Genomic DNA, 56,909 nt, shown 5'->3' with positions numbered 1-56,909 from the left:
CCCGCCGGCCTGCGCGGTCGCCGAACCGCACGCGCGCTACACCGGAGAGACGCGGCTGCCGTTGATCGTGCAGAACGTGCACCGGTACTTCTTCTACGTCGCGTGCATCGTTTCGCTCGTCAACACCTACGACGCCGTCGTCGCCTTCCAGAGCCCCACCGGGTTCGGCTTCGGGCTCGGCAACGTGATTCTCGTGCTGAACGTCGTGCTGCTGTGGGCGTACACGCTCTCCTGCCACTCGTGCCGGCACGTCACCGGCGGGCGGCTCAAGCATTTCTCGAAACATCCCGTCCGGTACTGGATCTGGACGCAGGTCACGAAGCTCAACACCCGGCACATGACTCTCGCGTGGACGACGCTCGGCACGCTCGTGCTGACCGACTTCTACGTGATGCTCGTGTCCAGCGGCGCGATCTCGGACCTGCGATTCGTGGGCTGATCCCCGGAAATCCAGCAGCGCAAGGCAGTTCTCCCCAGCTCGTGAGGTGGCTTATTCCATGACCGAGGTCGAACGGCACAGCTACGACGTGGTGGTGATCGGTGCCGGCGGCGCCGGTCTGCGTGCGGTGATCGAAGCGCGCGAACGCGGTTTCAGCGTCGCGGTGGTGTGCAAATCCCTGTTTGGCAAAGCGCACACGGTGATGGCCGAGGGCGGCTGCGCGGCGTCGATGGGCAACGCGAACTCGAACGACAACTGGCAGGTGCACTTCCGCGACACCATGCGCGGCGGGAAATTCCTCAACAACTGGCGGATGGCCGAGCTGCACGCTCGGGAAGCGCCGGATCGCGTTTGGGAGCTGGAAACCTACGGGGCGCTTTTCGATCGCACTGCGGACGGGCGGATCAGCCAGCGCAACTTCGGCGGGCACACGTATCCGCGGCTCGCGCACGTCGGTGACCGCACCGGGCTCGAACTGATCCGCACTATGCAGCAGAAGATCGTTTCGCTGCAACAGGAAGACTTCAAGAAGTACGGCGACTACGAGGCCCGGATCAAGGTCTTCGCCGAATGCACGGTCACCGAGCTGCTGCTGGACAACGGCGCGGTCGCCGGGGCGTTCGGCTATTGGCGCGAGAGCGGGCGGTTCGTGCTGTTCGAGGCGCCCGCGGTCGTGCTCGCGACGGGCGGCATCGGCAAGTCGTTCAAGGTGACGTCGAATTCGTGGGAATACACCGGCGACGGGCACGCGCTGGCCCTTCGCGCCGGCGCGAAGCTGATCAACATGGAGTTCGTGCAGTTCCACCCGACCGGGATGGTCTGGCCGCCGAGCGTCAAGGGCATCCTTGTCACCGAGGGCGTGCGCGGCGACGGCGGGGTGCTCAAGAACTCCGAGGACAAACGGTTCATGTTCGAGTACGTGCCCGAGGTGTTCAAGGGCCAGTACGCCGACAGCGAGGGCGAGGCCGACCGCTGGTACACCGACCAGGAGAACAACCGCCGCACTCCGGACCTGCTGCCGCGCGACGAGGTGGCGCGGGCGATCAACTCCGAGGTCAAGGAGGGGCGCGGGTCCCCGCACGGCGGCGTGTTCCTCGACATCGCGAGCCGGTTGCCCGCCGAGGAGATCCAGCGGCGGCTGCCGTCGATGTACCACCAGTTCAAGGAACTCGCCGACGTCGACATCACCAAGGAGGCCATGGAGGTCGGCCCCACCTGCCATTACGTGATGGGCGGCGTGGAGGTCGACCCGGACACCGGCGCGGCCAGCGTCCCCGGCCTGTTCGCGGCGGGCGAGTGCTCCGGTGGCATGCACGGGTCGAACCGGCTCGGCGGCAACTCGCTGTCGGACCTGCTCGTGTTCGGCCGCCGGGCCGGTCTTGGCGCGGCGTCCTATGTGGACGGGCTTGCGGACCGGCCCGCGGTTTCGCAGTCCGATGTGGACGCCGCGGCCGCGATGGCGCTCGAACCGTTCAACCCGCCCGCGGACGGCACGCCGGAGAATCCGTACACGCTGCACACTGAGCTGCAGCAGTCGATGAACGATCTCGTCGGCATCATCCGCAAGGCCGGGGAAATCCGGCAGGCACTGGACAAACTCGCGAACATCCGGCAGCGGGTGGGACAGGTGACGGTGGAGGGCCACCGGCAGTTCAACCCCGGCTGGCATCTCGCGCTCGACCTGCGGAACATGCTGCTGGTGAGCGAATGCGTCGCCCGCGCGGCGCTGACCCGCACCGAAAGCCGCGGCGGCCACACCCGCGACGACTATCCGTCGATGGACGCGGAATGGCGGCACCGGCTGCTTGTCTGCTCCGCGCGGCCGGGTGACAACCCGCTCGTGCCGGACGTCGACGTGGCCGTGAAGGAACAGGTGCCGATGCGGCCGGACTTGCTTGAGCTGTTCGAACTCGACGAGCTGGGCAAGTACTTCACCGACGGCGAGCTGGAGACCCACCCCGGGAGGACCGCGTGAGCTACCAGGCGAAGTTCCGCGTGTGGCGAGGCGACGCGACCGGCGGCGACTTGCAGGACTTCACCGTGGAGGTGAACGAGGGCGAGGTCGTGCTCGACATCATCCACCGGCTGCAGGCCACCCAGGCCGCGGATCTCGCGGTGCGCTGGAACTGCAAGGCAGGCAAGTGCGGCTCCTGCTCGGCGGAGATCAACGGCAAACCGCGGCTGTTGTGCATGACGCGCATGTCGACGTTCACCGAGGCCGAGGTCGTGACGGTCACGCCGATGCGCACCTTCCCGGTGATCCGCGACCTCGTCACCGACGTGTCGTTCAACTACACGAAGGCACGCGAGATCCCGTCCTTCACCCCGCCGGAGGGGCTGAAGCCCGGCGAGTACCGGATGCAGCAGGTGGACGTCGAGCGCTCGCAGGAATTCCGCAAGTGCATCGAGTGCTATCTGTGCCAGAACACCTGCCACGTCGTGCGCGACCACGAGGAGAACAAGGAGAGCTTCGCCGGGCCGCGCTACCTCATGCGGATCGCCGAACTGGAGATGCATCCGCTGGACGTCGCCGACCGCCGCGACTCCGCGCAGGACGAGCACGGGCTCGGGTTCTGCAACATCACCAAATGCTGCACCGAGGTGTGCCCGGAAGGCATCCACATCACCGACAACGCACTGATCCCGATGAAGGAACGCGTCGCCGACCGCAAGTACGACCCGATTGTCTGGCTGGGAGACAAGCTGTTCCGGCGCAATCGGTGACCCAGCGGGCTCCGTCCGCACGAGGCCGCGGCGCCCGGGTTCGCGACCGCGGGCGTATTCAGTTGTGGTGGGGCGATAGGCGGTTCCTCCTCAGGCAGCGACAGCGGGCGTAATGGCATGGATCAGATACCGCCCGGCCGGGCGGCTGGGCGAGCGCCGGTACCGATGCCGACATGGGTATCGGCATCGGCACTGGCACTGGCACTGGCACTGGCACCGATGATGAAACGGGACGCGCTGGCGGACCGCATCATCGAGGCGCTGGCCGTCTCGTGCCGCGGTTCCCGTGCGCAGCTGCGCGGTTCGCTGCGCACGGGAACCGCGGACGAGTACAGCGACATCGACGTCGAGTGGCTCGTGCCCGACGGGGGCCTGGCCGGCTGCCTGGCCTCCGTACGGGCGACGCTGGAGCGGGTGCAGCCGGTGGCGGCCGTCCGGACGGCGCCTGACTGCTTCCACTCGACGCGAAAGCGGTTGCTGTTCGTGCGGTTCGCTGAGGTTTCCTTGTTCTGGCGGCTTGATCTAGCCGTGCGCGAGGTTGGGGCCGGTCCGTGCGATCCGGCCGACCATGCGCGGGACGGAGAGTGGTCGAAGCCGGCCAGTGCGCTGGCCAACGCACTGGGAGCGATCAAGGCAGTTGCTCGCGGCCGCTACGACGATGCTCGCGGGCTCTTGTCACGGGGATGTTCTCGCATTGATGAGATCGACGTTAGCACGGGTTCCTGGGTCGAGGGCATCACTCGATTGGCTCGTGCCGCGGCGAGCCGGGAAGCGGAGCTTGCCACGCTGGCCGAAGAGACGATTTCCCTTGCCAGGGAAGAACTCTCCGGAAGGGAGGAGTCGTGATCACCGGCGCTCGCGTGATCCCCGGCGGCAAAAGACGCGGTGCCGGGCCGGGAATTCCGGCGGGGCGCACTGGAACCCGGACACGGAGAAGCGGGCGGCGGCTGGTTCGTTTTCCGTTTGCCCCCAACGGAACTCGCAGCGCGCCCGACCGGCGGAGAACCGCGGCAGGAGTTCTGCGGGGGAGCCAAAGCGGACGGTGCGGCGACGACAGCGTCGTGGGGCAAGCGAGTGTCGCTCCGGCTGCCCAGCGGGGCAGTCCCGCCGCTGGACCACCGCGACACCCGACAGCGCAAGGCCGAAAAACAAGAAACCCCCAGCGCCGCAAGGAAAGCAGCACCGGGGGCTTCGAGTGAAAGACGAACGAACCGTCAGAGAGGGCCGCCGTGCAGGCCGCCGGTCGCGGCGGTGGTGACTTCCGCGGCTTGCTTGGCGTCCGTGTCGATGTGCTTCTTGCTGCGGCGGTTGCGACGCTCCAGGTACGTCGCGAGCGCGGTCAGCAGCAGGCACATCGCGATGTAGATCGCGGCGGCCACGAGGGTCGACGGGACGATCGGGCGGCCGAAGTCGCCCTGGCTGCCGATGTAGCGGGCGTAGTACAGCAGCTCCGGGTACGTCACGAGGAAGCCGAGCGCGGTGTCCTTGAGCAGCACCACCAGCTGGCTGATGATCGTCGGCAGCATCGCGCGCAGCGCCTGCGGCAGCAGGACCGTGAACATCACCTGGGTCTTGCGCATGCCGAGCGCGTACGCGGCTTCGCTCTGGCCCTTCGGCAGGGACTGGATGCCCGCTCGGAAGACCTCCGCCAGCACCGAGCCGTTGTACAGCGTCAGGCCGAGCACCACCGCGAACAGCGGCGACGTGTCCACGCCGAGGGTCGGGAGGCCGTAGTAGAACAGGAACATCAGGATCAGCAGCGGGATCGCGCGGAAGAACTCCACGACGAATGTGCAGATCCCGCGTACCCACGCGTGGTCGGACAGCCGTCCGGCGGCGAACACCGCGCCGAACACGATGGCCAGCACCGCGCCCAGTGCGAAGGCCTTCACGGTCGCCAGCACGGCGTTCGCGAGGTCGCTCTGGACCTGGGAGTACTGCAGCCATTCCCACTTGCGGGCGGAGAACTGGCCGCTGTCGATGAAGCGGTAGACCACGAACGCGACCAGCGCCGCCACGACGACGATGCCGAGCACCGCGTAAAGCCGGTGCCGCACCCGTGCTTTCGGGCCCGGGGTGTCGAAAAGAACCGTGCTCATCGGGCCACGCTCCAGCGCTTCTCCAGGCTGCGCTGCACCAGCGACAGCACCGACACGAGGATGATGAAGCCGAGTGCCACCCACAGCAGCGCGATCATCTGGTTGTCGCCGCGCTCGGACACGTACTGCCGGATCGCGCCCGCCTCGGCGACCGAGAACCCGCTGGCGATCGTCGTGTTCTTCAGCAGCGCGATGAGCATGCTGACGAGCGGCGGGACGACCGACCGCAGCGCCTGCGGGAGGACGATGCCGCCGAGGATCTGCCCGGACGACAGGCCCAGCGCGCGGCCCGCCTCGGCCTGGCCGATCGGCACCGTGTTGATGCCCGAGCGCACGACCTCGCAGATGAACGCCGACGTGTAGATCGTCAGCGCCACCGCGGCGGTCGGGAAGTAGTCGATCTTGACGATGTCGAGCAGCGGGTAGGCGAACACGAGGAACGCGAACACCAGCGTCAGCGGCGTGTTGCGCAGGACGGTGACGTACGTCGTGCCGATCGCGCGCAGCACCGGGACCGGGCTCACCCGCAGCATCGCGAGGATCGTGCCCAGCACCAGGCTGCACGCTCCCGCGATCAGGAACAGTTCGATCGTGGTGAGAAAGAACGGACCGAAGAGGTCCAGATTGTCGAGCAGGACGTCCATGGAGCCTTCCCCGCGTCCGTGTGCCGATAGTGGGTGTACGGCGGCCGGTGGGCGAAAGCTTCGCCCACCGGCCGCCGGATCAGGTCAGTACCGCTCGATGGCCGGCGGCGTCGCGGGCGCGCCGGACTTGCCGAGGGTCGCGTCGTAGATCTTCTTCCAGGTGCCGTTGTCGATCGAGGCCTGCAGCAGGTCGTCGATCTTGTCGCGCAGCACCTTGTCGTCCTTGTTCAGGCCGATGCCGTAGGGCTCCTTCGAGAACGGCTTGCCGACGACCTTGAAGCTGTCCTTGTCCTGGGCGGCGTAGCCCTTCAGGATCGCGTCGTCGGTGGTGAGCGCGTCGACGTCCTTCGTCTGCAGCTTCTCCACGCACTGCGAGTACTTCTGGAACTCGACGATCTGGTCGGTCAGCTTCTGCTCGCGCACGCGCTGGATCGGGGTCGACCCGGTGACCGAGCAGACCTTCTTGCCCTTCAGCGTCTCCGGCCCGGTGATCGAGTTGTCGTCGGCGCGCACCAGCAGGTCCTGTCCGGCCTGGAAGTACGGGCCGGCGAACGACACGAGCTTCTTGCGCTTGTCGCTGATGGTGTAGGTGCCGACGTAGAGGTCGACCTGGCCGTTGGAGATGGCCTGTTCGCGGGCGGCCGAGTCGACCGTCGTGTACTTGATCTTGTCCTCGCCGAAGCCGAGGCCGGCCGCGACCATCCGGGCGATCTCGATGTCGAAGCCCTGGAACTTGCCGGTCTTCGGGTCCTTCTGGCCCAGTTCGGGCTGGTCGTCCTTGACGCCGATGGTGATCGTGCCCGCGGACTTGATCTTCGTGAACACCGGCGAGCCGTCGAGCTTGACGTCCTTGGCCACCTCGTAGGTGGGCAGCGGCGCGGCGCTGGCGTTGGCGTCCCCGCCGGAGCCGGCCGGGGTGCCTTCCTTGCCGCAGGCCGTGAGCAGCAGCCCGCCGGCGAGCAGAGCGGCCGCGAGGGTGCGGATCCTCATGTCAGTCTCTCCCATGTCTGTCCGGGAAACAGGTGCCCGGGAACTGTCGGTACCGATTCGGCGGGGCCGAGGGACACGGCCGAGTACAGCCACCTCGGACCCGGGGCGCCGGGGGATTCCCCCGAACGGGTCAGTGGGTCAGGATCTTGCCGAGGAAGTCCTTGGCGCGGTCGGATTTCGGCTTGGTGAAGAACTCCTCCGGCGTCGTGTCCTCGACGATCTCGCCGTCGGCCATGAAGAGGACGCGGTCGGCGGCGCGCCGGGCGAAGCCCATCTCGTGCGTGACCACGAGCATGGTCATGCCGTCCTTCGCCAGCCCGGTCATCACGTCCAGCACCTCCTGGACCATTTCCGGGTCCAGCGCCGAGGTCGGCTCGTCGAACAGCATCACCTTGGGCTTCATCGCGAGCGCGCGGGCGATCGCGACGCGCTGCTGCTGGCCGCCCGACAGCTGGGCCGGGTACTTGTCGGCCTGGTTCGCGATGCCGACGCGTTCGAGCAGTTCCATCGCGGTCTTGCGAGCCTGCGCCTGGGCGGTCTTGCGCACCTTCACCGGCGCGAGCATGACGTTCTCGACGATCGTCTTGTGCGCGAACAGGTTGAACTGCTGGAAGACCATCCCGACGTCGGCGCGCAGCGCGGCGAGCGCCTTGCCCTCGGCGGGCAGCGGAACGCCGTCCACGGCGATCTCGCCGGAGTTGATCGGCTCGAGCCGGTTGATCGCGCGGCACAGCGTCGACTTGCCCGACCCGGACGGCCCGAGCACGACGACGACCTGGCCGCGCGGCACCTCGAGCGTGATCTCGCGCAGCACGTGCAGCTCGCCGAAGTACTTGTTCACGGCGGCCGCCTTGATCATCGGCGTCGCCACCTCGGTGGTCATCGTGGCCTCCAGAGCTCCGTTGGTCAGCGGCGTCCGCGGAACTGGGGTTCCGCAACGCTTGCGGAAACCTACTACCGGGACATCTCTTGTAAAGACGGCTTGAGCAATACTTAGGGTTTCAACTACGTATCGGATGCGGCCGTCGTGGCGGCGTTCAGCCTAGTCGGGACTGTGGCGGCCGCCACGCACCGTGTCCGCGGGGCGTGGCGCCCTAGAGTCCGGCTACCGTGGTCTGGATCACCGGGGAGGAGCAAGCGTGCGCGTGCTGCTGGTGGAAGACGACGACCGGGTCGCCGGGGCGCTCGTGCCCGCGCTGGTCCGCCGCGGCCTCACCATGCAGCGGCTGCCGTCCGGGGCCGGGGTGCTCGACCGGGTCCACGACGTCGACGTGATCCTCCTCGACCTGGGGCTTCCCGACGTCGACGGCGTGGTGCTGTGCCGGCAGATCCGCGCGGTCAGCGACGTCGCGGTGATCGTCGTGTCCGCGCGCGGCGAGGTGAACGACCGGGTGCACGGCCTGCGCGCCGGCGCCGACGACTACCTGGTCAAGCCGTACGACGTGGAGGAACTGCTCGCGCGTGTCGAGGCCGTGCGGCGGCGGCGCGTGGAGCGGCCCGCGCCGTCCGTGCCGGTGGTGGAGGTCGGCGACGTCCGGATCGACCTCGCCCGGTACGAGGTGCTGGTGGCGGGCGAGCCGATCTCGTTGTCCCGCAAGGAGTTCCAGGTGCTCGCGCTGGTAGCGGCGGCGGGCGGCGCGGTGTGCTCGCGCGAACAGGTGCTCAACGAGGTGTGGGGGCACCGCGGCGCGGCGGAGAGCCGTTCGCTGGACGTGCACGTCGCCACCTTGCGCACCAAGCTCGGCCGCCCGGCGCTGATCGAGACGGTGCGCGGCGTCGGCTACCGCCTGGGCATCCGGCGGGACTGAACTGTGCGCGTCCGGCTGCAGGGCATCGTCGTCACGCTCGTCGCGCTGCTCGTGTTCGGGCTCGGCATCCCGCTCGCCCTCAGCATCGCGAGCAGCCTTCAGCAGAAGCTTTTCCTCGACCGGCTCACCGACACCTCGCGGTTCGCTTCGCTCGCCCAGCGGCCGCTGCTCGACAACCAGCTCGGCCTGCTGGAACCCGAACTGCGCCGGTACACCGAGGTGTACGGCGTGAAAGTGGTCGTGGTGAACCAGGACGGCGAGCCGGTGCTGAGCTCGGTGGGCGGCGCCGTCGACCGGCCCGCGATCCGGGTGCCGGTGAACGAGGCGCTCGCCGCCCGTCCGCCCGAAGCCGGGCCGTTGCTGATGCCGTGGGCGAGCAAGCCGCTGGTGCTGGCCGAGCCGATCCTCATCGACGGCGAGGTGCGCGGCGCGGTGGTGACGGAGTCCGCGACCGATCACGTCCGCACCCAGCTGCTGTGGCAATGGTTGCTGCTGGCCGCGTGCGCGCTGGTCGCGTTCGGGCTCGCGCTGCTCGTCGCGCTGCCGGTGGTGCGCTGGACGCTGCGCCCGGTGCGGAGGCTGGACGAGGCGACCGACGCGCTGGTCGCGTCTGTGGTCAGCGGCCGCGAGGCGGAGCCGGTGGGGGAGAGCGGCGGTCCGCCGGAGCTGCGGAAGCTGGGCCGGTCGTTCGACCGGATGGCGGCGAGTGTGTCGGAAGCGCTCGCCGCGCAGCGGGCGTTCGTCGCCGACGCCTCGCATCAGCTGCGCAATCCGTTGACCGCGTTGAAGATCCGGCTGGGCAATCTCGACGGCCAGGTCACCGACGAAGCCGCGGCGGCCGATCTCGAAGCGGCGCAGGTGGACGCCAAGCGGCTGAACCAGATCCTCGACGAACTGCTGTCCATGGCCCGCGCGGAGTCCGCTGGCGGCGAGCTGGTTTCCGAAGGCCTCGCCGAAGTGATCGCCGATCGCGTCGCCGACTGGTCCGTGGTCGGGGCGGCACGGGAGGTCTCGCTGGAGAGCGCGGTGGACGTCAACGGCGCGCGTGTGCTCGTGCCGCCGCGGGGGCTGGAGGTCGTGCTCGACGCGTTGCTGGACAACGCGCTCAAGTTCAGCCCTTCCGGTGCTTCCGTCGAGGTGGCCGCGAACGTCGTCGAAGACCGCGTGACGGTGTCGGTTCGCGACCACGGTCCCGGACTGCGAGAGGACGAGCTGGAGCGGGCCGTCGACCGGTTCTGGCGGAGCACAGCGCATCAGAACGTGCCCGGATCGGGGCTGGGGCTGGCGATCGTGACCGAGATCGTCCGGCATTCCGGCGGCGAGATTCAGCTGTCCCTGCCCGACGGCGGCGGGTTGCGGATCGCGATGGACTTCCCGGTCGCGGAGCGCTGATGGGCTCCGGCGGTCGCCGCGTGTCGCGAAGCGGCGGACGCGGTGTTCGGACAAGTCCTGCCGTGCGGCATCGGCCGCGACTGGACCGCCGACCGGACGACCTGGCCGCCGGTGCCGGTCTCGAAGGCGGCGGCGAGGTCATCTGCGCGGAGACCGCCGCGGCCGTTGGCTCGCCCCGCCCGGCACGCGCGCGGGCGGGTGGCGGGTCGTCGACGCGGACGGCCGCCGTCCAAACCGGCCGGGCCTCGTCACCGTGGTCTCGATCTAGACCTTCTCCGCGCGGTAATACGCCAGCGCGCCGGGATGCAACGGCAGCGGACCGGTCTCGATCCCCGGATGCACGTCGATCGACAGCGCCGCCCGGTTGACCGCCGCGAGCTGCGGGCGGGCGTCGTACAGGCCCTTCGTGAGCGCTTCGGCGACGTCGGCGGACATCGAGGTGGGCACGACCAGGAAGTTCGGCACCACCAGCGTCGTGACCGGACCGGGCTGGTCGTAGGTGCTGCCGGGGATGGTCGCGGTGCCGTACACCGGGCTGAACCGCTGCATGCCCGGCATCAGATCGGACATGTCGAGCAGCCGCAGCCCGACCTTGCGGTTGTACTCGGTGATGAGCGGCGTCGGCAGCCCGCCGGACCAGAACATCGCGTCGATCTTGCGGTTCTCGAGCGCGGAGAGCGAATCCTCCAGGCTCAGCTGGTTGACCGTGACCGCGCCTTTCAGCCCGGCTACCTGCAGCACCCGGTCGGCGATGTACTCGACGCCCGACTCCGGAGAGCCGACCGCGATGTGGCGGCCGCGCAGCATGGACACCGCGTTGTAGGGCGAGTCCTCGCGGACGACGATGTGCAGGTAGTCGTCGTGGATGCGGGCCAGCGCGGCGAGCTTGCCGGGGTGCGCGGCCGCCGCGTCCGCGGCCAGGTCCGCGGCGACGAACGCGACGTCCGCGCTCCCGGAAAGCACTCGGTTGAGGTTGTCGCGCGACCCCTGGGTGGCGAGCACCCGGGGCGTCTCGATGCCGAGTTCGCCCGCCCACGCCGACGCCAGCGGCCCGGCCAGATCGTGGTAGACGCCGCCCACCGACCCGGCCGCGACGCGCAGGTGCAGGTTCGCGAAGCTCGGCCCGCACCCGCTCAGCAGCACCAAGAGCACTGCCAGCGCCGCGGTCGGCCTCCATCGCATGCAGCGATGGTGCCAGAGGTCAGCCGGTGACGTCGGCCAGGCTGCCGCCCATCCGGATCTCGCCGAGCCACTGCGTCGCCGTCTCGTCGGCCTGGTGGTAGACGCCCCACTTCAGGTAGTTCCGGTCCCCGTCGATCGTGGTGCCGGTGTAGGTGGCGGACCCGTCGGAGAACGTCTGCCGTTCGCCGTCGAACCAGAACTGGATGGTGCCCTTGGTGCGGTCGGTGGAGATCCGGAACGCGATGTCGTGCCACTGGTCGTTGGAGACCGGCGCGTTCCAGAGTTTGACGCTCGTGTGATCGGTGGTCCATTCCTCCAGCTGGAGCTTGCCGCCGGAGATCTTGAGGACGATCGGATGGTTCGCGGTGCCGCTGCTCGGGCTGCATTTCAGCTGGAACACGTAGCGGCTGGTGGAGTCGGTGACGCGGTACTTCGACGACCAGCCGAGGTAGAAGGTCTTGCCCGCGGCGAGGTCGGGGCCGACCGCTTCGCAGCGCTCCTCCTTGGCGAGCTGCTCGGCGACCCACACCTTGCCCTTGGCGGCGTCGGTCGCGGTCTTGAAGTGGCCGTCGGCGCACTGGACCGAGTTGAACGCTCCCACGCCGTCGGCGGGGTCGGCCGACCAGGTGACCGACTGCGGAACCGGTTCCGCGGCGACCGGGGCGGCCGCCAGCGCGGCGACGACGAACGTGCTCGCGACCGCGGCCGCGGAGCAAGCGAAAACCTTGCGCACTTTTCCTCCAGAGCGGCGGCGGTCCGATTCGGAACAATGGCGATGATCTTATCTTCGGGAGTGTGCGGAAAACAATGGCGGAAATTGTTCCGCGGAGACCGTTCCGGTGCATTTCCGTTCCCGGTCAACGGCACATTTCCCGATTAGCGGAATGCTCGGCGAGGCACGTCGCATAACGTCCGCCGGGCGGGTGCCGGGTCCGGCGCGGGCCCCGGGGTTTAGGCTGGAGCACGATGAACGCGAAAACGTACCAGATCCGCACGTTCGGCTGCCAGATGAACGTGCACGACTCCGAACGGCTCGCCGGGCAGCTCGAGGAAGCGGGCTACGTCCCCGCTCCCGGGCAGGCGAAGCCGGATCTGGTCGTGTTCAACACCTGCGCCGTGCGGGAGAACGCGGACAACAAGCTCTACGGCACCCTCGGGCACCTCCGCCCGGACAAGGTCGCCAATCCGGACATGCAGATCGCCGTCGGCGGCTGTCTCGCGCAGAAGGACCGCGGCGACATCGTCAAGCGCGCGCCGTGGGTCGACGTCGTCTTCGGGACGCACAACATCGGCTCGCTGCCGACGCTGCTGGAGCGCGCGCGGCACAACGCCGAGGCCGAGGTCGAAATCCTCGAATCGCTCGAAACGTTCCCGTCCACGCTGCCCGCGCGCCGCGAATCGTCCTACGCGAGCTGGGTGTCGGTTTCGGTCGGCTGCAACAACACCTGCACGTTCTGCATCGTGCCGTCGCTGCGCGGCAAGGAGCGCGACCGCCGTCCCGGCGAGATTCTCGCCGAGGTCGAGGCGCTGGTCGCCGAGGGCGTGCTCGAGGTGACCCTGCTGGGCCAGAACGTGAACTCCTACGGCGTCGAGTTCGGCGACCGGCTCGCGTTCGGCAAGCTGCTGCGCGCGACCGGCGGGATCGACGGGCTGGAGCGCGTGCGGTTCACCTCGCCGCATCCGGCCGCGTTCACCTCGGACGTGATCGACGCGATGGCCGAGACCCCGAACGTCTGCCACCAGCTGCACATGCCGCTGCAGTCCGGTTCGGACCGGGTGCTGCGCGAGATGCGCCGGTCCTACCGGTCGGCGCGGTTCCTGAACATCCTCGACGAGGTGCGCGCCAAGATGCCGGACGCCGCCATCACCACCGACATCATCGTCGGTTTCCCCGGCGAGACCGAGGAAGACTTCCAGGCGACGCTCGAGGTCGTCCGCGCCGCGCGGTTCTCCAGCGCGTTCACCTTCCAGTACTCGAAGCGCCCCGGCACGCCCGCCGCGGACATGGCCGAGCAGCTGCCCAAGGAGGTCGTGCAGGAGCGCTACGACCGGCTGGTCGAGCTGCAGAACGAGATTTCCTGGGAAGAGAACCGCACGCTGGTCGGCCGCCGGGTCGAGCTGCTGGTCGCCGCGGGCGAGGGACGCAAGGACGCGGAGACGCACCGGATGAGCGGGCGCGCCCGCGACGGACGGCTGGTGCACTTCACGCCGGCCGGTCCGGCCGTCGACCGCTCGGTCCGGCCGGGCGACGTCGTGGAGACGGTGATCAGCTACGGCGCGCCGCACCACCTCGTCGCCGACGGCGACCTCCTGACGCATCGCCGCACGCGAGCGGGCGACAACGCCGAAGCCGGTCTTCGGCCCAAGACGAGCGGGGTCACCCTGGGACTGCCGGGCTTCGGAGCCCCGGCGGCGCAGCCGGCCCCGGTGAGTGGGTGTGCAGGATGAGCGAACCGGGAACGCCGACCGAGGTCGACCGCAGGCTGAGCGACGAGATCGACGACGCGGGGCGCCGCGCCGCGCGCACGGTGGAGCTGGGCAGGCGCGGGTTCACCATCTCGGTGCTGATGTTCGTGCTGCTCGTGGCGCAGATCCTGCCGTGGGCCCAGGGCCGCGCGGGCTGGGAGACGCTGGCCGGCGAGGCGGGCGGGGTCCCGCAGCTGTTCGCCGTGACGTCCACCGGCGTCGGCGTGTTCATCGGCGCGGTCGCGCTCGTGTCGCGCCGCTGGTGGGTCGCGTGGTGCTGCGCCGCGGGCGGCTGGTTCGCCTCGGTCGACGGCCTGCTGGCGATCTGGTCGCAGCAGTCCGCGCACGCCAGCGGAGCGGCCGGAGACGGTCCGGGAATCGGCATGATCGTGGCGTGGATCGCGACGATCGTCCTGGCGACGCTCTGGATGCGGACGGCGTTCTCGCGCACCTGACCGCCTCCGGCGACCGTCCTTCACGGACCGTCGGGAACCGGGCAGCGAAAACGGCCGGCACCGAGCGGTACCGGCCGTTCCGGGAATCAGCTCAGCGATCGGCGACCGCGGCTTCCGCGGCCTCCATCCATTCCCGCCACTGGGCGGCCTGCTCCTCGGCCTTCTTCGCCCGCCGCTCGTCCCCGGCGGCACGGGCCTTGGCGGCCTGCGATTCGAACTGCTCGACGCGCTCCCGGAACTGCGCGGCACGCGCCTGCGCCTCCGGGTCGGTGCGGCGCCAGCGGCTGTCCTCGGCCGACTTCACCGCGTCCTGCACCGCCTTGAGCCGTCCGTCCAGTTCGCGGATGCGTTCGCGCGGGACCTTGCCGATCTCGTCCCACTGCTCCTGGATCCGGCGCAGCGCCGACTTGGCTGCCTCGAGGTTGGCCGCCACGTCGATCTTCTCGGCCTCGACCAGCAGTTCTTCCTTGCGCTGGGCGTTGCCGGCGAACTCCGCGTCGCGTTCGGAGAACACCGCCGAGCGGCGGGCGAAGAACGCGTCCTGCGCGGCGCGGAACCGCTGCCACAGCGCCTCGTCGCTGTCCTTCGGCGCGCGCCCGGCAGCCTTCCACTCGGCCATCAAGTCCTTGTACCGGCCCGCGGTGGCGCCCCAGTCGTCCGAGTCGGACAGCGCCTCGGCCTCGGCGATCAGCTCTTCCTTGCGCTGCTTCGCGCTCGCCCGCTGCTTGTCCAGTTCGGCGAAGTGCGAGCCGCGGCGGCGGTTGAACGCCTCGCGTGCCTTCGAGAAGCGCTTCCACAGCTCGTCGTCGGTCTTGCGGTCGACGCCCTTGACCGTCTTCCACTCGTCGAGGATCGCGCGCAGCCGGTCGCCCGCGACCTTCCACTGGGTGGATTCGGCGGCGATCTTCTCCGCCTCGTCGGCCAGCGCCTGCTTGCGCGCGACGGCAGCGGCCCGGGCTTCCTCGCGCTCGTGCTTGACGTTGACCAGGGCCTTCTCCGCCAGCCCGATCACGAACTCCAGCCGCGCGGCGAGCGCCTTCAGATCGCCGACCACGGCCGCCTCGCCGAGCCCGTCGCGGATCTGGGCGGCGCTGGAGAGCGCGTGCTTCGGGTCGCCCGCTCCGGAGTTCAGCCGCGTTTCGAGCAGTTCGACCTCGGTGCGCACGTCGTCGAAGCGGCGTGCGTAGTGCAGCAGGCCTTCCTCGGGCGTACCGGCCTGCCAGACCCCGACCTCGCGTTCGCCGTCGGCGGTGAAGACGTAAACGGTGCCTTCGGCGTCGACCCGGCCCCAGGTGGCGGGGGCGGGCTCGGCGGGCGGCACCGGCGGCGCGGCATGGCCGGCGCCCTGCGCGTGCGGCACCGGGTGCGGTGCCGGGGTGCCGGGGGACGTGTTCTCCTGGGCCATCGCAGGCTCCTTATCGCCTGTACGCCCGCGGCTGCGGGCGCCCCGCCGCGTGAGCGGGGCCGGGTTACGCTGTTGTCGTGCTCTGCCGGGGGCATGGGGCCCCAGCGGCATTCAAGCAGCTCAGCGCGCGCCGTGGTACTGGATGAGCCGCCTGAAAGCGTTGATCCTACTTCTCCTTGACGCTCCGTGCCCGCGTCCCGACCCGGGCGGGTAGCGTTTCTCCGCGTGATCAGCCCAGCTCAACGGCCCCGTCCGGTGGCCGTCGTCGGCCCCACCGCCACCGGGAAGACGGCACTGGCCGTCGAGCTCGCGCTGGTGCTGGACGGCGAGGTGGTGAACGCCGACGCGCTCCAGCTCTACCGGGGCATGGACATCGGCACCGCCAAGGCGACCGCGGAGGAACGGCGAGGGGTCCCGCACCACCTGCTGGACGTACTCGACGTGACCGAGACCGCCTCGGTCGCCGCCTATCAGCGGGACGCCCGCAGCACGATCGAGCGGATTCTCGCCGCGGGCCGGGTTCCGGTGCTGACCGGCGGCTCCGGGCTGTACGTACAGGCGGTGCTGGACGATCTCCGCTTCCCCGGCACCGACCCCGCAGTGCGCGCGCGGCTCGGCGAAGAGGCCGCCGAACTCGGCACCGCCGCGCTCTACACCCGGCTGGGGGAGCGCGACCCGGTCGCGGCGGCGGCGATCCTGCCCACGAACACCCGCCGCATCGTGCGTGCGCTGGAGGTCATCGAGATCACCGGCGAACCGTTCTCCGCGAACCTGCCGAAGCCGGGTCCGGCGCGCTGGGACGCCGTGCTGATCGGGGTCGACCGCGAGAGCGCCGAGCTGGACGAGCGCGTCGGCCTGCGGGTGGAGCGGATGTTCGAAGCCGGTCTCGTGGACGAGGTGCGCGAGTTGCTCGGCCGCGGTTTGCGGGACGGGAAAACCGCTTCGCGCGCGCTCGGTTACCAGCAGGTGCTGGCCGAACTGGACGGCGAAGGGGACTTCGCGGCCGCCGCCGCGGCGACCGCGCGGGCCACCCGGCGGTTCGTGCGGCGGCAGCGTTCGTGGTTCCGCCGGGACAAGCGGATCCAGTGGTTCGACGGCGGATCCGCGGACCTGGCCGCGCGGGTCCGCGCCGTGCTCGACCAGTAGCCTGGACGCATGGGCGGCATCGCATTCCTCAAGGGCCACGGCACGCAGAACGACTTTGTGCTGCTGCCTGACGAGGCTGGCCGCCTCGACCTCACGGCAGAGCGCGTCGCGGCGTTGTGCGACCGGCAGCGGGGCCTCGGCGCGGACGGCGTGCTGCGCGTCGTCCGGGCGAAGGCGATCGGCGAGGAGTCGGCAGGCGAGTGGTTCATGGACTACCGCAATGCCGACGGTTCGATCGCCGAGATGTGCGGCAACGGTACCCGGGTTTTCGCGCGCTACCTGGTCGACGCCGGTCTGGCCGAGGACGGCGAGTTCGTCATCGGCACCCGCGCGGGCGACCGGCCGGTCGTCGTGCACCCGGACCGTTCGGTCACTGTGCAGATGGGCCCGGCGGCGATCACCGGCACGTCGGTCACCGTGGTGGCCGGGCAGCCGTTCTCCGGGGTCGCGGTGAACGTCGGCAACCCGCACCTGGTGTCGGTCACCGACACCGACCTCGCCGGCCTCGACCTGCGCGACCAGCCCGATTTCGACCACGACGTGTTCCCGTCCGGCGTCAACCTGGAGTTCGTCAACGTGCTCGGCGAGGGCGCGCTGCGGATGCGCGTCCACGAACGCGGCGTGGGGGAGACCCGGGCGTGCGGCACCGGCACCGTCGCCGCGGTGGCCGCCTCGCTGCATCTCGCGGGCAAGGACACCGGCGAGTCCACAGTGGACATCCCAGGCGGACGGGTGTCGGTCACGGTCGGGCACGGCGAATCCACGCTGACCGGACCGGCCGAGATCGTGGCCCGCGGCGAGCTGGACGAAGCCTGGTGGCTCGCCGCGGGCGCGTGATCAGCTGATCGTCACCGCCACCGAGAGTTCGCCCTCCTGGGTGGTCACGGTGTTGACCACCCCGGCGATGCGCACGTCCTCGGCGATTTCGGCGAAGCTTTCGAGCACGTCCGCCGGAGCGGTGACCGACAGCGTCTCGACGGCGGTCCGCATCGACACCTTCGCGTCGGTCTTGGCCCGGCGCACCGCGGCGATCACGGAACCGGCCAGCGGCAGCAAGGCGACGTCGCCGTCGACCTCAGGCGCGGTCGGCCAGGACGCCTGGTGCACGGAACCTTCCTGCCACCACGACCAGATCTCCTCGGTCGCGAACGGCAGCACCGGCGCGAACATCCGCACCAACGCCGACAGCACCGTCCGCAGTGCGACTTGCGCCGATTCGGCTGCCTCCGCGCCGAGATCGCCGTACGCGCGGCCCTTCACCAGCTCCACGTAGTCGTCGCAGAACGTCCAGAAGAACGTCTCGGTCACTTGCAACGCGCGCGCCTGGTCGAGCGCCTCGAACGCGGCCGTCGCTTCCTCGATCACCTTCGCCAGCGCGGCGAGCACGGACCGGTCCAGCGGCTCCGTGGCGACTGATTCCGGCTCGGGGATCCCGAGACCGAGCACGAACCGGCTCACGTTCAACAGCTTCGTCGCCAGCCGTCGCCCGACCTTCATCTGGCCTTCGTCGACCGCCGTGTCGACGCCCGGCCGCGCGCTCGCCGCCCAGTACCGCACCGCGTCGGAACCGTGCCGCTCCAGCAGATCCGCCGGCGTGACGACGTTGCCGACCGACTTCGACATCTTCTTGCGGTCCGGGTCGAGCACCCAGCCGGAGATCACCGCGTCCCGCCACGGCAGCACGCCTTCCTCCAGTTCGGCGCGGACCGCGGTGGAGAACAGCCAGGTGCGGATGATCTCGTGCGCCTGCGGCCGCAGGGAGAACGGGAACACGCGGCGGAACAGGTCGTCGTCGAGACTCCAGCGCCCGGCGATCTGCGGCGTCAGCGACGACGTCGCCCAGGTGTCCATCACGTCCGCCTCGGCGGCGAAGCCGCCCGGCACGCCGCGCTGGTCCTCGGTGCGGCCCGGCGGGACGTCGGTGCTCGGGTCCACCGGCAGGCTGGCGTCCTCGGGCGTCAGCACCGCGTCGTGGTCCGGCTCGCCGTCGGCGTCCAGCGGGTACCAGACCGGGATCGGCACGCCGAAGAACCGCTGGCGGCTGACCAGCCAGTCGCTGGTCAGGCCCTCGACCCAGCCGCGGTAGCGGACCTGCATGTGCGGCGGGACCCAGTTCAGCTCCTCGCCGCGCTCCAGCAGCTTCGCGCGCAGGGGGTCGTCGCGGCCGCCGTTGCGCAGGTACCACTGGCGGCTGGTGACGATTTCCAGTGGTTTGTCGCCCTTTTCGTAGAACTTCACCGGATGAGTGATCGGCCTCGGCTCGCCGCGCAGCGCGCCCGCCTCCCGCAGGAGGTCCACCAGGATCTGGCGTCCAGTGTGGACAGTCTTGCCCGCGAGGGGCGCGTACTTGTCCGCCGGGACGCCCTGCGGCGGTTCGGCGCGGAACCGGCCGTCGCGGCCCAGCACCGGACGCGTTTCCAGCTGTAGCGCGCGCCACCAGGTGACGTCAGTCGTGTCGCCGAAGGTGCACACCATCGCGATGCCGGTGCCCTTTTCCGGATCCGCGAGGTGGTGCGCGTGCACCGGCACCTGGACGCCGAACACCGGCGTGCGCACGGTTTTCCCGAAAAGGCCTTGGTAGCGCTCGTCATCCGGATGCGCGACGAGCGCGACACATGCGGGCAGCAACTCGGGACGCGTGGTGGAGATCAGCACTTCCGCGTCGTCGCCGGCGGTGAACACGAGGTCGTGATACGCGCCTGGCCGTTCGCGGTCCTCCAGTTCCGCCTGAGCGACGGCGGTGCGGAAAGTGACGTCCCACAGCGTCGGAGCTTCGGATTGGTAGGCCTCGCCGCGCGCGAGGTTGCGCAGGAACGCGCGCTGCGAGATCTCCGTGGTCGCCGGGTCGATCGTCTGGTACGCCAGCGTCCAGTCGACCGAAAGCCCGATGCTCCGCCAGACCTCCTCGAACACCTTCTCGTCGGTTTCGGTCAGCTGACGGCACAGCTCCACGAAATTGCGCCGGGACACCGGAATCGCGTTCTTGCCGGGCTTTTCCGGCGGGGCGAAGGACGGGTCGTAGGGCAGCGACGGCTCGCAGCGCACGCCGAAATGGTTCTGCACGCGGCGTTCGGTGGGCAGGCCGTTGTCGTCCCAGCCGACCGGGTAGAAGACCGAACGTCCGCGCATCCGCTGGTAGCGCGCGAGAACGTCGGTGTGCGTATAGGAGAAGACGTGCCCGATGTGCAGCGAACCGCTCGCGGTCAGCGGCGGCGTGTCGATCGAGTAGACGTCCGGGCGCGCGCGGTCGAACCGGTATACGCCTTCGCGTTCCCACACCGGTACCCATTTGGCGGCAAGGCCGTCGACGTCGGCTTTGTGCGGGATCTTCTCGTTCATGCCCGCACTTTACGGGGCGGGTACAGCGATTTCCCCGCCTGTGGGCAGGTCCCGCATGCGCCGCAGCGGCGAGCAGATCACCCAGAGCGCGCCCGCGACGCCCCCGGCTGCTCCGATTCCCAGGGTGCCGGCGAGCCCGAGCCATTCGCCGAGCCCGCCGCCCAGCAGCCCGCCGAGCGGCAGCGCTCCCCAGACGACGAACCGGACGCTCGCGTTCATCCGGCCCAGCAGCCGGTCCGGCGTGATGGCCTGGCGGTAGGAGACCTGCGCGATGTTGTAGAGGATCACGCCGAACCCGAACGCGGCCATCCCGAGACCGGCGAGCACGATCCGCCAGCCCGGCGCGGTGAACAGGACCAGCACCTCACCCGGCCAGAACAGCACCGGGACCAGCCAGATCGACCGGGCCTGCCCGATCTTCCGGACGATCGGCCCGGCGCAGAGCGCGGCCGCGATGCCGCCGACGCCGCTCACCGCGAGCAGGCCGCCGACCTCGGCCGGTTTCAGCCCGGCCGTGCGGGTCAGGAACAGCACTTGGACGGCCTGGACCACTCCTCCGAAGAAGTTCGACGTGGCTGTGCAGGCGACGATCGCGCGCAGCGGCCGGTCGGCGGCGACGAACCGCAGGCCTTCGAGCATTTGCGGCACCAGGCGGTCGTGCTCGGCGCGTTCGGGGAGGATTTCGACGGTGCGGATGCGCCACAGGCACAGCGCGGACGTGAGGTAGCCGAGCCCGGTGACCAGTACGGTGCTGGCCGCCCCGATGAATTGCACGAGCACGCCGGCGAGGCTCGGTCCGGCGATCTGCGCCGAGGACTGCACGCCCTGCAGCTTCGCGTTGCCTTCCAGCAGCTTTTCGCGGCCGACCAGGGCGGGCAGATACGCCTGGTAGGAGACGTCGAAGAAGACCGTCGCGAAACCGGCGAACAGCACGACCGCGAGGACCTGCGCCATGGTGAGCACGCCGGCCCACCAGGCGAACGGGACGCTGAGCAGCAGCACCCCGCGGACCAGGTCGGAGGCGAGCATGAGCGGCCGTTTGCGCATCCGGTCCACCCACACGCCCGCGGGCAGGCCGAGCACCAGGAAGCCGAGCGTCTCGGCCATGGTCAGCAGGCCCATTTCGAACGGGGTGGCGGCCAGCGTGACCGCGGCGAGCAGCGGAATGGCCGTGACCCCGACGAACATCCCCAGCTGGCTCGCCGTGTCCCCGGCCCACAGCCTGCGGAAATCGGCGTGGAAGAAGAGCGAGTCGCGACGCACCCGATCGAGTGTTGTCGAGTGATTGGAAAGTGTCAATCACTTTGGTTAGGCTGCGTGGATGCCGTTGCACCGACGTCCCTCCACCGAAGCCGAGGCGGCCGCGCTCGCATCCGGAATACGGCTGCGCATCATCCGGTTGACCTCCTTTGAAGCGATGACGAACAAGGAGCTGGCAGCCCGGCTCGGGCGTGACCCGGCGACCACGCTGCACCACGTGCGGCGGCTGGTCGACACCGGTTTTCTCGTGGCACAGGAACCGCGGCGCGGCGCGCGCGGGGCGAAGGAGATCCCGTACCTGTCCACCGGGCTTTCGTGGCAGCTGGACAACGCTGAGGCCGACGCGGTCGCGGTCAACGAGGCCATGCTCGAGGCCTATCTGGCCGAAATGGCCGAGGCCGATCTGACCGAGACGGAGACGACCCGGCTCGTGGTCCAGGTGGGTGCCGAGGACGTCGCGGAGTTCAGGCGGCGGCTCGACGGGCTGCTCGAAGAATTCAAGGCCAGGCCCCGGGATCCGGCCTCGGAACGCACGGCCGTGTACGTCTCGGTTTATCCCAGCAGGTAATCCGTTCGGTTCCCGCGCCGAAACGTGGGACCATGGAGGCACGATGACAGAACAGACACACGAAGACTTTTACGACGACAACGACCCCTACGACCCCTCGGTCGGGGAGATGGAGCTTGAGGACCGCGCGTCATTGCGCCGGGTCGCGGGCCTGTCCACCGAGCTTGAGGACATCACCGAGGTCGAGTACCGGCAGCTTCGGCTGGAGCGCGTTGTGCTGGTCGGCGTGTGGACTGAAGGCACCGCCCAGCAGTCCGAGGCGTCGCTGGCCGAACTGGCGCGACTGGCCGAGACGGCGGGCTCGGAGGTGCTCGAAGGCCTCGTCCAGCGGCGGCAGAAGCCCGATCCGGCGACGTACGTCGGGTCCGGCAAGGTCCGCGAGCTGCGCGACGTGGTCGTGGCGACCGGCGCCGACACGGTGATCTGCGACGGCGAGCTTTCGCCCGGCCAGCTGCGCCAGCTGGAGGAGAAGGTCAAGGTCAAGGTGATCGACCGGACCGCCCTGATCCTCGACATCTTCGCCCAGCACGCCCGTTCCAAGGAGGGCAAGGCGCAGGTCGAGCTGGCCCAGCTGCAGTACCTCGTCCCGCGGCTGCGCGGGTGGGGTTCGGCGCTGTCCCGGCAGGCAGGCGGCCGCGCGGGCGGCGCGAACGGCGGCGTGGGCCTGCGCGGACCTGGTGAAACGAAGCTGGAGACAGACCGGCGGCGGATCAGCAAGCGCGTGGCGAAGCTGCGCCGGGAGATCGCCGCGATGGACACCATCCGCGAGACCAAACGCGGCAGGCGCGTGGCCAACGAGGTGCCGAGCGTGGCGATCGTCGGCTACACCAACGCCGGCAAATCGAGCCTGCTCAACGCCCTGACCGGGGCCGGGGTGCTGGTGGAGGACGCGCTGTTCGCCACCCTCGACCCGACCACGCGCCGGGCGCAGACGGCCGACGGGCGCACGTTCACGCTGACCGACACGGTCGGGTTCGTGCGGCACCTGCCGCACCAGCTGGTGGACGCGTTCCGCTCGACGCTGGAGGAGGCGGCCGACGCCGACCTGCTCGTGCACGTCGTCGACGGTTCCGACGCGGCCCCGGAGGACCAGGTCAACGCGGTGCGCGAGGTGCTCGCCGAGATCACCCGCAGCCGCAAGGAGCCGCTCCCGCCGGAGCTGCTGGTGATCAACAAGGCCGACGCGGCCGACGACGTCACCCTGGCCCGGCTGCGGCACGCGCTGCCCGGTTCGGTGCAGATCTCCGCGCGCACCGGTTCCGGCGTGGCGGAGCTGGCCGAGGTGCTGGCCGAACGGCTGCCGCGGGCGGAAACGGTGATCGACGTGCTGGTCCCGTACTCGCGGGGCGAGCTCGTGTCCCGGGCGCACGCGGAGGGCGAGGTGCTGGAAGAGGAGCACGTCGCCGAGGGCACGCGCTTGCAGGTGCGAGTCCGGCCGGACCTCGCCGCGGCTCTGCGGGCGTTCGAGACCAACGCCTCGGCGCTCTGAACGTCTTCCGTAGTGCACGGCCCGAGCGGGCCGTGCACTACGGAGGTGAACTGGTGCGGGTCGTCCTGGCACTGACGGCTGTCCTGATCCTCGCGGGAGCTGTCCCGGCCGCGGCGGCTCCTGCCCCGGAAACGGTGTGCCAGGTCAAGGACAAGCGCCTCAACGAGCTGTCCGGCCTGGTCTCCGACGGCGAGCATTGGTACGCGATCAACGACGGCGGCACCCAGGTGCAGGTCTTCGTCCTGGACCGGAAATGCCAGGTCAACGATGTTTTGACGGACCCGACGGATCCGTACGACGTCGAGGACCTTGCCCGCGGCGAAGACGGCACGCTGTGGCTTTCCGACACCGGCGACAACCGCGCTAAACGCGAAACGGTCGCCCTGCTGGAACTGAAACCGGCCGGTGGCGCGGCCGTCGTGCATCGCCTGACTTATCCGGACGGTCCGCACGACACCGAAGCCCTGGTGCTGGACCAGTCCGGCACGCCGTTCCTGGTGACCAAAGATCTGCTGGGCACTTCGAGGGTCTACCGGCCTTCGGGTCCCTTGGCAGCTCCCGGCCCGACGAAGGTGGAGCAGGTCGGCACCCTGCGCGTCCACAGCACCGACACCCCAGGCGGCCCGGTGGGCTCGTTCGGTTCAGCGCTGATCACCGGAGGCGCGACCAGCGCGGACGGGAAAGTCATCGCGCTGCGGACTTACACGGACGCGTATTTGTATGCGGCTCCGGACGGAAATGTGGCCACGGCGCTGCAACGAGAGCCTGTCCGGATTCCGCTGCCGAATGAAAAGCAGGGCGAAGCGATTGCTTTCGAGCCGGACGGCACGTTGTTGTCCGCGAGCGAAGGCGTCGGCGAACCGGTGCGGGCGATCAAGAACGCGACGGCTTTGGTCACGGCGCGAGCGCCCGCGCCGAAGCCGGGCGGTGCCGCCGCTCCTCAGCCAGCCGAGCAGGACTCCGGCGGCTTTCCACTCGTTCCCGCTGCTGCTGTCGTCGCGGTGGTTGTTCTCGGCGTGTGGTTCTTGCTGGCCAGGAAACGCCGCCGTACCTGACGCGGTTCGCACCGGCGACAAGCACCGGCGCCCGCGCTGCCGCACGCCCGGCGAGTGCGCTGCCGCACGCCCGGCGAGTGCGTCAGGGTGCGCAGCCCAGTGCTCGTGGACGGCAATCCCGGGGAGAACCGGCATCGCCGCCCACGAGACGCGGGAGAGCCAGCCGGTCAGAGCCGGCGCAGTACCGCTTAGAGCCGGCGCAGTACCGCCACGACCTTGCCCAGAATCGACGCGTCGTCGCCCGGAATGGGCTCGTACGCGTCGTTGTGCGGCATCAGCCACACGTGCCCGTCCTTGCGTTTGAACGTCTTCACCGTGGCTTCGCCGTCGATCATCGCGGCGACGATGTCCCCGTTCTCCGCGGCGGGCTGCTGCCGGACGACGACCCAGTCGCCGTCGGTGATGGCGGCGTCGACCATCGAATCGCCGGTGACGCTCAGCAGGAACAGCTCGCCCTCGCCGACGATCTCGCGCGGCAGCGGGAAAACGTCCTCGACGGCCTGTTCCGCGAGCACCGGACCGCCCGCCGCGATCCGGCCGACCAGCGGCACGTACGCCGCCTTCGGCACGGACGGCTGCTGGTCCATCTCGATGCCCATCGGATTGTCGTCGGTGGACGCGAGCACGCCCACCGCGCGCGGCCGGTTGGCGTCGCGGCGCAGGTAGCCCTTGCGCTGCAGCGCGCGCAGCTGGTGCGACACCGACGACGTGGACGTGAGCCCCACCGCCTCGCCGATCTCGCGCACGCTCGGCGGGTAGCCGAAGCGGCTCACCCACGTGCGGATGACGTCGAGCACCTGCTGCTGGCGGACGGTCAGCGTCTCGTCCACGTCGTACACCTCCGGCATGGCGCTCACCTTCCCCGTGCTCTCGTGGCCGGATTCGCGCGCGGATTGTGCGGACGCCCTGCCCCGCGAGGCCGTCTTGGCCCCTTTCGCCGCGGTGCCCTTCACCGTGTCCTTCTCCAACGCTGCGTCGCCTCCAGCCGTCCCGCGGTCGCCGTGTCGGCGTCCCGCGCGTGTCCGCGTGCGCCGGGCCGGGATCCGCGTTTTCCGCGAACGCCCGTCCGGCGGCACCCGCCGGAGCCGGTCCGGCAGATGTCCTGGTCACCGACGTTAGCCACCGCGCGCGACGATTTCAAACATCTGTTCGATCGACACGCCGTGTCCTCTCGATTTTGTCGGTGGGGGGTGGTAGACCTTCGCACGGACGTTCGATAGAACGCCTGTTCGATCTGGACCGCTGCGGCGCAGGTGTACGGCCCGGACCGGACGGATCCGCAGGTCACGAGGAGGTTCCGAAATGTCGATCCTGGCAGATCGCGGGCTCGTCCGCCCGCTTCGGCCCGTCCCCGCCGTTCGCCCCGCCGAGGGCGGCGCCGCGTCGGACGGGACGGCCCCCGCCCGGAGGGAACCCGGGCCCGGCGGTCCGGCGCGCCGGTCGCGGCGGCGCGCAGACGCCACCCGAAAGGATGGTGTTCCGGAGGGCTTCGAACCCGGCTCCGGCGCCGATCCGGGTTCGGCGGCCGGTTCCGCCGAGGTGGTGGAGCTTCGCGGCCGGACTGGCGCCCGGCGCGATTCTGGTGCGGATCGGTCCGGCAAGGGCGGGCGCGGCGAGTCCCGCCGGGGCGACGCGCGGCGGGGGCGCGGTGCGGGCGAGCCCCGGGAAGGCGCACGCGGTGCGGCCGGGCGGCGGCGAGCCTGGCTGGCGGCGGAGGAAGCCGGGCTCGGAGGCGGCGAGCGACCTGATTTCCAGCGGTCGGCACCGGGCGATGTCGCCGCCGTTCGGTCGGTCGAGCGGGCTGGATTCCGGGCGTCCGCTGGTGTCGGAGCGGGGGAGTGCCCGGCTGATGGGATGCGCGGCCGTGCTGCGGTGCGGCCTGCCGAGCGGGCCGGGTTCCGGGCGTCCGCTGGTGTCGGAGCGGGGGAGTGCCCGGCTGATGGGATGCGTGGCCGTGCTGCGGTGCGGTCTGTGGAGCGGGCCGGGTTCCAGACGTCCGCTGGTGTCGGAGCGGGGGAGTGCCCGGCTGGTGAGATGCGTGGCCGTGCTGCGGTGCGGCCTGCCAGGCGGGTCGGGTTCCAGGCGTCCGCTGGTGTCGAAACTGAAGAGCGCCCGGCCCGTGCAATAGGCGGCCGCGCTGCGGTGCGGTCTGTGGGGCGAGCCGGGTTCCAGACCTCCGCTCCCTTGGCCGTCGAAACCGAAGAGGCCCCTCTTCGCGAGGCCCGCCGGGCGGTCCGGCACATCCCCGCCGCCGTCCCGGGCAACCCCGGGCGTACCGCGCGCGAGCGGCGCGGCGAACCGTTGCGGCCGCCGTCCCGGGAGCGGGTCGTCGCCGGACGGCGCGGCGGCCTGGCCTGCAAGACCGCGGCCCGGCCGTCGGTGCGGTGGCCGTGGCTGTTCGCGATCGCCTTCGCGGCCTGCCTCATCGTCACCGGGCTCGGCGTGTTCGGCGCCGGTGTGTCCAGCGGCCCGGTGCCGTCGCGGACCGCGTCCGTTTCCGTGCAGCCCGGCGATTCGCTCGGGGCGCTCGCCGCCCGGTTCGCGCCGAATGCCGACCAGGGCGCGGTCGTCGAACGGATCAAGGAGCTCAACAACCTCGACGACACCGCGCTGCTGCCGGGCATGCCGCTCACCGTGCCGGTCGCCTGGTCCGGCGGCGGTTCGGGCGGAGAAGCAGGCGGCCGAACGGACACCGCCGGGTCATGACTCTCGGAAACCACCCGGTCGCATCTTGCGCAACCGCTCTTTCACCCTCTCGGGTTTCTTGCGCCCGCCCCGGAGGCGATCTAAGGTCTACCCCTATATCTAGTAGTTACACCGCTGTAGTTGGTCCACAGGTAGGGGTAGACTGGCGGCAGTTGTCCACAGCCGGCCAGCAGTTGCCCACCGGATGTCCACAAGTCGATCACCAGGCGCGGGGTCGCGCGCGGTGACCGCGGTCCAGGCCGTAGCGTGGCGGCAGGGGCCGGTCGGGACAGGAATCGACCGGCGCGGAGGGGAAGGTGATCGGCGGATGAGGTGCCCGTTCTGCCGGCATGCGGACTCTCGGGTCGTCGACTCCCGAGAGGTGGACGAGGGACAGGCGATCCGGCGGCGGCGTTCGTGCGCCGAGTGCGGACGGCGTTTCACCACGTCGGAGACGATGGTGCTGGCCGTGGTCAAACGGTCCGGAGCCACCGAGCAGTTCAGCCGGGACAAGGTGGTCAACGGAGTGCGGCGGGCCTGCCAGGGCCGTCCGGTCGACGACGACGCGCTGCAGAAGCTCGCGCAGCGCGTGGAGGAGTCGATCCGGTCCGCCGGGCTCGCCGAGATCCCCAGCCACGAGGTCGGCCTCGCCATCCTCGGCCCGCTGCGGGAACTGGACGGCGTCGCGTATCTCCGGTTCGCCAGCGTCTACCGCTCCTTCTCCTCGGTCGAGGACTTCGAGAAGGAGATCTCCGACCTGCGGAAAGCGATGGCGGGAACTGCGGAGGACCAGGAAGGCGAGCGCGCCGGCGACGACTGAGCCGTCACCGGGTCGCGGGGAGCGAGGGACAGGACCGCATGACCGAAACCGTGGGAACCGGCGCCGCGGCCGGACAGAACAAGAAGCCGAACAAGGGCCTCACCGTCCGGCGGGTCTTCACCACCGAGGGGACCCACCCCTACGACGAGGTCGCGTGGGAGACCCGCGACGTCGTCATGACGAACTGGCGCGACGGCAGCGTCAACTTCGAACAGCGCGGGGTCGAATTCCCCGAGTTCTGGTCGGTCAACGCGACCAACATCGTCACCAGCAAGTACTTCCGCGGCGCGGTCGGCAGCCCGCAGCGCGAGAGCAGCCTCAAGCAGCTCATCGACCGCGTGGTGCGCACCTACGTGAAGGCCGCCGCCGAGCACGACTACTTCGCCGGTCCCGCCGACCTCGAGATCTTCGAGCACGAGCTCACCTGGATGCTGCTGCACCAGGTCTTCAGCTTCAACTCCCCGGTGTGGTTCAACGTCGGCACGTCCTCGAAGCAGCAGGTGTCCGCCTGCTTCATCCTCGCCGTCGACGACACGATGGAGTCGATCCTCAACTGGTACCGCGAGGAAGGCCTGATCTTCAAGGGCGGTTCCGGCGCGGGCCTCAACCTCTCGCGCATCCGGTCCTCGAAGGAACTGCTCACCTCCGGCGGCACCGCGTCCGGCCCGGTCTCGTTCATGCGCGGAGCCGACGCGTCCGCGGGCACCATCAAGTCCGGCGGGGCCACCCGGCGCGCGGCGAAGATGGTCGTGCTCGACGTCGACCACCCGGACATCGAGGAGTTCATCCAGACCAAGGCGCGCGAAGAGGAGAAGATCAAGGTCCTCCGCGACGCCGGGTTCGACATGGACCTCTCCGGCTCCGACATCTCCTCGGTGCAGTACCAGAACGCGAACAACTCGGTCCGCGTGTCCGACGAGTTCATGCACGCCGTCGAGAACGGCACGGACTTCGGCCTGCGGGCCCGGCTCACCGGCGAGGTCATCGACCGCACCGACGGGAAGAAGCTGTTCCGCAGCATGGCGCAGGCGGCGTGGGAATGCGCCGACCCGGGCGTCCAGTACGACAGCACGATCAACGACTGGCACACCTGCCCCGAATCGGGCCGGATCACCGCGTCGAACCCGTGCAGCGAGTACATGCACCTCGACAACTCGAGCTGTAACCTCGCGTCGCTCAACCTGCTGAAGTTCGTGTCCGAGGAGGGCACGTTCGACGCTCCGCTGTTCGCGAAGGCCGTAGAGTTCGTCATCACCGCGATGGACGTCTCGATCTGCTTCGCCGACTTCCCGACCGAGCCGATCGCCGACACCACGCGCAAGTTCCGCCAGCTCGGCATCGGCTACGCCAACCTCGGCGCGCTGCTGATGGCGCTCGGCCACGCGTACGACTCCGAGGGCGGCCGCGCGCTCGCCGCCGCGATCACGTCCCTGATGACCGGCGTGTCCTACCGTCGTTCGGCCGAGCTGGCCGGCGTCGTCGGGCCGTACGAGGGCTACGCGCGCAACGCCGAGGCGCACCAGCGCGTCATGCGCAAGCACGCCGCGGCCAACGAGCTCGTCCGCACCTACCACAGCAACGACGCCGCAGTCCGCTCGCTCGCGTCGGAGGAGTGGCAGAAGGGCATCGAGCTGGGCACCCGCAACGGCTGGCGCAACGCGCAGGCCTCGGTGCTCGCGCCCACCGGCACCATCGGCTTCATGATGGACTGCGACACCACGGGCATCGAGCCGGACTTCTCGCTGGTGAAGTTCAAGAAGCTCGTCGGCGGCGGGTCGATGCAGATCGTGAACCAGACCGTGCCGCGCGCGCTGCGGGTGCTGGGCTACCAGGCCGAGCAGGTCGAAGCGATCGTCGAGTACGTCGCGCAGCACGGCCACGTGGTCGACGCGCCGGGCCTGCGTCCGGAGCACTACGAGGTGTTCGACTGCGCGGTCGGCGACCGGTCGATCGCGCCGATGGGCCACGTGCGGATGATGGCCGCGGTCCAGCCGTTCATCTCGGGCGCGATCTCGAAGACGGTCAACATGCCGGAGTCGGCGACCGTCGAGGACGTCGAGGAGATTTACTTCCAGGGCTGGAAACTCGGCCTCAAGGCGCTCGCGATCTACCGCGACAACTGCAAGGTCGGCCAGCCGCTGTCCACGGGGAAGAAGAAGGAAGCCGCGGCGGAGACCGAGCCGGAGAAGGTCGTCGAATACCGTCCGGTGCGCCGCCGCCTGCCGAAGAAGCGCCCGAGCCAGACGGTGTCGTTCACCGTCGGCGGCGCCGAGGGCTACCTGCACGCGGGCTCGTACCCGGACGACGGTCTCGGCGAGATCTTCGTGAAGCTCGGCAAGCAGGGCTCCACGCTGTCCGGCGTGATGGACGCCTTCTCGATGTCCATTTCGGTCGGCCTGCAGCACGGCATCCCGCTGGAGTTCTATGTTTCGAAGTTCTCCAACCTGCGCTTCGAACCGGCAGGCATGACCGACGACCCGGACATCCGGATCGCCACGAGCGTCATGGACTACCTGTTCCGCCGCTTGGCGCTTGACTACCTGCCGTACGAAAAGCGCGCGCAGCTGGGCATTTTCACCGCGGACGAACGCTCGGCCGAGGTCGAGGCGAACTACGGCGGCCAGAGCCTCGACATCGACGCGCTGCGCAGCAGCGTGGATTCGTCGCCCGCCCGCGCGGAAGAGTCCGCAACGGACACTTCGGGGCGCGACGCGCACAGCACGGCCGAGCTGATGGAACTGCACCTCGGCAAGGCCGCGGACGCACCGCTCTGCATGACCTGCGGCACGAAGATGCGGCCCGCGGGTTCGTGCTACGCCTGCGAGGGCTGCGGGGCGACGTCCGGCTGCAGCTAGGGAGCGCTTTTCGACAGCTGAACGACGGGTCGGGGCTGAGGCGGCAGTGCTGCCTCAGCCCCGATTTTTTGCCTGTCGCCGGGACCATCCCCGTACGCGACGTACTTGACGTACTTGACGTACTTGACGTACTTGGGGCACTCTGGTGGGGACCGTCTGGGAGGCTGACATGTCTGCTGTGCACTACGACAGCTACACCGATGCGCGTGCACATTTGAAGGATTTGCTGGACGCCGCTGAGAAGGGGCTCGTCGCGACAGTTCGGCGCGATTCGGCTACCACCGCTGTGGTGGATGTCGTGCGCCTGCGGCACGTCCTGGCGTCGGTCGTCCCGTCGCACGCTCAGGTCGTCCCCGAGGCCGGCGGCTGGTCGGTGTTCATCCCGGGGCTGCCGGTGGCCGCGGACGGAGCGTCGTTCGACGAGGCGGTCGACGAAATGGTCCACGCCCTGCGGGAGTACGCGGAGGACTGGCAGGAGCGCCTGCTGAACGCTCCGAACCACCGGGACAACTGGGGGTTGGTGCAGCTGATCAGCTTCAGCGATGACGAGCAATTGCGCGACTGGCTTGTCGGTGCCCCGCGATGACTTCCTGGCCGCAGCCGACCCGCACCGATCACGAGAAGTTCTGCCAGGTCGAAGAATGGCGCAGAGTGCGCGACGCGCGCGGGCGCACGGGAACGCATCATGTCACTTACGAACTCGGTCTTGTCGACGGCAGGGTTCTGCGTACCCGCGTCTCGCATCCGGTGGACCGCAGCGGCTACGGCCTGGGACTGTGGAAGCACATCCTCCGTGACCAGCTTGAGGTCGATGAGCCGGTGTTCTGGTCCTGTGTGCAGGACGGCGTGAAACCTGATCGCGGGGCGCCCGAGCCGCCGGCCGAGGCCCTGCCCGCCGACCTCGTGTATCTCCTGCTCTCGCGCGTCGGTCTGGAAGAGGCCGAGGTGGCCAGGATGAGCAAGGACGAGGCCGTGGCCAGGGTTCAGCGCTACTGGGCGGAGGACGCGTGATCAGGCGACGAAGTTTCACGGTTTCGACGGCAGCATGTGCGCGACGCCCTCGCCGAACGACCAGTCCGCCTCGTGGTTTTCGGTCAGGCTGAAGAACACGTTCCGCGGTTCGATCCCGGCCGCTTCGGCGATGAGTTCGGTCGCTCGCCGGTACAACGCGGTTTTCTGCTCATCGGTGCGACCGGCGCGCATCGTGATGGCGATGTACACGATGCCGTCGTCGCGCTGGACGCCGAAATAGCCTGGGTCGTAACGCAATCGGCCGGCGGCGTGGCTGCTCATGATCTGGAACCGGTCGTCGACGGGGACGTCGATGGTTTCGGTCATCGCCTGGTGCACGGCGTCGCCGATGGCGGGGAGGCGGTCGGCGTTGGGTTCGGAGAGCACGTCGATGCGGACGAGCGGCATGGGAGACCTCTCAGCTCAACTGGTCGATGTTGGGGCGGGACAGGTGAAGCACCCGGTACTGGACGTCGCTGTCCTCGTTCGGGGCGGTGGTCCAGAGCGTGAAGCGCACGGTTTCCCAGCGCTGCGGGTCAATGGCCAGCGCGGTGGTGTGCACAGCCGGGTTTTGGGACAGTTGCGCGAGTTCGGCTAGTTCTAGGTCGATGCTTTCCGAAAACTGCCCTGCGCGTTTGGTCGCGAACGCCGGGGCAGCCGCTCGCGATGGGCCGGGCAGGCAGCGCGCGCCGGTCCAATGGCGCACCGGCGGCCGGCCGAAATCCTGGACTATGCCGTCGAATCCGCCGCCGCCCCACAGGAACCGGCTCATTCCGGCGGTGTCGGCCCAGAGGTAGAACGGCGCGTACTGGTTGTCGCGCGCCAGATATGCCTTGAGTCCCAACCCGGGGAACGCGTCGGTCCGGTGGCCTCGGGTCGCGACCCGGTGTGCGATGTCGTACCCGGCGGGCAGGTCGATCTCGTACTGCATGGCATACATCGACATCACCGTCGGCCGAGGAGCGCGAGCGCGCCGCGGATCGCTTGGTCGAACGGCTCGGCCGTCCCGGACGACCGGGCGAGGACGTATCCGCCTTGCAGCACCGCGACCAGTGTGGTTGCCGTTGCCTCCGCGTCGAGATCACTCGCCAGCTCCCCGTTCGCGATGCCCTCGGCAAGCACTCCGGCGAGACGGCCGCGCAGCCAGTCGAACGTTTCCTCCAGTGGCGCGCGCAATTCCGGGTTCGCGACGATCTCGGGATCCAGCGCCAGCCGTCCGACCGGGCAGCCGCGCAGGACGTCGCGCTCGCGCAACAGGTAAGCCGAAACGCGTTCGACCGCCGTCGTGCCCTGGGCGAACGCGGCTCCGGCGGAAGCGCGCAGATCGTCGGCGTTCTGCCGGATCGCGGCGAGCGCAAGGTCGGCCTTGCCGGTGAAGTGGTGGTACATGCTGCCCTGCCCGGCCCCGGCGCGCTGCTGGATCGCCTTCGGGCTGGTGCCGATGTACCCCCGCTCCCACAGCAGGTCCTGAGTGCTCGCGACGAGCTGGTCTCTGGTGGACATGAACCCACCGTACATACTAGTAGGTACAGAGACAAGCGGCGATGCGGTCCCTCTCTCGCGCGGTGAGGCCCTCGGCACGAAGCAGATGCCTCCGGCGGTCCGAAGATCCGGTGTGGACCAGGTTGGCGCTGGGAGCTGACCGGGGACCGTGCGGGCGGACCGGGGCCGTACAGCGGCGTTCCGGCTTACGCCGACTGGATCCGGGTGAACCGCGGAGACACCTGGGCCGCTTCTCCGGCAGAGCTCCACCGAATCTCCACATCCTCCCCGCGACACCGGCACATCCGGGCGGCAGCATGGCCGCCGTGGACTGGAGTGCGGTGTTCGAGGCGGAAGCGCGGCGGCGGAAGGTCCGGCCGCAGCCGGCGTGGGGGAGCGGGGCGCCGCTGGATCCGGTGGTGGCGCGCAGTGTCCGGCGGTTCCAGCACCCGCCGGACGAAGCGGAAGACCGGCGGCTGCTCGCCCGGCTGCTCGAAACCGCGAGCCAGCCAGGGAAAAGCGACGTGATGAGCCAGCTTATCTCCGACGTCCTCGCGCTCGGCTACTACCGCGCGCTGCGGGACGGCGCCCGCGACCCGGTCACCGTGGAGGTCGCCGCCCGGGTGTTCGCCGGGGCGGAGCGGCGGCTCAGCTGTCACGTGGACCGGCTGCGGCGGCAAAGAATCGCAGCGAGCGCGAGATGGCGAGCCAAAGCGATACTCGAAACCGGCGGCGTGCTAGCCGGCCACGGGCGCGCGTTGCGGCGGCTCGGCGTGCCGTGGCTGGCGTTCGTCACCGACGCCTGGGCGCGGTTCGAACGAGCGCTTGAGCAGGTCCGCAGAGGACCGTCGATCCGCCCGGGGCCGCGCGTGCGGGCGCGGCCCCGAGGACTGCTCTAGGAAAGCTTCGACCAGAGGAATTCGTACGCGACCGCTGAGCGGAACGCGAGTTGTTCGTTGTCTGCCGCCGCGCCGTGGCCGCCTTCGATGTTCTCGAAGTACTCCACGTCGTGGCCCTGTTCACGCATCCGCGCGAACATCTTGCGCGCGTGCCCGGGGTGCACGCGGTCGTCGCGGGTGGAAGTGACGAAGAGGATCGGCGGATACTCGCCGCCCGGGGAAACGTTCTGGTACGGCGAGTATTTCGAGATGTACTCCCACTCCTCCGGGACGTCCGGGTCGCCCCATTCGGCCATCCACGACGCACCGGCCAGCAGCAGGTGGTAGCGCTTCAGGTCGAGCAGCGGCACCTGGCACACGATCGCGCCGAACAGCTCCGGGTAGCGGGTGAGCATCACGCCCATCAGCAGCCCGCCGTTGCTGCCGCCCTGGATGCCGAGCCGTTCCTTCGTCGTGATGCCCCGCGCGACGAGATCGCGCGCGATCGCGGCGAAGTCCTGGAACGCCTTGTACCGGTTCTCTTTCACCGCCTGCATGTGCCAGTCCGGGCCGTATTCGCCGCCGCCGCGGATGTTCGCGACCACGTACGTGCCGCCGCGCGACAGCCAGGACCGGCCGACGACCCCGCCGTACGACGGGGTCAGCGAAACCTCGAAACCGCCGTACCCGTACAGCAGTGTCGGGCCGTTTTCCGCGCCGGGCGGGCGGACCACGAAGTACGGGATCTTCGTTCCGTCGTCCGAGGTCGCGAAGTACTGGCTGACCTCGATCCCGGCCGCGTCGAAGAACGCCGGAGCCTGTTTCAGCACCTCGACGTCGCCGCCGACGACGCCGCGGGTGAGCGTGGACGGCTGGAGGTAGCTGGAGGAATCCACCAGGTACTCGTCGTCGACGTCCGGTTCGGTGTCGACGATCTGCGCGCTGCCGAATTCCGGCGCGCCGCCCAGTTCCGCCTCGGCCCAGCCGTCCGGACCGGGCGTCAGCACGCGCAGCTCCGACTTGACGTCGTGCAGCGTCGCGAGCAGGAGGTGGTTGCGGGTCCACGTGTAGTAGTCCAGCGAGGTGTGCGCGTCCGGGGTGAACAGCGCGGTGAACTCGCGGTCGCCGGACTTGAACGCGTCGTACCGGATCGCGAGCAGCGTGCCCGCCGGGTGTTCGGCGCCGCCGACGGCCCACGCGCTGCGCGGGTGCACGAGCAGCCATTCGCGGTGCGTGGACACCTCGACGTCCTCGGGCAGGTCCAGTTTGGTCAGTCCGGACGGGGTCCGCTCGAAGTTCTCGGTGCGGTAGAAATCGATCGCCCGGCGCACGAAATCGCGTTCGAAGCCCTCGGTCGGGTCGTGATACGCCATCATCGCGACGTCGTCCGGCTTGCCCTCGGCGACGAGAACCGCGTCCTCGAGCGGGGTGCCGCGCCGCCATTCCTTCACCAGCCGCGGATAGCCGGACGTGGTGAGCGAACCCGGACCGAAATCCGTTCCGAGGTACACCCGGTCGGCGTCGATCCACCCGATCCGGTGCTTCGCCTCGGGCAGCGTGTAACCGTCCTCCACGAACTCGTGCGCGTCGAGGTCGAACTCGCGGACGACGGTCGCGTCCGCGCCGCCCCGCGACAGCTGCACCAGCCCGAGCCGGTGCCCGGGACGCAGCACCGCGGCGCCCTTCCAGACCCAGTTCTCGTCCTCGGCCGCGGCGAGCGCGTCGACGTCGAGCAGGATCTCCCAGTCCGGTTCGGCGGTGCGGTACTGCTCCAGCGTGGTGCGCCGCCACAGCCCGCGCGGGTGGTCGGCGTCCTGCCAGAAGTTGTAGTAGTGGGTCCCCCGGCGCACGACGTACGGGATCCGGCCGCCCGCGTCGAGCACCTCGCGGATCGAGTCCCGCAGCTGCCCGAACCTCTCGCTCGCGGTGAGCACGTCGAGCGTCTCCGCGTTGCGCGAACGGACCCATTCGAGCGCCTCGTCGCCCGTCACGTCTTCAAGCCACAGGTACGGATCTTCGACAGTCATAGGGTCCAGTCTCGCTGCCGGTCGCGGATCCGGCCAGGATCCCGGCGTTCCCGTTTCGTGATCCGGGGCCGAGCGCGGTCTCCGTATGCTGGCCGGGAGGGGGAGGAATGACGTATTACGCCGGAGGCTCCTGGCCTCCTCCAGCACCGCCGCCGAGCCGCAGGCCGGGCAAAGCGCTGGGCGCGGCCGCCGCGGTGGCCATTGTCGCGGGCACGCTCGCGCTCATGGCCGTGGTGCCGCACGAGGTGTCCGGGCACGCGATCGCGGCCCCGGACGCCGACGCGATGCCGGACCGCCAGGACGCCAAACCGGTGCGCAAGCTCAGCGGCAACCCACTGCTGGCCGACGGGGTCGCGCTCGGTCCCGTGTCGTGCGACCTGCCGGACCTGAGCCGGGACGCGCAGCAGCTCAAGACCTTCTACACCGCGCTCGTGGGCTGTCTGAAGCAGGCGTGGCAGCCCGCGCTGGACAAAGCGGACGAGCCGAACCTGCCGGTCAAGGTGTCGGTCACGCTGCCGAAGACGAGCGCGTGCGGCAACGCGCCGTCCCGGGACGAAGCGGTCGCGTACTACTGCGGCGGCGACGCGACGATCTACGCGCCGACCGAGTGGATGCTGTCGGATGCCGGGCTGAGCCGAGCCCGCCATCTGGCGACGCTCGCGCACGAGTACGGCCACCACGTACAGCGCGAGAGCGGCATCCTCGACGCGGCGAGCACGGAGATGGGTTCGCCGGAGCCGAGCAGCGACGCGGACAAGGCGGTCGTGCGCCGGATCGAGCTTCAGGCGAACTGTTTCGGCGCGCTGTTCCTCGATGCCGCGGCGGACCGCGGGTCGATCAGCCGGGCCACCGCGAACGCCGCCGTCGCCGACTACGGCCGTGCTGACGACAGCGGCGACCACGGCACCCGCGCGAACCAGCTGGCCTGGGCGAAGGCCGGTTACACCGGAGCCGGCCCGGCCGCCTGCGACACCTGGTCGGCCCCGGCGGACAAGGTCAGCTGACGCGCCACTGCGGGTCGCGGCCCAGCCGGCCGAGGAACTGGTCCAGTTCGCTTTCGTCGGTGCCGATGGGCACCACAGGCGCGAAGGTCCCTCGTTCGACGCGTTCCTTCGGGTCGGTCGGGATCATGAGCGCGAATTGCAGGGCGGCGTGCACTGCGTCCGGCACCGGGTCGTACGCGACGTCGAGAGTCTTGGCCAGATCCCAGCCGTGCGCGACGGTGTCGACGAGGTGCATCGTGATCGCGACTGTGCCTGGGAAGGTGCCGAAGGCGTTGACGGCGATCTGGCGTTCCGCGACGTCGGCTTCGCCGTACGCAGCGAGGTAGTCGGTCACCGAAGCTGCGTACGCGGCGTACGGGTCTTCGCCGAGCTGACCGCTGTCCCAGTCCTTCGCGGAGCCGTTGCGCGCGGCTTCGGCGAAGGCGTGGTTTTCGCTGACTTGGTGGCGGAGCAGGTCAGCGAGCGTCCAGCCAGCGCACGGCGTGGGCCGGCCGAGATCCGCCGCGGTGATCTTCGAGACGATCGGGTCGAGGACGAGCAGGGACTGCCGGTCGAGGTCGAACGTGGTCATGGGCTCACGCTAGCCGCCAGATCGGTCCAGGAAGAGAGCCAAAGCGGAGCCAGCTGCGGTGGACCAATCTAGGCTGGACGCGTGGACCTGCACCTGGACCTGTCCGGCACTCGCGGCCATCGCGACGAGATCTACCGCCAGATCCGCGAAGCGGTGCTCGACGGGCGGCTCCGCGACGGCGACATGCTGCCGCCGACCCGGGAACTGGCGCAGCAGCTGGCCGTCTCGCGCACCACTGTCACCGCGGCGTACGAACGCCTCGCCGCGGAAGGATTTCTCGACGGTCGAGTCGGAGCCGGTACTTACGTGCGGGCCGGTGCCGCACCGCGGCCTGCCGAACCGGCTGGGACGGCGGAGGGCGTCCAGCCGCGTCCGGAGTGGACAGACGTGCCCGCGCCGCCGAAAGCGTTCACCACCCCGCCGGAGTTCGATTTCCGGGCCGGAGTACCGGACGTGCGGCTGTTCCCGTTCGACACCTGGCGTCGGCTGACGACCCAGGCGTTGCGCAGTTCCCGCGCGGAACTGATGACTTACGGCGAACCCCAGGGCGATCCTCGGTTGCGCACCGAACTCGCGAGGCACCTCGCGGTTTCCCGGAATGTTCGCGTGCGACCGGAACACCTCGTGATCACTTCGGGCGCGCAACAGACGATCGACCTCGTCGCGCGGGTCCTGTTGCGGCCCGGCGACCTGGCTGCCGTCGAGGATCCCGGGTACCCGCCGCCGCGCCTGCTGCTGGGCACGCTCGGGGTGCGCGTCGCGCCGGTTCCGGTGGACGACGAGGGCATCGTGGTCGACGCGATCCCGCCGGGCACTCGCCTGGTGCACGTGACGCCTTCGCACCAGTATCCGCTCGGTGTCGCGATGTCGCCGTCTCGCCGGCGAGAGCTGCTCGATTGGGCTGAAGAAAACGGGGCAGTCGTAGTCGAGGACGATTACGACACCGAGTTCCGCTACTCCGGGCGACCGCTGGAACCGTTGCACAGCTTGGATTCTCCCGGCCGGGTGGTCTACGTCGGCTCGTTCTCGAAGGTCCTGTCTCCCGCGCTGCGACTGGGTTTCCTCGCCGCGCCACCCGCTCTGGCCGAAGCGATCGTCAAGGCGAAGTACCTCGCCGACTGGCATTCCCCGGGCATCGAACAGGCGGTGGTCGCGGCGTTCATCGCGGAAGGCGGGTTCGCCCGGCACGTCCGCCGGATGCGCGGCGTCTACCGTGCCCGCCACGACCTCCTCGTCGACTGCCTTCGTGCGGAATTCGGCGATGTGCTGGAGCCGGTTCCGGCGTCGGCGGGGCTGCACCTGAGCGCGTCGGCGGATCGGGATTTGCGCGGCTTCGCGCGGGAGGCGTCCGGGGCGGGCGTCCGGCTGTTTTCGCTCGGCGACTTCTCCGTGGCGGCACGGCGGCACGGGCTGCTGTTCGGTTACGGCGCGATCGCGGCGGAGGAGATCGGACCCGGTCTCGCCCGGTTGCGCCGGGTGTTCGACAGCAGGCCCGGATGAGCCGGTTACCACGAACGGACGCATCCCGCCGGACTTTCGCAGTCGGCACCGGGGCCCTAACCTGATGTGACCCGACTCACCGAGGAGAGGGCATCGCCATGCGGATTGCGGATGTGCTTCAGCGCAAGGGCGCGACGGTCGCCACCGTGTCGCCGGGGACGACGGTCGCCGAGCTGCTGACGGGACTCGCCCGGCACAACGTCGGCGCGATGGTCGTGGTGGACGCCGAAGGCGGGATCGCCGGGATCGTGTCCGAACGCGACGTCGTGCGCAGGCTCAACGACCACGGACCCGCCGTCCTGCAAGGACCGGTCGCGGACATCATGACCACCCTGGTCGCCAGCTGCACCCCGGACGATCCGGTGGACGAGCTCAGCGTCGTGATGACGCAGCGGCGGATCCGGCACGTGCCGGTGCTCGACGACGGGCGCCTGGCCGGCATCGTGAGCATCGGCGACGTGGTGAAGATCCGGATGGAGCAGCTGGAACAGAGCCAGGAACAGCTGGAGGCCTACATCTCCCAGGGTTGACGCGTCACTCGCGCCAGCCGCTGAGTTCGACGCCCTTCGCGACGTCCACCCGGTAGCCGAGCGAGACCGTCGCGGACGCTCCGGGCGCGATCGTGAGCTGCCAAGTGAACTGGCCCAGCTCGGTGCGCTCGACCGGCTCCGGTTCGAGCCGCAGGTCCCGCACGGTGATCGCGTCGTCCCGCGAGACCGGGGCCTGGTCCAGCACGGCCACCACGGCTTCGCGCGGGCTGTGGTTGGTCACCGTCGTCAGGTAGTCGGCTTCGCGGCGGCGTTGTGCGGAGAACGTCGCCTTGCCGGCACTGCGCTTGACCAGTTCGCGTTCGACGCGGATCCGGTCGTCGACGCCCAGCGCGAGTTCGCGTTCCTCGCCGGGTGCCCACAGTTCCAGCTGTGTGCTGCCGACGAACTCGGCTTCGTGGAACACCGCGGCGCGACCGGCGCGGAGCGTGTGCTCGCCGGTGTTGACCACCTTCGCGCGCAGGTATGCCTCTTCGGCCTGCGTCGGCGCGGTCACGTAGTCCAGCTCCGCGGTGAAGTCCAGCTGCGCGAGCGTCGTCCGGTGGCCTTGCGCGCCGGACGGGATCGCGACCGGACGGGCAGGGCGGAAGGTGACCGCGGTGGTGCCTTGCTCGACTTCGGCGACGTGCGCGGCGAAGCCGTCGCGACCAGCGGGCGCGGCACCGCCGTACGCCATCGCAGCGGGTGCGTGCGGCACCATCGAGCGCCGCTCCGGCTGCTGCCGATCCAGGTACCAGGGCTGGAGTTCCGGGATCACGACGGTGTTCGCCGGGCGGGCGGTGGACAGCGTCAGCTCGCACTCCGGCCAGTCCTCGCCGGTGTGCTGGCTGACCAGTCCGTAGGAGGTGACGGTGACGTCGGTGCCGCGTACTCGGACGTCGTACCCGGGTTCCCAGCGCGCGCCCGGAACCACATAGGACAGTTCGATTTCGGCGGCGGCGGGGGATTCCAGCTCCACCACGATCGTGGAACTGTCCTGTTCGGACTGTGCACTGCGAGTTTCGATCTGACGGTCGAGCGCGGCGAGGTCTTCGCGCAGCCGCTCCAACCGCGTGGCGAGCGCGCGACGTTCCTTGAGCGCTGCGGCTAACTGCGTGCTGAGTGCTTCGCTCACTTCCTGGACACGCCCCGGTTCCGCGTCACCTCCAGCCAACGCCTTCGCGAAGCTTGCTCCGCTGCGTCGCGAGACTCCGGTCAACAGGTCGACGCGCGCTGCCGCTGCGCTCTCGTCGTCCACGACCTCATCGACAGTCGCCTGGTCCGCGCGACGCTGCTCCACGAGCGCGCGCAGCGTTGGGTCGGCTGGCGCGGCGTGTTGCGCGTACGCGACGTCGACGCCCGTGACCAACGCGTCGCCCGCGCCGCTGACGCGCACCGAAGCAGCGTCGAGCGACAGGGGGAGACCCGTGATCTCTACGCGGGACCCGTCGGCCGGAGTGACTTGACAGCGGCGGGTGACGCGCGCGTGTTGCGGATAGACCGTGACCGTGACTATCGGTGCGTCCATGGCTCCGACGTTAGTCGGTTGACGCGAGTTGCGGTTGACGGAACTCTCAACTTGCTCGCCTGCTTCGTCCAGCTTGGGGGTTCTGGTGGGAGTTGCCACCCGGGTCGCTGCCGTTTTCGTCGCAGTGGCCACGTTGTCCGTGCCCGCGGTCGCTGAAGCTGCTTCGCCGCCAGCGCCGGTGTTCACCGACGGTCAGGCGCAGCCGGTCTTCGATCCGGCTGACGTCGTCCGCGAGGACGTCTGGGTCACCGCACCCGTCGACAGCGACCACGACGGCAAGCCTGACCTCGTACACGCGCAAGTGGTGCGTCCGCACGCCACGGAGCAGGGCATGAAGGTGCCGGTCGTGTACGAGGCGAGCCCGTACTTCGCGGGCGGCAACGACGTACCTAACCACAACGTCGACACCGAGCTGTACGTGCCGGGCCCGCACGTCGCGGCACCGATCGGCTGGAGCTACCAGGACTACTTCACCGCACGCGGATTCGCTGTGGTGTACGGCGAATCCCTCGGCACCGGGTTGTCGACCGGCTGTCCGACGACCGGCGACGTGAACGAGACGATCGGCGCGCGCTCGGTCGTCGACTGGCTGAACGGCCGCGCTGAGGCGCACGACAAGGCCGGAGCGCCCGCCGCGGCGAGCTGGAGCACCGGGAAGACCGGCATGATGGGCGTGTCGTACAACGGCACGCTGCCCAACGCGGTGGCCAGCACCGGGGTCGAAGGGCTCGAAACGATCGTGCCGATCGCCGCCATTTCAAGCTGGTACGGCTACTACCGCAACGCCGGGGCGGTCGTGGCTGCCGGCGGGTATCAAGGCGAGGACGCGGATGTGCTCGCCGGGTACGTCTACTCGCGCGCTGACCAGCAGATCTGCCGTCCGGTACTCGACGGCCTCACTGCCGCGCAGGACCGCGTGACAGGAGATTACAGCCAGTTCTGGGACGTGCGGAACTACCGCAACGACGTCGGCAAGGTGCACGCTTCGGTGCTCGCGGTGCACGGGCTCAACGACTGGAACGTGAAGACCGAGCAGGTCGCCACCTGGTACGAAGCGCTGAAGAAGCACGGCGTCGAGCACAAGATCTGGCTGCACCAGTCCGGTCACGCGGACCCGATTTCGCTGCGCCGCGACGTCTGGCTCACGACGCTGAACAAGTGGCTGTCGCACTACCTCTACGGGGTCGGCAACGGGATCGAGCGCGAGCCGAAGGCGACCGTTCAGCGCGAGGACAAGTCGTGGGTCGACGAGGCGGAATGGCCCGCGCCGGGCACGTCCGACGTCGAGCTGCACCCGTGGCCGGGCGGACGTTCTACCGGGGCGCTCGACCGGCAGCCCGTGCCCGGCCGTCCGGCCGTCGAGACGCTGGCCGACGACGCGAGCAAGAAGATCGAGCAGCTCGCCGACGCGGCGTCGTCCGGGAACCGCTTGCGCTACCGTACTTCGGCGACCACGGAGCCGCTCCGGTTGTCCGGCACCGCGAAGGCCGAGCTCCAGCTGTCCTTCGACCGCCCGGCCGCGAACGTCACCGCGGTGCTGCTGGACCGTGCGCCGGACGGCACTTCCCACGTGATCAGCCGCGGCTGGACGGATCCGCAGAACCGGGTCAGCCCGTCGGTCACGTCGCCGATCACCCCCGGACAGCGGTACCGCATCGAGGTTTCGCTGATGCCGAAGGACTACATCGTGGCCGCCGGACATCGCCTGGAGTTCGTGCTGGCCTCCAGCGACCACGACTTCACGCTGCGGCCGAAACCTGGTGCCGGACTGGCGCTGGAGCTGACCGGGACGACGGTGAAGCTGCCGATCGTCGGCGGGAAGAAGGCGTTCTACTCGGCGATCCCGGCTCGGTAGGCGAAGGCGACGGCCTGCGCGCGGTCGCGCAGGCCTGCCTTGGCGAACAGGTGATTGACGTGCGTCTTCACCGTCGCCTCGCTGACCACGAGGGTGCGCGCGATCTCTGTGTTCGACAGGCCGGCCGCGATCAGCCGCAACACCTCGACCTCGCGCGCGGTGAGGCCTTCCAGCTCCTTCGTGCGTACCGGCGCGCGGCTCGTCGCGGCGGCTACCAGCCGTTGCTGGAGCGCGCCGTCCACAGTGGACTGACCAGCGGCCGCTGAGCGGAGGGCACGGACGATCGCATCGGCGTCAGCGTCCTTGGTGAGAAACCCGCGGGCACCGGCTTTGAGCGCGGCGAGCAGGGAATCGTCGTCGGCGTAGGTGGTGAGGACGACGACTTCGGTCTTCGGATGCTGCGCACGGACCAGCTCAGTCGTCTCGACGCCGTCGCGGTTCGGCATGCGCAGGTCGACGAGCAGCACGTCCGGCTGGTGTTCAGCGACAAGATCGAGAGCCTGTACGCCGTCTGCGGCCGCGCCTACCACCTCGATGCCGGGCAGCAGCCCGAGAAGCGTAACGAGGCCTTCGCGCACTACAGCCTGATCGTCGGCCAGCACTACGCGCAGCGTCACGCCGGTACCGTCAGCTGAATCCGCCATCCGTCCTCCCCGGGGCCGCATTCGAGCTTCCCGTTCAACAGCGCGACCCGTTCGCCCATGCCTCGCAAACCGTATCCCGGCGACGGCGGCTCCGGTGGACGGCGGCCCTGGTGATCGACGATCGTTAAGTCGACTTCGTCGTTCTTGAAAGCCACTGTGACGTCTACGGCGGGACCTGCGGCATGCTTGCGCGAGTTGACGAGGGCTTCCTGTACGGCGCGTACGAGCGTCGTACCAACAGCTGCGTCTAGCTCACGTGGTTCGCCCTCGATCACCATGTCGGCGCGAGAGCCAGTGTCGAGCCTGTACGCGGCTAGAAGGTCTGAGACCGAGCGCTCGACGGGTATGGGGTCTTCGCGCAGCGCGGCGACGGCCTTGCGTGCTTCGGCGAGACCGTCCGTCGCTAGTTTTTGCGCGCGTTCTATCTGCGCGAGAGACTCTTCGCTCGCACCGTCGCGAACCATCATCAGGCGCGCGCCTTGAAGGTTGAGCGCGAGACCGGCGAGGGAGTGCGCGAGGACGTCGTGCAACTCACGAGCGATGCGCGTGCGTTCGGCGAGGGCGGCCGCGCGGGCGTGCTCCTCGCTGGCGGTCTGGGCCCTGGCGAGCGCGAGTTCGGTCTGTTCCAGCCGTTCCGCGCGCCCGCGGCGATTGGCGGCGAGCAGGATCATCACGACCAGGACCGCGAAGAGGGCGAGTGCGTTCAGCCAGTCGAGGTCGTAGACGATCGACCAGGTGACGATTGCCGCCGAGGCCACCACCAGCGCGGCCGCCGCGGCGATCCGGCCGCTCACGCGGAGGGTGTAGAAGGCGGCGCCGAACATCGTCGTCGAGGTCCAGCTGCTCGGCTGCAGGACCCAGAGAGCGCCTGCCGCGGCGACGACGGCGACCATGGTCGCGGGCATCAGCCAGCTCGGCCGCGACTCCCGGGTGAGCCAGAGCGCCGGGACCGACAGCAGGAGGACCAGCCCGATCAGCGGCCACGTCCACGGCCGCGCGTTCGGGATCGCGAACAGGGCGGGCACGCCGAGCAGGCCCCAGCGCACCCAGTCGGCGCCCTCGAACCGCCGCCTCGCCTTCGCGAGCGGGGCCGCCGGTGTGCCCATGGGCCCTCCCGAGTCGTCTTGTACGGAAAATGTACTGGTTCGGGCTTGGCTGGAGGCGCTCGGACATTTCCCCCACCAGGAGGTACGCCCCATGTCCAGATTGAGACGGTTCGCGGCGGTCGCGGCCGCGGTGGCCCTGCCCGCGTGCGGCCTGACGCTCGCCGCCCAGTCGACGGCGGCCGCGGCCCCCAACTTCCAGGTGCCGTTCAAATGCGGCGTCACGGTCACCGCGGCGACCTTCAGCGGCCACAACCCGGCCAACTCGGTCGACTTCCAGAAGTCCGGCATCACCGGCATGCCAGTGCTCGCGGCCGCGTCGGGGAAAGTCACGCGCGTCGCGAACGAGGGCAGCACCAGCTACGGCCGCTGGATCGAACTGGACCACGGCGGCGGCTGGCGGACCCGGTACGCGCACCTGTCCGCGCAGGAAGTGTCGGTGGGCCAGAGCGTTGCGCTGGGCAAGGAGATCGGCAAGGCGGGCGCGACCGGCGGGGTGACCGGCCCGCACCTGCATTTCGAAGAAAACCTCAACGGCGTGACGCAGAAGGCCGTGCTCAACGGCGTCGCGGTGCCGTACTACGGCAAGAAGGACTTCACGAGCAAGAACGGCTGCGGCGGCAACCCGTACTCGGCGACGCAGGTGTGCGGGTCGGGTTTCTCGGTGATCGACCAGCAGGCGCTGGGGACGGCGGGCACCGCGTACCTGCTGTACAACTCGTCCTCCAAACAGAACTGCGTGACGACCCTGAAGGCGGTTTCCCTCGGGACGGCCAGCCCGGTTTCGGCGTTCCTGGAGGTGAAGGGCTCGGCCAGGGCGACGGATTCCGGGAGCTTCACCTACTACGCGGGCCCGGTGAAGAAGAGCGCCGGCTCCACGTGCGTCAAGTGGGGCGGCTCGGTCGGCTCGTCCGCATACGAAAGCCCGTTCGAACACTGCGGTTGAGCGTTGTCCGCCGATGCTGCCGGAGCCTGGCCGGCTCCGGCAGCATTTGCCTGTTGTGGACAGTTGCTGCCGATGCACACCGCACTGACATTTTCCGGTGCTTCTCTTGCCTGGTGACGTGATTGTCCACAACCGCCTGCGGCCGTCCACAGATTTGCCGTGCCGGCCCCGGTTCGCCGGTTCGCGGCGCACAGTGGAGGCGTGACCACCTCGACGCCGCCCGGCATCTCCCGGGCCACCCTCAGCAACCCGGCCGACCTCATCGCCTCGCTTCCGTACCTGCTCGGTTTCCGTCCCGCTGATTCTCTCGTGCTGCTGGGCCACCGCGTCCCCGGCACGACGATCGGCCTGATGGTGCGCGCCGATCTTCCGCCGCGTGAATTCCAAGCACAGCAAGCGGATGCACTGATCCCGCGCTTCGACGATCCCGAGCACAACGGTGTCACCGTCGTCATCGTCGGCGGTTCAGCGGATGAAAACGGCCCACCCCACCAGCCATTCGCGGCCGAGCTGGAACGCGGCTTGGCACGGCACAACCTCCGCCTGTTCCACGCACTGTGGACCTCCGAGATCGAACCCGGTGCGCCATGGTCGTGCTACCGGGATCCGGACTGCGGCGGTGTTCTGCCCGATCCGCAGGAAACCGTCGTCGCCGCCGCGACCACCGAGGCTGGTTTCGTGGTCTTCCGCAGCCGCGAAGAACTGGCTGCGGTGCTGGAACCCCGCTCCCCGGAAGCGATCGCCCGCCGCGCTGACCTGCTGGCGTCCTCCCCGGAACCGTTGTGCGGTCCAGGCATGTCCGCACGCGATGTCCTGGACGCCGCGGTCACTGAACTCCGCGACGCGTTCCTCCGCCACCGCCGAGGCGAGGGTCCTCCCGACGACGACCAGGCCGCCCGGCTCGCTCACGCGCTGATGCTCACCCCCATCCGCGACGCCTGCCTGGCCCTCGCGGTCCCGCCGCACACGTCGCTGACCCGCGAGGCCGAGGAAGTGTGGCTGACGCTGGTCCGCGAACTGCCTCCGCCGCACCGGGCCGAGGCCGCGCTGCATCTCGGCTATACCGCCCTGATGCGCGGGGAAGGCGCGCTCGCCGGAATGGCGCTGGCGAACGCAGTGGAAGCAGATCCGGAGCATGTGGTGGCGCAGCTGTTGCAGACCGCCTGGAACATCGGCACGGATCCGGCGAGACTGACCGGCCTCGCCGACTTCAGCACAGCGGCGGATCTGGGGCTCTCTCCGCCGCCGGATCCGGGGAGCGCTGAGGAGCCTGGCGCGGGGCGAAGACCGGGACCGCCGAGCGGGACGAGATGACGGCCGCCGGAGCTGGTAGCGCGGACGGAGAGCGGACGTGAGCCGTGGTTTCCTCGGAATGAGGTTTCCTGGCGAAGCCCTGGCTGTGCGCCGGAATGGCCTTGCTTGAGCCGTATTCGGTCTGGTGCCCGTCGCGTGCGGTGCGGGGCGGCGGTCGTCCGCGAGCGGAACTTCGCCATTCGCGGTGCCCGAGCCGGACTTCGTCCGCGGCACCCGCCCTGCCGTCGCGCTGGCGAGTCCTCAATGGACCTTCGGGGTGCCCGAACGATGCTCGCCGCACACGATGCGGGGGCGGGGACCCGTCCGAATCCCTGCCCCGCGCGAAATCACGTCCGGACCCGACCCGCGGCCTCCGGCCACGTCCGGAGCCTGGTCCGGAATCGCCGTCAGGAACGACGCGACTGGGTGAACTGCCAGGCGTCCGACACGATCCCGTCGAGATCCGTCAGCTTGGGCGTCCACCCGAGTTCGCCGTTGGCCTTGTCGCTCGACGCGACCAGCACCGACGGGTCGCCGGCGCGGCGCGGGGCCACCTCGGCGGGGATCGCGTGCCCGGTGACCCGGCGGCAGGCTTCCACGACCTCCAGCACCGAGAACCCGGTGCCGCTGCCGAGGTTGTAGATGCGGTGCTCGCCGGCGGCGGCGTGGCGCAGGGCGAGGAGGTGGGCGTCGGCGAGGTCGACCACGTGGATGTAGTCGCGGACGGCCGTTTTGTCGGGCGTCGGGTAGTCGTCGCCGTAGATGGAGATGTGGTCGCGGTCGCCGGTCGCGACCTCGAGAACGAGAGGGATGAGATGGGTTTCGGTGGTGTGCCGTTCGCCGAACGCGCCGTACGCGCCGGCCACGTTGAAGTAGCGCAGGCTGACCGCGGCGAGGCCGTGGGCGCGGGCGAAGCTGGTGATCGCGTGGTCGATGGCGAGCTTCGACGCGCCATACGTATTGGTCGGCCGCGTCGGGGCCGTTTCCGGGATCGGCGAGACGTCGGGCTCGCCGTAGGTCGCCGCGGTGGAGGAGAACACCAGGCGCGGCGTGCGGTGCTTCTTCATCGCCTCCAGCAGCCGCAGCGACGTCACCACGTTGCCTTCCCAGTACTTCGCCGGGTCGGCCATCGACTCGCCCACCAGCGACTTCGCGGCGAAGTGCAGCACGCCGTCGAAACCTTCGCCGAGCAGGTCCGCGGCGATCTCGGCGGCGTCGCCCTCGACGAAGCGCGCCTGCGGGTGAACCGCGTCCGCGTGCCCGGTCGACAGGTCGTCCACCACGGTGACCTGGTGACCCGCTTCGATGAGGCGGGCGGCGCACACGCTGCCCACGTACCCCGCGCCGCCCGTCACGATGAGCTTCAGGGGGCTTTGCTGGTCCGTCACGTCAAGGCCTTTCTGCTGAGGGGCGGCGACTCTGCGGCACAGTCTCCCCTCAGTGCGACGCGACGGACCCTCCGGGGGTTGCTCCGGAAATCAGGCTTCGTCGCGGCCCGCGCCGCGCGACGGCACCGCCGTGAACATCCGCGGACGGCGGAACCCGGCCTGCTCGCAGGCGGTTTCGACCGCGGTGCGGACTTCGTCCAGATCCTCGTCGCGGACCAGCGCGATCGCCGAGCCGCCGAACCCGCCGCCGGTCATCCGCGCGCCCAGCGCGCCGGCCGAACGGGCCGAATCGACCGCGAGGTCCAGTTCCGGCGTCGAGATGCGGTAGTCGTCCCGCATGCTCACGTGCGAGGCGTCGAGGTGCGGCCCGATCTCGGCGAGCTTCTTCTCGCGCAGCAACGCGACCACGTCGAGCACCCGCTGGTTCTCGGTGACCACGTGGCGCACCAGCGGAACCAGATCCTCGGGGAGCTGCGCGAGGGCTTCGCCGAGCCCGTCGAGCGTGACGTCGCGCAGCGCCTTCACGCCGAGCAGTTCCGCCGCGCGCTCGGTGCCGCGCCGCCGTGCGCCGTAGCCGCCGTCGGTGTGCGAATGCTTGGTGCGGGTGTCCATGATCAGCACCCGGAGCCCGGCCTCGCCGAGCGGGAAGGGCACCTGCTCCATCTCGCCCGAGCGGACGTCGAGGAACAGCACCCGCGAGTCCTCGCAGCACAGCGACGCCGTCTGGTCGAGCAGCCCGGTGGGCGCGCCGACGAAGTCGTTCTCCGCCCGCTGCACCCAGCGCGCGATCTCCGGGCGTGCGGGAGTGCCCGCTCCGCCGTCCTCGAGTTCCACCCCGGCCACGCCCAGCAAAGCCAGCGAAACCGCGCATTCCAGCGCGTGAGAGGAGGAAAGCCCCGCCCCGGACGGCACGTCGCCCGCGATGACCAGGTCGGCGCCGCCCGCGTAGCCCTGGTCGCGCAGCACCCACGCCACCCCGGCGGGATACGCGGCCCAGCCGCCGAGCGATCCCGGTTCGAGCGCGGCGATGTCGTGCGGCCCGGAGCGCTGCAGCTGCCCGTCGTCGCCGAGGGTGGCGACCCGGAGCTTGCCGTCCTCGCGCGGAGAAGCCGCCGCGGCCAGCCGGTGCGGGAGCGCGAAGGGCAGCACGAAACCGTCGTTGTAGTCGGTGTGCTCGCCGATCAGGTTCACCCGGCCCGGCGCCGACCACACGCCTGCCGGGGCCCGCCCGTGGACGTCCTGGAACGCGCGTGCCGCGTCGGCCGCCGGGGTCACTTGGCGAGCGCCAGCACGGCGTGCAGCGCCGCGGTGGACACCTGCGCCGTGGTTTCGGTGCCCTTGACCTCGACGGTGGCGCTTCCGCCGGAAGCCTTGCCCACCGTGACGAGGCCGCCGGGCACGATCCCGACCGTCCGCAGCTCGGTGAGCAGCGACTCGTCGAGCTGCACGTGCTCGGCGATGCGGCGGATCTCCACCTCGCCGCCGCCGGTGCGGGCGAACTCGTCGAGGCGCACCAGCCCGTCCTCGGCGCGCGGCGCGGGATCGCCGTCGCCGAGCTTGTCGAGGCCCGGGATCGGGTTGCCGTACGGCGAGGTGGTCGGGTGGTCGAGCAGCTTCACCAGCTTGCGCTCGACGGCCTCGCTCATCACGTGCTCCCAGCGGCACGCTTCGTTGTGCACGTGCTCCCACTCAAGGCCGATGACGTCGACGAGGAGGCGCTCGGCGAGCCGGTGCTTGCGCATGACCGCGACGGCGAGGTCGTGGCCGTGGTCGGTGAGCTGCAGGTGCCGGTCGTCCGCGACGACGACCAGGCCGTCGCGCTCCATCCTGGCCACGGTCTGGCTCACAGTGGGCCCGCTCTGCTGCAGGCGCTCCGCGATCCGGGCCCGCAGCGGGACGACACCTTCCTCTTCGAGCTCGTAGATGGTACGCAGGTACATCTCGGTGGTGTCGATGAGATCGTTCACGCTGTCCCCTTCGTCCGCGTAGCTCATCGTAGTCGTTCGCCCCGACAGCGACGGCTCGCCTCGGCGTAACGGCCCGGGCCCGGCGAAAAGTCCTGCCCTGATGCGCGAACCGCGTCCGGACCAGCAGGATGGGGCCATGCGACCGTTGATTTCGCCCGCGGAGCTCGCCGCGTTCCCCGACCGAGACCGTCCCGTAGTGCTGGATGTCCGCTGGCGGCTCGGCGGACCGCCGGGTGCCGAGTCCTACCAGGAGGGACACCTGCCCGGCGCGGTGTTCGCCGACCTCGACACGGTGCTGGCCGCACCGCCCGGCGAGGGCGGCCGCCACCCGCTGCCCGACCCGGCCGCGCTGCAGCGTGAGCTGCGGAAAGCCGGGGTCCGGGCCGGGCGTCCGGTGGTCGTCTACGACGACGCCGACGGTTCGGTCGCCGCGCGCGCCTGGTGGCTGCTGCGCTGGGTCGGCCATCCGGAGGTCGCGGTGCTCGACGGCGGTTACGCAGCGTGGCTGGCCGGAGGGCGGGAAGTGACGACTGACGTGCCTTCGCCGGAGCCGGGCGACATCGAGGTCCGGCCGGGTGCGATGCCGGTTCTGTCGGCGGACGAGGCGGCGGCGCTAGCGCGCGAAGGCGTGCTGTTCGACGCGCGGGCGCACGTCCGCTACACCGGCGAGACCGAGCCCGTCGACCCGCGGGCCGGGCACATCCCGGGCGCGGTCAGCGCGCCGTCGTCGGAGCATGCCGGTGCGGACGGGCGCTGGAAGTCGCCGTCCGAGCTTGCCGAGCGGTTCGCGTCGCTGGGCTTGGCTGACGGGGTTCCGGTCGGCGCCTACTGCGGTTCGGGCGTCACGGCGTCGTCGGTAGTGCTCGCGCTGGAGGTCGCCGGGCATCCGGAGCCGGCCGCGCTGTACGCGGGGTCGTGGTCGCACTGGTCGCGCGATCCGGAGCGTCCCGCGGCCACCGGTCCCGAACGCGGCTGAATCCGGCGGAACTTTCCGCGCTGGACACCGACTTCTCGTCCGGAAGGTTTTCCAGGCGAGAGGCGGCGTTCATGGAGCGAAGAACATTCCTGCGCGGGTCGGCGGCGGCCGGAGCGGCGATGGCGGCGTTGCCCGCCGAGGCTGCGGCGACGACCGGGGAGACGACTGGGCGTCGGCCGTTGCGGGTCCAGGTCGTGTTGTTCGACGGCGTCGAGGAGCAGGACTTCGCCGGTCCGTACGAGGTGTTCTCCGCGGCCGACATGCACGCTAAGCGCGACACGGACGTTTCGTACGTGTGCGTGGACGGGCCGGGCGTCGTGCGCGCGGCGTACGGGACGAAGGTGGAGGTCGAGCGCGGCTGGTCGCCGCAGGACGCCGACATCATCGTCGTGCCGGGCGGTGGTTACGCGAAACGGAAAGGTCCGGGCATCTGGGCGGAGATCGACCGCAAGGTGCTGCCGGACGCGCTCGCGGCCGCGCCGCGCAAAGGGCTGACCCTTGCGTCGCTCTGCACGGGGACGCTGCTGCTCGGTGCGGCCGGACTGGTGCGCGGACGTCCGTGCACGACGCATCACGGCGCGGCCGACACGCTCGTCCAACAGGGCGGCCTGCTCAAGAAAGCCCGCGTGGTCGACGACGGCGACGTGGTTACCTCAGGCGGCATCACGAGCGGGCTGGACCTAGCCTTGTGGCTGGCGAAACGGGAACTCGGCGCCGACGCGGCGGCCGGGCTGGAGGAGATGCTCGAATACGAAGCGCGCGGCGTCGTCTGGACGCGCGGCTGAGTCCTGCCTTGTCGCGGAACCCGGCTGGGCGCGTGGTGGGGAAGTGACGTGCGGCTGAGTCTTGCCTTGTCGCGGAACCCGGCTGCGCGCGCGGTGGGGAAGTACAGTGCGGTGCATGTCGTCGCCTGCAGTTGTCTGGGATCCGTCGCTGCTGAAGTACGACCTGGGCGGGCAGCATCCGTTCAACCCCGTCCGGCTCGACCTCACTGTGCGGCTCGCTACTGAGCTGGGCGTACTCGACGGCGTCGAACTGCTCGTGCCCACCGCGGCGGGCGACGAGGAACTGCTGCGCGTGCACGTGCCCGAGTACCTGGCCGCCGTGCGGGAAGCGCCGGACGTCGGGTGGGACGTCGGGCACGGGCTCGGGACCGACGACAACCCCGTGTTCCCCGGAATGCACGACGCGACCGCGCTGGTCGTCGGCTCGACGCTGCTCGCCGCGCGCAAGATCGCCGACGGCGAGGTCCGGCGGGCAGTCAACATCGCGGGCGGGCTGCACCACGCGATGCGCGATCACGCGTCCGGTTTCTGCGTCTACAACGACTGCGCGATCGCCATCTCGTGGCTGCTGGACCACGGCTTTGACCGCATCGCGTACGTCGACACCGACGTGCATCACGGCGATGGCGTCCAGGCCGCGTTTTACGACGATCCGCGCGTGCTCACCGTTTCGCTGCACCAGCACCCCTTCACGCTCTGGCCTGGCACCGGCTACTCCGCCGAGGTCGGCAAGGGCAAGGCAGCCGGTACGGCGGTGAACGTCCCGCTGCCGCCGCATACGCGGGACCCCGGGTGGCTGCGGGCGTTCGACGCGGTGGTTCCGGCTGTGCTGCAAGAGTTCCAGCCGCAGCTGCTGGTCACCCAGTGCGGAGTGGACTCGCACGAGGAAGACCCGATGGCCGACATGTCGCTGTCGGTCGACGGACACCGCACCATCTACTCCACGCTGCGCGACCTGGCCGAACGCTACGCGAACGGCCGCTGGCTCGCCGTCGGCGGCGGGGGATACCAGCTGATCCGCGTCGTGCCGCGCTCGTGGACGCACCTGATGGCCACCGTCCTGGACCGTGACGTCCCGCCGGAAACGCCGCTGCCGCCCGGCTGGGTTTCGACGGTCAAGCGCGCCGCCCCGGCCGCCGACCTCCCCGCCGCGATGACCGACGGCAAGGACACCGCCTTCAAGCCGTGGGGCGACGACGCCGACGACCCGGTGGACATCGCGATCCGCGACACCCGCCGCGCGATTTTCCCGCTGCACGGCCTCGACCCGGACGATCCGAGGGACTGACCATGCCCGACCAACCTCGCCGCCCCGGCGCCGGCAACCCCGGTCCGGGCGACCCCGCTCCCGGCACTCGCCCGACGAGCGGTTCCGGCGGAACCGATGCCCCGAATCCCGGGCGCGACGCCCGTAGCGCGGCTGGAGGGCCGGAGTCCGGCGGACCTGATGCTCCGGCTCCCGGCGGACCTGATGCTCCGGCTCCCAGTGGCACTTCCGCGCGCGACGCCCGTTATCCGGCGAGCGGGTCCAGCCCGGCCGGAACGCCGAAGCCCAGCGGCTCTTCCTCCGGCGCGGCCGCACCGGCTGCGGAGGGCAAGCACAGAGAAAGCGGTTCGCCGAATGGACCGGCCCAGGGCGAGCCCGGCGCGGATCCGGCTGCGGGCGGCGCTGCGTCGGCACGGTCTGGCTCCGCAGGGAGTTCCGTTGCGGCGGGCGGCAAGGCGGCACCTGGCGACTCTGCGGCAGCCAGGCCGGACGCGGCAGACCGAAGCAGTGCGTCGGGGGAGACACTGAGCCCCGCCGCGGGCGGGAAGCGCGACCCCTACGACTACCCCCGCGACTGGGAAGCCGACGTAGTCCTCTCCGACGGCGGCACTGTCCACTTGCGACCCGTCGTGCCCAGCGACGCCGACGGTCTTGTGGCCCTGCACGGCAGGCTGTCCGACCGCACCCGGTATTTCCGGTATTTCGGTGCCTACCCCCGGATCCCGCCGCGGGATCTGGAGCGGTTTTCCACTGTGGACCACCACGATCGGGTCGCGTTCGTGGCCTTGCTCGGGGACGACGTGGTCGCGGTGGGGCGTTACGAGCGGCTCGATCAGGGGCCCTCGGCGGAGGTCGCGTTCGTCGTCGACGACAAGCATCAGGGGCGCGGGCTCGGCTCGATTCTGCTGGAGCACCTCGCCGCGGCGGCGTCGGAGTGCGGGTTGCGGCGGTTTGTCGCCGAGGTGCTGAGCGAGAACGCGGCGATGGTGCGCGTGTTTCGTGACGCGGGCTACCAGGTCAGTCGCGCGATCGAGGAAGGCGTGCTGCATCTCGAGTTCGATATCGACCCGACGGAGGAATCGCTCGCGGTCGCGCGATCGAGGGAGCAGGCCGCGGAAGCACGGAGCGTGCACAATTTGCTGCATCCCGGCACGGTCGCGGTGATCGGGGCGTCCGCCGATCCCACCAAGGTCGGGCATGTCGCGTTCGCGAACCTGCTCGCGGCCGACTTCGCGGGGGCGGTGTATCCGGTCAATCCGGAGCATCGGTCGGTTCGCGGGGTGCGGGCGTATCCGTCCGTGCTGGATATTCCGGATCCGGTTGATCTGGCGCTGGTGGCGGTTCCGGCGGAGGCCGTCGAGGCGGTGCTGGACGCTTGCCTGGCCAAGGGCGTCAAGACGCTGGTGATCGTGTCCGGCGGGTTCGCGGAGTCGGGGCCGCTGGGGTTGCACGCGGAGTTGCGGCTGGTCGGCGAGGCGCGGGCGCACGGGATGCGCGTGGTCGGGCCGAATGCGCTGGGCGTGTTGAATACCGCGAAGGACGTTCGGCTCAATGCGACGCTCGCGCCGCGGTTGCCGAAGCGTGGGCGGACCGGGTTCTTCTGCCAGTCGGGTGCGCTGGGGACGGCGATTCTCGCCGACGCGGGGTCGCGCGGGCTGGGGTTGTCGACGTTCGTGTCGGCGGGCAACCGGGCGGATGTGTCCGGCAATGACCTGTTGCAGTACTGGGAAACCGACCCGGACACCGATCTGGTGTTGCTGTATCTGGAGTCGTTCGGCAACCCGCGCAAGTTCGCGCGGCTGGCGCGCAGGTTGGCGCGGTCGAAGCCGATCGTCGCGGTGAAGTCGGGGCGGCATGCGGTGCGGCCGCAGCTCGCGGCGACGTCGGCGGAGGTCGACGAGGCCAGTGTGCAGGCGTTGTTCGAGCAGGCCGGCGTCGTACGCGTGGAGTCCCTGGCGCAGTTGTTCGACACAGCGCTCGTGTTCGCGCATCAGCCGCTGCCGGCGGGGCCGCGGATCGGGATTGTCGGGAACTCCAGTGCGATCGGGTTGCTGGCCGCCGATACCGCCCGTGCGGAGGGACTGCGGCTCGCGTTCGATCCGGTGGACATCGGGCCGCAGGCTGGGCCGGACGAGTTCGCGACGGCGGTGCGGGAGGCGTTGGATTCGCCCGACACCGACGCGTTGATCGCAGTCTTCGCACCGCCGGTGGCGATTCCTGGGGCTGCGTACGCGCGAGCGTTGCGCGAAGCGGTGTCGGAGATGAAGCAGTCGAAGCCGATCGTCTCGACGTTCCTCGCTGCGGAAGGCGTGCCGCATGAGTTGGCGGTGCTTTCCGACGACGGCGTGCCGACGCGTGGGTCGATTCCGTCGTATTCGAGTCCGGAGCGTGCGGTGAACGCGTTGGCACGCGTGGTGCGGTATGCCGCGTGGCGGCAGCGGCCGCAGGGGACGTTGGTGCGGCCTAGTGGTCTGCATGTCGAGCAGGCGCAGGAGATCGTGCGCGAGCTGGTGCCGGAGGACGGCAGTTCGACGTTGCTGTCTGACGACGACGTGGTGCGGTTGCTCAGTTGTTACGGCGTGGACGTGGTGCCGTTCCGGGTGGCGGCCAGTGAAAGCAAGGCAGTGGCCGCGGCGGCTGAGCTTGGGTATCCGGTCACGCTCAAAGCGGTCGACGAGCGGTTGCGCGGACGGCCGGACTTCGCCGGCGTACGGCTTGACTTGATGTCCGAAGAGTCCGTACGTGTCGCGTACCGGGACCTGTGCGCGGTGTCCGGCGACGAAGACGTGTACGTGCAACAGATGGCACCGAAGGGGCTGTCGTGCGCCATTGGGCTGCAGGACGACCCGTCGTTCGGCACGCTGGTGTCGTTCGGGCTGTCCGGGTTGGTCAGCACGCTGCTTGGGGACCGCGCGTACCGGGCGGTGCCGTTGACGGACGTTGACGCGGCGACGCTGATCCGGGAGCCGCGTACGTCGCCCTTGTTGACCGGGTATCGCGGTGACGAGCCTGCGGACCTCGCGGCGTTGCAGGACATGGTGTTGCGCGTCGCGGCGCTCGCGGAGGACAACCCGGAGGTGCGGTCGTTGACGTTGGACCCGATCCTCGCGTCGCCGGACGGGGCGTTTGTCGCCAACGCGCGGCTGGTGGTGGGCGCACCGCCGACGCGGCCGGATACCGGACCGCGTCGGCTGCGGCACATCACGCCGGTGGACTCGTGAGTGGCGATCGCGGTTCTAATACTCCAGCTGTAGTTCGTGATCTTGCTGGAGGGGGTTGGTGAGATGGGTGCGGCCACCGCGTGATCATGGGTGTTTGTGAGGACAACTCAAGATC

General features: G+C 69.9%; 50 protein-coding genes (1 of these 50 running past the window's edge). 29 read left to right on the top strand and 21 right to left on the bottom strand.

What is annotated here, in order from left to right; all coding sequences use genetic code 11:
* The 4 genes from BM362_RS34180 to BM362_RS34165 form a co-directional block, all read left to right on the top strand.
* A protein-coding gene (locus tag BM362_RS34180; protein WP_067593474.1) for a hypothetical protein crosses the window boundary here: on the top strand, window positions 1–439 show its 3' portion. The gene continues 392 nt to the left of window position 1, outside the view; 439 of the gene's 831 nt are visible here — the last part of the coding sequence; its start codon lies off the left edge, out of view; its stop codon occupies window positions 437–439.
* 58 nt (window positions 440–497) lie between these two features.
* Window positions 498–2,414, top strand: a complete 1,917-nt coding sequence (locus BM362_RS34175; RefSeq protein ID WP_067593476.1) for a fumarate reductase/succinate dehydrogenase flavoprotein subunit — start codon at window positions 498–500, stop codon at window positions 2,412–2,414.
* Complete coding sequence (locus BM362_RS34170) at window positions 2,411–3,163, top strand: succinate dehydrogenase/fumarate reductase iron-sulfur subunit (RefSeq protein WP_067593478.1); 753 nt, start codon at window positions 2,411–2,413, stop codon at window positions 3,161–3,163. Before BM362_RS34175 ends, BM362_RS34170 begins: the two co-directional genes overlap by 4 nt.
* Window positions 3,164–3,382: 219 nt before the next feature.
* Window positions 3,383–4,009, top strand: a complete 627-nt coding sequence (locus BM362_RS34165; protein ID WP_067593481.1) for a hypothetical protein — start codon at window positions 3,383–3,385, stop codon at window positions 4,007–4,009.
* 368 nt (window positions 4,010–4,377) lie between these two features.
* Here the strand turns inward: BM362_RS34165 and BM362_RS34155 are convergent, their stop codons facing one another.
* The 4 genes from BM362_RS34155 to BM362_RS34140 all read right to left on the bottom strand — a co-directional run bounded on the left by BM362_RS34155 (window position 4,378) and on the right by BM362_RS34140 (window position 7,755).
* Window positions 4,378–5,262 (bottom strand): amino acid ABC transporter permease, encoded by an 885-nt coding sequence (locus BM362_RS34155; protein WP_067593484.1) that lies wholly within the window; start codon window positions 5,260–5,262, stop codon window positions 4,378–4,380.
* Window positions 5,259–5,906, bottom strand: coding sequence for an amino acid ABC transporter permease (locus tag BM362_RS34150; protein ID WP_037809751.1), 648 nt, complete (start codon window positions 5,904–5,906; stop codon window positions 5,259–5,261). Before BM362_RS34150 ends, BM362_RS34155 begins: the two co-directional genes overlap by 4 nt.
* An 84-nt stretch (window positions 5,907–5,990) precedes the next feature.
* Window positions 5,991–6,896 (bottom strand): glutamate ABC transporter substrate-binding protein, encoded by a 906-nt coding sequence (locus BM362_RS34145; protein ID WP_093575988.1) that lies wholly within the window; start codon window positions 6,894–6,896, stop codon window positions 5,991–5,993.
* A 130-nt stretch (window positions 6,897–7,026) separates the two neighbouring features.
* The gene (locus tag BM362_RS34140) at window positions 7,027–7,755 is read right to left on the bottom strand and encodes an amino acid ABC transporter ATP-binding protein (RefSeq protein WP_202506678.1); all 729 of its coding nucleotides are present in this window, start codon (window positions 7,753–7,755) and stop codon (window positions 7,027–7,029) included.
* Window positions 7,756–8,035: 280 nt separating this feature from the next.
* Here BM362_RS34140 and BM362_RS34135 point away from each other — a divergent pair, with 280 nt between their 5' ends.
* Window positions 8,036–8,704, top strand: a complete 669-nt coding sequence (locus BM362_RS34135) for a response regulator transcription factor (RefSeq protein ID WP_067593489.1) — start codon at window positions 8,036–8,038, stop codon at window positions 8,702–8,704.
* A gap of 3 nt (window positions 8,705–8,707) precedes the next feature.
* A complete protein-coding gene (locus BM362_RS34130; protein ID WP_093575986.1) occupies window positions 8,708–10,096 on the top strand; it encodes a sensor histidine kinase in 1,389 nt (462 codons plus the stop codon).
* A 264-nt stretch (window positions 10,097–10,360) separates the two neighbouring features.
* Here BM362_RS34130 and BM362_RS34125 read toward each other — a convergent pair whose 3' ends face one another.
* Both BM362_RS34125 and BM362_RS34120 read right to left on the bottom strand, forming a co-directional pair.
* Window positions 10,361–11,278, bottom strand: a complete 918-nt coding sequence (locus tag BM362_RS34125; protein WP_067593495.1) for a TAXI family TRAP transporter solute-binding subunit — start codon at window positions 11,276–11,278, stop codon at window positions 10,361–10,363.
* Between the two features lie 19 nt (window positions 11,279–11,297).
* Complete coding sequence (locus BM362_RS34120; RefSeq protein WP_093575985.1) at window positions 11,298–12,011, bottom strand: heparin lyase I family protein; 714 nt, start codon at window positions 12,009–12,011, stop codon at window positions 11,298–11,300.
* 233 nt (window positions 12,012–12,244) lie between these two features.
* Between BM362_RS34120 and miaB the strand changes: the two genes are divergently transcribed.
* Together miaB and BM362_RS34110 are read left to right on the top strand one after the other, a co-directional pair.
* Window positions 12,245–13,726, top strand: a complete 1,482-nt coding sequence (miaB, locus tag BM362_RS34115; RefSeq protein WP_093575984.1) for a tRNA (N6-isopentenyl adenosine(37)-C2)-methylthiotransferase MiaB — start codon at window positions 12,245–12,247, stop codon at window positions 13,724–13,726.
* Window positions 13,723–14,199: an Rv2732c family membrane protein gene (locus tag BM362_RS34110; protein WP_093575983.1), complete on the top strand. Its 477-nt coding sequence runs from the start codon at window positions 13,723–13,725 to the stop codon at window positions 14,197–14,199. The genes miaB and BM362_RS34110 overlap by 4 nt, the downstream gene beginning before the upstream one ends.
* 91 nt (window positions 14,200–14,290) lie before the next feature.
* On the opposite strand, the gene BM362_RS34105 is transcribed toward BM362_RS34110, so the two are convergent.
* Window positions 14,291–15,604 (bottom strand): DUF349 domain-containing protein, encoded by a 1,314-nt coding sequence (locus BM362_RS34105; protein WP_093575982.1) that lies wholly within the window; start codon window positions 15,602–15,604, stop codon window positions 14,291–14,293.
* Between the two features lie 225 nt (window positions 15,605–15,829).
* On the opposite strand from BM362_RS34105, the gene miaA reads away from it, so the two are divergent.
* Window positions 15,830–16,750 (top strand): tRNA (adenosine(37)-N6)-dimethylallyltransferase MiaA, encoded by a 921-nt coding sequence (miaA, locus tag BM362_RS34100; RefSeq protein ID WP_167545556.1) that lies wholly within the window; start codon window positions 15,830–15,832, stop codon window positions 16,748–16,750.
* 9 nt (window positions 16,751–16,759) lie between these two features.
* Entirely contained in the window at window positions 16,760–17,587 is an 828-nt protein-coding gene (gene dapF, locus BM362_RS34095; RefSeq protein WP_093575981.1) for a diaminopimelate epimerase, read from the top strand.
* Here the strand turns inward: dapF and valS are convergent, their stop codons facing one another.
* Both valS and BM362_RS34085 read right to left on the bottom strand, forming a co-directional pair.
* Entirely contained in the window at window positions 17,588–20,089 is a 2,502-nt protein-coding gene (gene valS / locus BM362_RS34090; protein WP_067593508.1) for a valine--tRNA ligase, read from the bottom strand. It lies immediately after the preceding gene.
* Window positions 20,090–20,098: 9 nt separating this feature from the next.
* Complete coding sequence (locus BM362_RS34085) at window positions 20,099–21,352, bottom strand: MFS transporter (RefSeq protein ID WP_093575980.1); 1,254 nt, start codon at window positions 21,350–21,352, stop codon at window positions 20,099–20,101.
* Window positions 21,353–21,410: 58 nt separating this feature from the next.
* Here BM362_RS34085 and BM362_RS34080 point away from each other — a divergent pair, with 58 nt between their 5' ends.
* From BM362_RS34080 to BM362_RS34070, 3 genes are read left to right on the top strand one after another with little or no spacing between them, the layout of a single operon-like run.
* A complete protein-coding gene (locus BM362_RS34080) occupies window positions 21,411–21,917 on the top strand; it encodes an ArsR/SmtB family transcription factor (RefSeq protein ID WP_093575979.1) in 507 nt (168 codons plus the stop codon).
* A gap of 43 nt (window positions 21,918–21,960) precedes the next feature.
* Window positions 21,961–23,406, top strand: a complete 1,446-nt coding sequence (gene hflX, locus BM362_RS34075) for a GTPase HflX (protein ID WP_093575978.1) — start codon at window positions 21,961–21,963, stop codon at window positions 23,404–23,406.
* A 53-nt stretch (window positions 23,407–23,459) separates the two neighbouring features.
* Window positions 23,460–24,461, top strand: coding sequence for an NHL repeat-containing protein (locus tag BM362_RS34070; RefSeq protein ID WP_167545555.1), 1,002 nt, complete (start codon window positions 23,460–23,462; stop codon window positions 24,459–24,461).
* A 188-nt stretch (window positions 24,462–24,649) separates the two neighbouring features.
* On the opposite strand, the gene lexA is transcribed toward BM362_RS34070, so the two are convergent.
* Window positions 24,650–25,309 (bottom strand): transcriptional repressor LexA, encoded by a 660-nt coding sequence (gene lexA, locus BM362_RS34065; RefSeq protein WP_067593639.1) that lies wholly within the window; start codon window positions 25,307–25,309, stop codon window positions 24,650–24,652.
* 1,336 nt (window positions 25,310–26,645) lie between these two features.
* On the opposite strand from lexA, the gene BM362_RS34060 reads away from it, so the two are divergent.
* From BM362_RS34060 to BM362_RS34040, 5 genes are all read left to right on the top strand, one after another.
* Window positions 26,646–27,167 carry a LysM peptidoglycan-binding domain-containing protein gene (locus BM362_RS34060; protein WP_244287374.1) on the top strand — a complete coding sequence of 174 codons (522 nt, stop codon included), beginning with the start codon at window positions 26,646–26,648 and terminating at the stop codon, window positions 27,165–27,167.
* Window positions 27,168–27,474: 307 nt separating this feature from the next.
* Entirely contained in the window at window positions 27,475–27,966 is a 492-nt protein-coding gene (nrdR, locus tag BM362_RS34055; RefSeq protein ID WP_037809784.1) for a transcriptional regulator NrdR, read from the top strand.
* A 38-nt stretch (window positions 27,967–28,004) separates the two neighbouring features.
* A complete protein-coding gene (locus BM362_RS34050; protein ID WP_093575975.1) occupies window positions 28,005–30,821 on the top strand; it encodes a vitamin B12-dependent ribonucleotide reductase in 2,817 nt (938 codons plus the stop codon).
* Window positions 30,822–30,990: 169 nt separating this feature from the next.
* Window positions 30,991–31,407, top strand: coding sequence for a prevent-host-death protein (locus tag BM362_RS34045; protein WP_067593522.1), 417 nt, complete (start codon window positions 30,991–30,993; stop codon window positions 31,405–31,407).
* Window positions 31,404–31,832, top strand: coding sequence for a cytotoxic translational repressor of toxin-antitoxin stability system (locus BM362_RS34040; protein WP_093575974.1), 429 nt, complete (start codon window positions 31,404–31,406; stop codon window positions 31,830–31,832). Before BM362_RS34045 ends, BM362_RS34040 begins: the two co-directional genes overlap by 4 nt.
* A 15-nt stretch (window positions 31,833–31,847) precedes the next feature.
* Here the strand turns inward: BM362_RS34040 and BM362_RS34035 are convergent, their stop codons facing one another.
* The 3 genes from BM362_RS34035 to BM362_RS34025 are packed head-to-tail and all read right to left on the bottom strand — an operon-like array spanning window position 31,848 to window position 33,335.
* Complete coding sequence (locus BM362_RS34035; RefSeq protein ID WP_093575973.1) at window positions 31,848–32,240, bottom strand: tautomerase family protein; 393 nt, start codon at window positions 32,238–32,240, stop codon at window positions 31,848–31,850.
* A gap of 10 nt (window positions 32,241–32,250) precedes the next feature.
* Window positions 32,251–32,772, bottom strand: a complete 522-nt coding sequence (locus tag BM362_RS34030) for a DUF4865 family protein (RefSeq protein ID WP_093576081.1) — start codon at window positions 32,770–32,772, stop codon at window positions 32,251–32,253.
* 5 nt (window positions 32,773–32,777) lie between these two features.
* Entirely contained in the window at window positions 32,778–33,335 is a 558-nt protein-coding gene (locus BM362_RS34025) for a TetR/AcrR family transcriptional regulator (protein ID WP_167545554.1), read from the bottom strand.
* A gap of 296 nt (window positions 33,336–33,631) precedes the next feature.
* Between BM362_RS34025 and BM362_RS34020 the strand changes: the two genes are divergently transcribed.
* Entirely contained in the window at window positions 33,632–34,213 is a 582-nt protein-coding gene (locus BM362_RS34020) for a hypothetical protein (protein ID WP_067593530.1), read from the top strand.
* Here the strand turns inward: BM362_RS34020 and BM362_RS34015 are convergent.
* The gene (locus BM362_RS34015; protein ID WP_093575971.1) at window positions 34,210–36,219 is read right to left on the bottom strand and encodes a prolyl oligopeptidase family serine peptidase; all 2,010 of its coding nucleotides are present in this window, start codon (window positions 36,217–36,219) and stop codon (window positions 34,210–34,212) included. The genes BM362_RS34020 and BM362_RS34015 overlap by 4 nt on opposite strands.
* Window positions 36,220–36,326: 107 nt before the next feature.
* Between BM362_RS34015 and BM362_RS34010 the strand changes: the two genes are divergently transcribed.
* Window positions 36,327–37,223 carry a neutral zinc metallopeptidase gene (locus BM362_RS34010; RefSeq protein WP_093575970.1) on the top strand — a complete coding sequence of 299 codons (897 nt, stop codon included), beginning with the start codon at window positions 36,327–36,329 and terminating at the stop codon, window positions 37,221–37,223.
* Here BM362_RS34010 and BM362_RS34005 read toward each other — a convergent pair.
* A complete protein-coding gene (locus BM362_RS34005) occupies window positions 37,216–37,794 on the bottom strand; it encodes a TIGR03086 family metal-binding protein (protein WP_093575969.1) in 579 nt (192 codons plus the stop codon). The genes BM362_RS34010 and BM362_RS34005 overlap by 8 nt on opposite strands.
* Window positions 37,795–37,875: 81 nt before the next feature.
* Between BM362_RS34005 and pdxR the strand changes: the two genes are divergently transcribed.
* The gene (gene pdxR / locus BM362_RS34000) at window positions 37,876–39,294 is read left to right on the top strand and encodes a MocR-like pyridoxine biosynthesis transcription factor PdxR (protein ID WP_093575968.1); all 1,419 of its coding nucleotides are present in this window, start codon (window positions 37,876–37,878) and stop codon (window positions 39,292–39,294) included.
* A 98-nt stretch (window positions 39,295–39,392) separates the two neighbouring features.
* Window positions 39,393–39,824: a CBS domain-containing protein gene (locus tag BM362_RS33995; protein ID WP_093575967.1), complete on the top strand. Its 432-nt coding sequence runs from the start codon at window positions 39,393–39,395 to the stop codon at window positions 39,822–39,824.
* 4 nt (window positions 39,825–39,828) lie between these two features.
* On the opposite strand, the gene BM362_RS33990 is transcribed toward BM362_RS33995, so the two are convergent.
* The gene (locus BM362_RS33990) at window positions 39,829–41,349 is read right to left on the bottom strand and encodes a DUF4139 domain-containing protein (RefSeq protein WP_093575966.1); all 1,521 of its coding nucleotides are present in this window, start codon (window positions 41,347–41,349) and stop codon (window positions 39,829–39,831) included.
* A gap of 124 nt (window positions 41,350–41,473) precedes the next feature.
* Between BM362_RS33990 and BM362_RS33985 the strand changes: the two genes are divergently transcribed.
* Window positions 41,474–43,204: a Xaa-Pro dipeptidyl-peptidase gene (locus BM362_RS33985; protein WP_425285752.1), complete on the top strand. Its 1,731-nt coding sequence runs from the start codon at window positions 41,474–41,476 to the stop codon at window positions 43,202–43,204.
* Here the strand turns inward: BM362_RS33985 and BM362_RS33980 are convergent.
* Window positions 43,180–43,848 carry a response regulator gene (locus BM362_RS33980; RefSeq protein WP_244287373.1) on the bottom strand — a complete coding sequence of 223 codons (669 nt, stop codon included), beginning with the start codon at window positions 43,846–43,848 and terminating at the stop codon, window positions 43,180–43,182. The genes BM362_RS33985 and BM362_RS33980 overlap by 25 nt on opposite strands.
* Complete coding sequence (locus tag BM362_RS33975; protein ID WP_093575965.1) at window positions 43,818–44,954, bottom strand: sensor histidine kinase; 1,137 nt, start codon at window positions 44,952–44,954, stop codon at window positions 43,818–43,820. The genes BM362_RS33980 and BM362_RS33975 overlap by 31 nt, the downstream gene beginning before the upstream one ends.
* Window positions 44,955–45,045: 91 nt before the next feature.
* On the opposite strand from BM362_RS33975, the gene BM362_RS33970 reads away from it, so the two are divergent.
* Together BM362_RS33970 and BM362_RS33965 are read left to right on the top strand one after the other, a co-directional pair.
* Window positions 45,046–45,897 (top strand): M23 family metallopeptidase, encoded by an 852-nt coding sequence (locus tag BM362_RS33970; RefSeq protein WP_093575964.1) that lies wholly within the window; start codon window positions 45,046–45,048, stop codon window positions 45,895–45,897.
* Window positions 45,898–46,098: 201 nt separating this feature from the next.
* The gene (locus BM362_RS33965; RefSeq protein ID WP_093575963.1) at window positions 46,099–47,211 is read left to right on the top strand and encodes a DUF4192 domain-containing protein; all 1,113 of its coding nucleotides are present in this window, start codon (window positions 46,099–46,101) and stop codon (window positions 47,209–47,211) included.
* A gap of 386 nt (window positions 47,212–47,597) precedes the next feature.
* Here the strand turns inward: BM362_RS33965 and galE are convergent, their stop codons facing one another.
* From galE to BM362_RS33950, 3 genes are all read right to left on the bottom strand, one after another.
* Entirely contained in the window at window positions 47,598–48,578 is a 981-nt protein-coding gene (gene galE, locus BM362_RS33960; protein ID WP_093575962.1) for a UDP-glucose 4-epimerase GalE, read from the bottom strand.
* Window positions 48,579–48,668: 90 nt separating this feature from the next.
* Window positions 48,669–49,853: a galactokinase gene (galK, locus tag BM362_RS33955; RefSeq protein WP_093575961.1), complete on the bottom strand. Its 1,185-nt coding sequence runs from the start codon at window positions 49,851–49,853 to the stop codon at window positions 48,669–48,671.
* The gene (locus BM362_RS33950; protein ID WP_009075181.1) at window positions 49,850–50,572 is read right to left on the bottom strand and encodes an iron-dependent transcriptional repressor DtxR; all 723 of its coding nucleotides are present in this window, start codon (window positions 50,570–50,572) and stop codon (window positions 49,850–49,852) included. The genes galK and BM362_RS33950 overlap by 4 nt, the downstream gene beginning before the upstream one ends.
* Before the next feature lie 109 nt (window positions 50,573–50,681).
* Here BM362_RS33950 and BM362_RS33945 point away from each other — a divergent pair, with 109 nt between their 5' ends.
* From BM362_RS33945 to BM362_RS33930, 4 genes are all read left to right on the top strand, one after another.
* Entirely contained in the window at window positions 50,682–51,521 is an 840-nt protein-coding gene (locus BM362_RS33945; protein WP_093575960.1) for a sulfurtransferase, read from the top strand.
* Between the two features lie 71 nt (window positions 51,522–51,592).
* Entirely contained in the window at window positions 51,593–52,306 is a 714-nt protein-coding gene (locus BM362_RS33940; protein ID WP_093576078.1) for a DJ-1/PfpI family protein, read from the top strand.
* 115 nt (window positions 52,307–52,421) lie between these two features.
* A complete protein-coding gene (locus BM362_RS33935; RefSeq protein WP_093575959.1) occupies window positions 52,422–53,594 on the top strand; it encodes an acetoin utilization protein AcuC in 1,173 nt (390 codons plus the stop codon).
* A gap of 503 nt (window positions 53,595–54,097) precedes the next feature.
* The gene (locus tag BM362_RS33930) at window positions 54,098–56,794 is read left to right on the top strand and encodes a bifunctional acetate--CoA ligase family protein/GNAT family N-acetyltransferase (RefSeq protein WP_093576077.1); all 2,697 of its coding nucleotides are present in this window, start codon (window positions 54,098–54,100) and stop codon (window positions 56,792–56,794) included.
* Window positions 56,795–56,909 lie beyond the last annotated feature (115 nt).

Origin of the sequence: Amycolatopsis rubida, from assembly GCF_900115345.1 — a bacterium.
In the GTDB taxonomy this organism is placed as follows: Bacteria; Actinomycetota; Actinomycetes; order Mycobacteriales; family Pseudonocardiaceae; genus Amycolatopsis; species Amycolatopsis rubida.
This window is presented reverse-complemented; position numbering and strand designations above follow the sequence as displayed.

Excerpts from the sequence above, each read along its gene's own strand:
- BM362_RS34175 (WP_067593476.1), top strand. The coding sequence starts at position 498 with ATGACCGAGGTCGAACGGCACAGCTACGACGTGGTGGTGATCGGTGCC.
- BM362_RS34165 (WP_067593481.1), top strand. The coding sequence starts at position 3,383 with ATGATGAAACGGGACGCGCTGGCGGACCGCATCATCGAGGCGCTGGCC.
- BM362_RS34155 (WP_067593484.1), bottom strand. The coding sequence starts at position 5,262 with ATGAGCACGGTTCTTTTCGACACCCCGGGCCCGAAAGCACGGGTGCGG.
- BM362_RS34150 (WP_037809751.1), bottom strand. The coding sequence starts at position 5,906 with ATGGACGTCCTGCTCGACAATCTGGACCTCTTCGGTCCGTTCTTTCTC.
- BM362_RS34145 (WP_093575988.1), bottom strand. The coding sequence starts at position 6,896 with ATGAGGATCCGCACCCTCGCGGCCGCTCTGCTCGCCGGCGGGCTGCTG.
- BM362_RS34140 (WP_202506678.1), bottom strand. The coding sequence starts at position 7,755 with ATGATCAAGGCGGCCGCCGTGAACAAGTACTTCGGCGAGCTGCACGTG.
- BM362_RS34125 (WP_067593495.1), bottom strand. The coding sequence starts at position 11,278 with ATGCGATGGAGGCCGACCGCGGCGCTGGCAGTGCTCTTGGTGCTGCTG.
- miaB (WP_093575984.1), top strand. The coding sequence starts at position 12,245 with ATGAACGCGAAAACGTACCAGATCCGCACGTTCGGCTGCCAGATGAAC.
- BM362_RS34110 (WP_093575983.1), top strand. The coding sequence starts at position 13,723 with ATGAGCGAACCGGGAACGCCGACCGAGGTCGACCGCAGGCTGAGCGAC.
- BM362_RS34105 (WP_093575982.1), bottom strand. The coding sequence starts at position 15,604 with ATGGCCCAGGAGAACACGTCCCCCGGCACCCCGGCACCGCACCCGGTG.
- dapF (WP_093575981.1), top strand. The coding sequence starts at position 16,760 with ATGGGCGGCATCGCATTCCTCAAGGGCCACGGCACGCAGAACGACTTT.
- valS (WP_067593508.1), bottom strand. The coding sequence starts at position 20,089 with ATGAACGAGAAGATCCCGCACAAAGCCGACGTCGACGGCCTTGCCGCC.
- BM362_RS34080 (WP_093575979.1), top strand. The coding sequence starts at position 21,411 with ATGCCGTTGCACCGACGTCCCTCCACCGAAGCCGAGGCGGCCGCGCTC.
- hflX (WP_093575978.1), top strand. The coding sequence starts at position 21,961 with ATGACAGAACAGACACACGAAGACTTTTACGACGACAACGACCCCTAC.
- lexA (WP_067593639.1), bottom strand. The coding sequence starts at position 25,309 with ATGCCGGAGGTGTACGACGTGGACGAGACGCTGACCGTCCGCCAGCAG.
- nrdR (WP_037809784.1), top strand. The coding sequence starts at position 27,475 with ATGAGGTGCCCGTTCTGCCGGCATGCGGACTCTCGGGTCGTCGACTCC.
- BM362_RS34050 (WP_093575975.1), top strand. The coding sequence starts at position 28,005 with ATGACCGAAACCGTGGGAACCGGCGCCGCGGCCGGACAGAACAAGAAG.
- BM362_RS34045 (WP_067593522.1), top strand. The coding sequence starts at position 30,991 with ATGTCTGCTGTGCACTACGACAGCTACACCGATGCGCGTGCACATTTG.
- BM362_RS34040 (WP_093575974.1), top strand. The coding sequence starts at position 31,404 with ATGACTTCCTGGCCGCAGCCGACCCGCACCGATCACGAGAAGTTCTGC.
- BM362_RS34035 (WP_093575973.1), bottom strand. The coding sequence starts at position 32,240 with ATGCCGCTCGTCCGCATCGACGTGCTCTCCGAACCCAACGCCGACCGC.
- BM362_RS34030 (WP_093576081.1), bottom strand. The coding sequence starts at position 32,772 with ATGTATGCCATGCAGTACGAGATCGACCTGCCCGCCGGGTACGACATC.
- BM362_RS34025 (WP_167545554.1), bottom strand. The coding sequence starts at position 33,335 with ATGTCCACCAGAGACCAGCTCGTCGCGAGCACTCAGGACCTGCTGTGG.
- BM362_RS34020 (WP_067593530.1), top strand. The coding sequence starts at position 33,632 with ATGGCCGCCGTGGACTGGAGTGCGGTGTTCGAGGCGGAAGCGCGGCGG.
- BM362_RS34015 (WP_093575971.1), bottom strand. The coding sequence starts at position 36,219 with ATGACTGTCGAAGATCCGTACCTGTGGCTTGAAGACGTGACGGGCGAC.
- BM362_RS34010 (WP_093575970.1), top strand. The coding sequence starts at position 36,327 with ATGACGTATTACGCCGGAGGCTCCTGGCCTCCTCCAGCACCGCCGCCG.
- BM362_RS34005 (WP_093575969.1), bottom strand. The coding sequence starts at position 37,794 with ATGACCACGTTCGACCTCGACCGGCAGTCCCTGCTCGTCCTCGACCCG.
- BM362_RS33995 (WP_093575967.1), top strand. The coding sequence starts at position 39,393 with ATGCGGATTGCGGATGTGCTTCAGCGCAAGGGCGCGACGGTCGCCACC.
- BM362_RS33990 (WP_093575966.1), bottom strand. The coding sequence starts at position 41,349 with ATGGACGCACCGATAGTCACGGTCACGGTCTATCCGCAACACGCGCGC.
- BM362_RS33980 (WP_244287373.1), bottom strand. The coding sequence starts at position 43,848 with ATGGCGGATTCAGCTGACGGTACCGGCGTGACGCTGCGCGTAGTGCTG.
- BM362_RS33975 (WP_093575965.1), bottom strand. The coding sequence starts at position 44,954 with ATGGGCACACCGGCGGCCCCGCTCGCGAAGGCGAGGCGGCGGTTCGAG.
- BM362_RS33970 (WP_093575964.1), top strand. The coding sequence starts at position 45,046 with ATGTCCAGATTGAGACGGTTCGCGGCGGTCGCGGCCGCGGTGGCCCTG.
- BM362_RS33950 (WP_009075181.1), bottom strand. The coding sequence starts at position 50,572 with ATGAGCTACGCGGACGAAGGGGACAGCGTGAACGATCTCATCGACACC.
- BM362_RS33945 (WP_093575960.1), top strand. The coding sequence starts at position 50,682 with ATGCGACCGTTGATTTCGCCCGCGGAGCTCGCCGCGTTCCCCGACCGA.
- BM362_RS33940 (WP_093576078.1), top strand. The coding sequence starts at position 51,593 with ATGGAGCGAAGAACATTCCTGCGCGGGTCGGCGGCGGCCGGAGCGGCG.
- BM362_RS33935 (WP_093575959.1), top strand. The coding sequence starts at position 52,422 with ATGTCGTCGCCTGCAGTTGTCTGGGATCCGTCGCTGCTGAAGTACGAC.